At 74.6% G+C, this 56,293-nt stretch carries 49 protein-coding genes (1 of these 49 cut by a window edge); 28 read left to right on the top strand and 21 right to left on the bottom strand.

The features are described 5' to 3' along the window. The 5 genes from ACGFX4_RS34400 to ACGFX4_RS34380 all read left to right on the top strand — a co-directional run. A protein-coding gene (locus ACGFX4_RS34400) for a carbohydrate ABC transporter permease (RefSeq protein WP_393083118.1) crosses the window boundary here: on the top strand, window positions 1-109 show its final stretch. 710 nt of this gene lie to the left of the window's left edge; 109 of the gene's 819 nt are visible here — the last part of the coding sequence; the start codon falls outside the window, past its left edge; the stop codon is at window positions 107-109. An 80-nt stretch (window positions 110-189) separates the two neighbouring features. Continuing rightward, a complete protein-coding gene (locus ACGFX4_RS34395) occupies window positions 190-2,463 on the top strand; it encodes a beta-glucosidase (RefSeq protein WP_393083138.1) in 2,274 nt (757 codons plus the stop codon). 10 nt (window positions 2,464-2,473) lie between these two features. Then, window positions 2,474-3,445, top strand: a complete 972-nt coding sequence (locus ACGFX4_RS34390) for an acetylxylan esterase (protein WP_393083114.1) — start codon at window positions 2,474-2,476, stop codon at window positions 3,443-3,445. Between the two features lies 1 nt (window position 3,446). After that, window positions 3,447-4,985, top strand: coding sequence for a glycoside hydrolase family 43 protein (locus ACGFX4_RS34385; protein WP_393083111.1), 1,539 nt, complete (start codon window positions 3,447-3,449; stop codon window positions 4,983-4,985). A gap of 196 nt (window positions 4,986-5,181) precedes the next feature. Then, on the top strand, window positions 5,182-8,253 hold the full coding sequence (locus tag ACGFX4_RS34380; protein WP_393083108.1) for an NPCBM/NEW2 domain-containing protein: 3,072 nt from the start codon (window positions 5,182-5,184) through the stop codon (window positions 8,251-8,253). Between the two features lie 106 nt (window positions 8,254-8,359). On the opposite strand, the gene ACGFX4_RS34375 is transcribed toward ACGFX4_RS34380, so the two are convergent. Next, the gene (locus tag ACGFX4_RS34375) at window positions 8,360-8,794 is read right to left on the bottom strand and encodes a RidA family protein (RefSeq protein WP_393083105.1); all 435 of its coding nucleotides are present in this window, start codon (window positions 8,792-8,794) and stop codon (window positions 8,360-8,362) included. 132 nt (window positions 8,795-8,926) lie between these two features. Here ACGFX4_RS34375 and ACGFX4_RS34370 point away from each other — a divergent pair, with 132 nt between their 5' ends. The 6 genes from ACGFX4_RS34370 to ACGFX4_RS34345 all read left to right on the top strand — a co-directional run bounded on the left by ACGFX4_RS34370 (window position 8,927) and on the right by ACGFX4_RS34345 (window position 16,206). Then, complete coding sequence (locus tag ACGFX4_RS34370; protein WP_393083102.1) at window positions 8,927-9,742, top strand: fumarylacetoacetate hydrolase family protein; 816 nt, start codon at window positions 8,927-8,929, stop codon at window positions 9,740-9,742. A 129-nt stretch (window positions 9,743-9,871) separates the two neighbouring features. After that, window positions 9,872-10,375, top strand: a complete 504-nt coding sequence (locus ACGFX4_RS34365) for a cupin domain-containing protein (RefSeq protein ID WP_393083099.1) — start codon at window positions 9,872-9,874, stop codon at window positions 10,373-10,375. Beyond that, window positions 10,375-11,295: an acyl-CoA thioesterase gene (locus tag ACGFX4_RS34360; protein ID WP_393083095.1), complete on the top strand. Its 921-nt coding sequence runs from the start codon at window positions 10,375-10,377 to the stop codon at window positions 11,293-11,295. Before ACGFX4_RS34365 ends, ACGFX4_RS34360 begins: the two co-directional genes overlap by 1 nt. Then, window positions 11,292-12,935, top strand: coding sequence for an AMP-binding protein (locus ACGFX4_RS34355; protein ID WP_393083092.1), 1,644 nt, complete (start codon window positions 11,292-11,294; stop codon window positions 12,933-12,935). The genes ACGFX4_RS34360 and ACGFX4_RS34355 overlap by 4 nt, the downstream gene beginning before the upstream one ends. Then, window positions 12,932-15,337 (top strand): bifunctional salicylyl-CoA 5-hydroxylase/oxidoreductase, encoded by a 2,406-nt coding sequence (locus ACGFX4_RS34350; protein ID WP_393083089.1) that lies wholly within the window; start codon window positions 12,932-12,934, stop codon window positions 15,335-15,337. The genes ACGFX4_RS34355 and ACGFX4_RS34350 overlap by 4 nt, the downstream gene beginning before the upstream one ends. Further along, a complete protein-coding gene (locus ACGFX4_RS34345; RefSeq protein ID WP_393083085.1) occupies window positions 15,334-16,206 on the top strand; it encodes a PaaX family transcriptional regulator C-terminal domain-containing protein in 873 nt (290 codons plus the stop codon). Before ACGFX4_RS34350 ends, ACGFX4_RS34345 begins: the two co-directional genes overlap by 4 nt. Window positions 16,207-16,213: 7 nt before the next feature. Here the strand turns inward: ACGFX4_RS34345 and ACGFX4_RS34340 are convergent, their stop codons facing one another. Continuing rightward, complete coding sequence (locus ACGFX4_RS34340; RefSeq protein ID WP_393083082.1) at window positions 16,214-17,221, bottom strand: YihY/virulence factor BrkB family protein; 1,008 nt, start codon at window positions 17,219-17,221, stop codon at window positions 16,214-16,216. A 146-nt stretch (window positions 17,222-17,367) separates the two neighbouring features. Between ACGFX4_RS34340 and ACGFX4_RS34335 the strand changes: the two genes are divergently transcribed. From ACGFX4_RS34335 to ACGFX4_RS34320, 4 genes are all read left to right on the top strand, one after another. Further along, on the top strand, window positions 17,368-20,241 hold the full coding sequence (locus tag ACGFX4_RS34335; protein ID WP_393083079.1) for an ATP-binding protein: 2,874 nt from the start codon (window positions 17,368-17,370) through the stop codon (window positions 20,239-20,241). Between the two features lie 169 nt (window positions 20,242-20,410). Further along, window positions 20,411-20,929, top strand: coding sequence for an ATP-binding protein (locus ACGFX4_RS34330; RefSeq protein WP_393083076.1), 519 nt, complete (start codon window positions 20,411-20,413; stop codon window positions 20,927-20,929). Between the two features lie 78 nt (window positions 20,930-21,007). Continuing rightward, a complete protein-coding gene (locus ACGFX4_RS34325; RefSeq protein WP_393083073.1) occupies window positions 21,008-22,267 on the top strand; it encodes an ROK family protein in 1,260 nt (419 codons plus the stop codon). 113 nt (window positions 22,268-22,380) lie between these two features. Continuing rightward, window positions 22,381-24,324, top strand: a complete 1,944-nt coding sequence (locus tag ACGFX4_RS34320) for a DUF5107 domain-containing protein (RefSeq protein WP_393083069.1) — start codon at window positions 22,381-22,383, stop codon at window positions 24,322-24,324. 253 nt (window positions 24,325-24,577) lie between these two features. Here the strand turns inward: ACGFX4_RS34320 and ACGFX4_RS34315 are convergent, their stop codons facing one another. Next, window positions 24,578-24,778, bottom strand: a complete 201-nt coding sequence (locus ACGFX4_RS34315; protein WP_393083066.1) for a hypothetical protein — start codon at window positions 24,776-24,778, stop codon at window positions 24,578-24,580. Next, window positions 24,775-25,296, bottom strand: a complete 522-nt coding sequence (locus ACGFX4_RS34310; protein WP_393083063.1) for a class I SAM-dependent methyltransferase — start codon at window positions 25,294-25,296, stop codon at window positions 24,775-24,777. Before ACGFX4_RS34310 ends, ACGFX4_RS34315 begins: the two co-directional genes overlap by 4 nt. Before the next feature lie 24 nt (window positions 25,297-25,320). On the opposite strand from ACGFX4_RS34310, the gene ACGFX4_RS34305 reads away from it, so the two are divergent. Further along, window positions 25,321-25,722, top strand: a complete 402-nt coding sequence (locus ACGFX4_RS34305; protein WP_393083060.1) for a hypothetical protein — start codon at window positions 25,321-25,323, stop codon at window positions 25,720-25,722. Window positions 25,723-25,896: 174 nt separating this feature from the next. Then, a complete protein-coding gene (locus ACGFX4_RS34300; protein WP_393083057.1) occupies window positions 25,897-27,981 on the top strand; it encodes a hypothetical protein in 2,085 nt (694 codons plus the stop codon). A gap of 28 nt (window positions 27,982-28,009) precedes the next feature. Here the strand turns inward: ACGFX4_RS34300 and ACGFX4_RS34295 are convergent, their stop codons facing one another. From ACGFX4_RS34295 to xylA, 3 genes are all read right to left on the bottom strand, one after another. Then, window positions 28,010-28,216, bottom strand: a complete 207-nt coding sequence (locus tag ACGFX4_RS34295) for a hypothetical protein (protein WP_393083054.1) — start codon at window positions 28,214-28,216, stop codon at window positions 28,010-28,012. A 67-nt stretch (window positions 28,217-28,283) separates the two neighbouring features. Continuing rightward, window positions 28,284-29,006: a GNAT family N-acetyltransferase gene (locus ACGFX4_RS34290; RefSeq protein ID WP_393083051.1), complete on the bottom strand. Its 723-nt coding sequence runs from the start codon at window positions 29,004-29,006 to the stop codon at window positions 28,284-28,286. A gap of 67 nt (window positions 29,007-29,073) precedes the next feature. Next, entirely contained in the window at window positions 29,074-30,246 is a 1,173-nt protein-coding gene (gene xylA, locus ACGFX4_RS34285) for a xylose isomerase (protein ID WP_393083048.1), read from the bottom strand. A gap of 128 nt (window positions 30,247-30,374) precedes the next feature. Between xylA and xylB the strand changes: the two genes are divergently transcribed. Continuing rightward, on the top strand, window positions 30,375-31,808 hold the full coding sequence (gene xylB / locus ACGFX4_RS34280; RefSeq protein ID WP_393083045.1) for a xylulokinase: 1,434 nt from the start codon (window positions 30,375-30,377) through the stop codon (window positions 31,806-31,808). A 148-nt stretch (window positions 31,809-31,956) separates the two neighbouring features. Here xylB and ACGFX4_RS34275 read toward each other — a convergent pair whose 3' ends face one another. Continuing rightward, window positions 31,957-32,874 (bottom strand): hypothetical protein, encoded by a 918-nt coding sequence (locus ACGFX4_RS34275; protein ID WP_393083042.1) that lies wholly within the window; start codon window positions 32,872-32,874, stop codon window positions 31,957-31,959. Window positions 32,875-32,958: 84 nt separating this feature from the next. Beyond that, entirely contained in the window at window positions 32,959-34,020 is a 1,062-nt protein-coding gene (locus ACGFX4_RS34270) for a TIGR03617 family F420-dependent LLM class oxidoreductase (protein ID WP_393083039.1), read from the bottom strand. Window positions 34,021-34,225: 205 nt separating this feature from the next. On the opposite strand from ACGFX4_RS34270, the gene ACGFX4_RS34265 reads away from it, so the two are divergent. Further along, entirely contained in the window at window positions 34,226-35,557 is a 1,332-nt protein-coding gene (locus ACGFX4_RS34265) for a glycoside hydrolase family 6 protein (protein ID WP_393083036.1), read from the top strand. Between the two features lie 111 nt (window positions 35,558-35,668). On the opposite strand, the gene ACGFX4_RS34260 is transcribed toward ACGFX4_RS34265, so the two are convergent. Continuing rightward, window positions 35,669-37,126 carry an RICIN domain-containing protein gene (locus ACGFX4_RS34260; protein ID WP_393083033.1) on the bottom strand — a complete coding sequence of 486 codons (1,458 nt, stop codon included), beginning with the start codon at window positions 37,124-37,126 and terminating at the stop codon, window positions 35,669-35,671. Between the two features lie 32 nt (window positions 37,127-37,158). Continuing rightward, window positions 37,159-38,616 carry a pectinesterase family protein gene (locus tag ACGFX4_RS34255; protein WP_393083029.1) on the bottom strand — a complete coding sequence of 486 codons (1,458 nt, stop codon included), beginning with the start codon at window positions 38,614-38,616 and terminating at the stop codon, window positions 37,159-37,161. A 325-nt stretch (window positions 38,617-38,941) separates the two neighbouring features. On the opposite strand from ACGFX4_RS34255, the gene ACGFX4_RS34250 reads away from it, so the two are divergent. Both ACGFX4_RS34250 and ACGFX4_RS34245 read left to right on the top strand, forming a co-directional pair. Further along, a complete protein-coding gene (locus ACGFX4_RS34250) occupies window positions 38,942-41,068 on the top strand; it encodes a sigma-70 family RNA polymerase sigma factor (RefSeq protein WP_393083026.1) in 2,127 nt (708 codons plus the stop codon). After that, complete coding sequence (locus ACGFX4_RS34245; RefSeq protein WP_393083023.1) at window positions 41,065-41,442, top strand: hypothetical protein; 378 nt, start codon at window positions 41,065-41,067, stop codon at window positions 41,440-41,442. The genes ACGFX4_RS34250 and ACGFX4_RS34245 overlap by 4 nt, the downstream gene beginning before the upstream one ends. A gap of 45 nt (window positions 41,443-41,487) precedes the next feature. Here ACGFX4_RS34245 and ACGFX4_RS34240 read toward each other — a convergent pair whose 3' ends face one another. Next, the gene (locus ACGFX4_RS34240; RefSeq protein WP_393083020.1) at window positions 41,488-42,090 is read right to left on the bottom strand and encodes a TetR/AcrR family transcriptional regulator; all 603 of its coding nucleotides are present in this window, start codon (window positions 42,088-42,090) and stop codon (window positions 41,488-41,490) included. Window positions 42,091-42,177: 87 nt separating this feature from the next. Here ACGFX4_RS34240 and ACGFX4_RS34235 point away from each other — a divergent pair, with 87 nt between their 5' ends. Then, window positions 42,178-43,023, top strand: a complete 846-nt coding sequence (locus ACGFX4_RS34235) for an SDR family oxidoreductase (RefSeq protein WP_393083017.1) — start codon at window positions 42,178-42,180, stop codon at window positions 43,021-43,023. A gap of 83 nt (window positions 43,024-43,106) precedes the next feature. Here the strand turns inward: ACGFX4_RS34235 and ACGFX4_RS34230 are convergent, their stop codons facing one another. The 4 genes from ACGFX4_RS34230 to bla all read right to left on the bottom strand — a co-directional run bounded on the left by ACGFX4_RS34230 (window position 43,107) and on the right by bla (window position 46,384). After that, window positions 43,107-44,096 (bottom strand): aldo/keto reductase, encoded by a 990-nt coding sequence (locus ACGFX4_RS34230; RefSeq protein WP_393083014.1) that lies wholly within the window; start codon window positions 44,094-44,096, stop codon window positions 43,107-43,109. Between the two features lie 159 nt (window positions 44,097-44,255). Continuing rightward, window positions 44,256-44,657, bottom strand: a complete 402-nt coding sequence (locus tag ACGFX4_RS34225; RefSeq protein ID WP_393083011.1) for a hypothetical protein — start codon at window positions 44,655-44,657, stop codon at window positions 44,256-44,258. A 192-nt stretch (window positions 44,658-44,849) separates the two neighbouring features. Beyond that, window positions 44,850-45,332, bottom strand: a complete 483-nt coding sequence (locus ACGFX4_RS34220) for a carboxymuconolactone decarboxylase family protein (RefSeq protein WP_393083008.1) — start codon at window positions 45,330-45,332, stop codon at window positions 44,850-44,852. A gap of 137 nt (window positions 45,333-45,469) precedes the next feature. Then, complete coding sequence (gene bla, locus ACGFX4_RS34215) at window positions 45,470-46,384, bottom strand: class A beta-lactamase (RefSeq protein ID WP_393083005.1); 915 nt, start codon at window positions 46,382-46,384, stop codon at window positions 45,470-45,472. A 108-nt stretch (window positions 46,385-46,492) separates the two neighbouring features. Here bla and ACGFX4_RS34210 point away from each other — a divergent pair, with 108 nt between their 5' ends. After that, window positions 46,493-48,199 (top strand): DUF885 domain-containing protein, encoded by a 1,707-nt coding sequence (locus ACGFX4_RS34210; RefSeq protein ID WP_393083002.1) that lies wholly within the window; start codon window positions 46,493-46,495, stop codon window positions 48,197-48,199. Window positions 48,200-48,241: 42 nt separating this feature from the next. Here the strand turns inward: ACGFX4_RS34210 and ACGFX4_RS34205 are convergent, their stop codons facing one another. After that, entirely contained in the window at window positions 48,242-48,631 is a 390-nt protein-coding gene (locus ACGFX4_RS34205) for a hypothetical protein (protein ID WP_393082999.1), read from the bottom strand. Between the two features lie 142 nt (window positions 48,632-48,773). Between ACGFX4_RS34205 and ACGFX4_RS34200 the strand changes: the two genes are divergently transcribed. Continuing rightward, window positions 48,774-49,259, top strand: coding sequence for a hemerythrin domain-containing protein (locus ACGFX4_RS34200; protein ID WP_393082996.1), 486 nt, complete (start codon window positions 48,774-48,776; stop codon window positions 49,257-49,259). Here the strand turns inward: ACGFX4_RS34200 and ACGFX4_RS34195 are convergent. Together ACGFX4_RS34195 and ACGFX4_RS34190 are read right to left on the bottom strand one after the other, a co-directional pair. Next, the gene (locus tag ACGFX4_RS34195; RefSeq protein WP_393082993.1) at window positions 49,237-49,977 is read right to left on the bottom strand and encodes a class I SAM-dependent methyltransferase; all 741 of its coding nucleotides are present in this window, start codon (window positions 49,975-49,977) and stop codon (window positions 49,237-49,239) included. The two genes, ACGFX4_RS34200 and ACGFX4_RS34195, sit on opposite strands and share 23 nt — an antisense overlap. A 93-nt stretch (window positions 49,978-50,070) precedes the next feature. Beyond that, on the bottom strand, window positions 50,071-51,975 hold the full coding sequence (locus ACGFX4_RS34190; RefSeq protein WP_393082990.1) for a HEAT repeat domain-containing protein: 1,905 nt from the start codon (window positions 51,973-51,975) through the stop codon (window positions 50,071-50,073). Window positions 51,976-52,046: 71 nt separating this feature from the next. On the opposite strand from ACGFX4_RS34190, the gene ACGFX4_RS34185 reads away from it, so the two are divergent. Beyond that, window positions 52,047-52,718, top strand: coding sequence for a DUF1345 domain-containing protein (locus tag ACGFX4_RS34185; protein ID WP_393082987.1), 672 nt, complete (start codon window positions 52,047-52,049; stop codon window positions 52,716-52,718). 73 nt (window positions 52,719-52,791) lie between these two features. After that, window positions 52,792-53,220: a nuclear transport factor 2 family protein gene (locus ACGFX4_RS34180; protein ID WP_393082984.1), complete on the top strand. Its 429-nt coding sequence runs from the start codon at window positions 52,792-52,794 to the stop codon at window positions 53,218-53,220. Between the two features lie 4 nt (window positions 53,221-53,224). Here ACGFX4_RS34180 and ACGFX4_RS34175 read toward each other — a convergent pair whose 3' ends face one another. Beyond that, window positions 53,225-53,653: a glutaredoxin domain-containing protein gene (locus tag ACGFX4_RS34175; RefSeq protein ID WP_393082981.1), complete on the bottom strand. Its 429-nt coding sequence runs from the start codon at window positions 53,651-53,653 to the stop codon at window positions 53,225-53,227. Window positions 53,654-53,788: 135 nt separating this feature from the next. On the opposite strand from ACGFX4_RS34175, the gene ACGFX4_RS34170 reads away from it, so the two are divergent. Next, complete coding sequence (locus tag ACGFX4_RS34170) at window positions 53,789-54,568, top strand: helix-turn-helix domain-containing protein (protein WP_393082978.1); 780 nt, start codon at window positions 53,789-53,791, stop codon at window positions 54,566-54,568. Here the strand turns inward: ACGFX4_RS34170 and ACGFX4_RS34165 are convergent. Next, window positions 54,464-55,117, bottom strand: a complete 654-nt coding sequence (locus ACGFX4_RS34165; RefSeq protein WP_393082975.1) for a class I SAM-dependent methyltransferase — start codon at window positions 55,115-55,117, stop codon at window positions 54,464-54,466. The two genes, ACGFX4_RS34170 and ACGFX4_RS34165, sit on opposite strands and share 105 nt — an antisense overlap. Before the next feature lie 238 nt (window positions 55,118-55,355). On the opposite strand from ACGFX4_RS34165, the gene ACGFX4_RS34160 reads away from it, so the two are divergent. Further along, window positions 55,356-56,293, top strand: a 938-nt coding sequence (locus ACGFX4_RS34160; RefSeq protein ID WP_393082972.1) for an alkaline phosphatase family protein, incomplete at its 3' end; no start/stop codon positions are given.

Here is a 56,293-nt window from a genome sequence, read left to right as displayed (position 1 = left end):
CCCCGGTCTGCTCAGCGCCGTGGTGCTGTCCATGCTGCCCATCTTCATCGTCTACCTGTTCGCCCGCCGCGCCCTGGTCCAGGGGCTGATGGGAGTCGGAGGAAAGTGAACGACCGTCAGAATCCGCTGCCCGCCTGGCGCGACACCGCGCTCGCACCGTCGGAGCGCGCCGACGTCCTGATCGCCGAGATGACCCTGCGCGAGAAGCTCGCCCAGCTGGTCGGCGTCTGGGTCGGCGCCAACGACGAGGGCGGCGAGGTCGCCCCGCACCAGCACGAGATGGAGCAGCCGCCCGACCTTGACGAGCTGCTGCCGCACGGGCTCGGGCAGCTGACCCGCCCGTTCGGCACCGCCCCCGTCGACCCGGCGCTCGGCGCGCTGTCGCTGCAGCGCAGCCAGCAGCGGATCGCCGCCGCCAACCGCTTCAACATCCCGGCCCTCGCCCACGAGGAGTGCCTCGCGGGGTTCGCCGCCTGGGGCGCCACCGCCTACCCGGTGCCGCTGTCCTGGGGCGCCACCTTCGACCCCGGCGCGGTGCGCGAGATGGCCGCCGCGATCGGCCGCGACCTGCGGTCCGTCGGCGTCCATCAGGGCCTCGCCCCGGTGCTCGACGTGGTCCGCGACGCCCGCTGGGGCCGGGTCGAGGAGACCATCGGCGAGGACCCGTACCTGGTCGGCACCGTCGCCACCGCCTACGTCCAGGGCCTGGAGTCCGCCGGGATCGTCGCCACCCTCAAGCACTTCGCCGGGTACTCCGCCTCCCGGGCCGGCCGCAACCTCGCACCGGTCAGCATGGGCGCCCGCGAACGGGCCGACGTCATCCTGCCGCCGTTCGAGATGGCCGTCCGCGAGGGCCGCCCCCGCTCGGTGATGCACGCCTACACCGACACCGACGGCCTCCCGTCGGCCGCCGACGAGGCGCTGCTCACCGGCCTGCTCCGGGACACCTGGGGCTTCACCGGCACCGTCGTCGCCGACTACTTCGGCATCGCCTTCCTCAAGGCGCTGCACGGCGTCGCCGAGGACTGGGCGGACGCCGCCGGCCTCGCCCTGGCCAGCGGCGTCGACGTCGAACTGCCCACCGTGAAGACCTTCGGAGCGCCCCTGCTGGACGCCGTCGCGTCCGGCGCCGTACCGGAGGCGCTGGTCGACCGGGCCCTGCACCGGGTGCTCGCCCAGAAAGCCGAACTCGGCCTGCTGGACGAGGACTGGAGTCCCGTGCCCGCCGCCCTCGCCGGTGCCGACCCCGGCGAGCCGGAGACGCTGCGCGGCCTGGTCGACCTCGACCCGCCCGCGAACCGGGCGCTCGCCGAGCGGATCGCCGAGCAGGCCGTCGTCCTGCTGCGCAACGACGGCACCCTGCCGCTGCGCCGCCCCGCCCGGATCGCCCTGATCGGACCGAACGGCGACGAGCCGACCGCCGTCCTCGGCTGCTACGCCTTCCCCGTGCACGTCGGCGGCCAGCACCCGAAGATGCCGCTGGGCATCGAACTCCCCACCCTGCGCGAGGCGCTGGCCGCCGAATTCCCCGGCAGCGAGCTGCGGACCGTCCAGGGCGTGACGGTCGACGGCGAGGACACCGCCGGCATCGCCGAGGCCGTCCGGGCCGCGCGCGCGGCCGACCTGGTGGTGCTCGCCCTCGGCGACCGCGCCGGACTCTTCGGCCGCGGCACCAGCGGCGAGGGCTGCGACGCCGCCTCCCTCGACCTGCCCGGACGGCAGCGCGAACTGCTGGACGCCGTGCTCGACACCGGCACCCCGGTGGTGGTCACCCTGCTCGCCGGCCGGCCCTACGCGCTGGGGCGGGCGGTGGACGAGGCGGCGGCGATCGTCCAGTCCTTCTTCCCCGGCGAGGCCGGCACCCGGGCCCTCGCCGGGGTGCTCAGCGGGCGGGTCGACCCCTCCGGGCGGCTCCCGGTCTCCGTCCCCGCGCACCCCGGCGCCCAGCCGTCGAGCTACCTGGCCGCGCGGCTCGGCCAGGCGAGCGAGGTGTCCAGCAGCGACCCGACGCCCGCCTACGGCTTCGGACACGGCCTCGGCTACACCGAGTTCACCTGGTCCCACCTCACGGTGGAGACCGGTGAGAGCGGCACCGACGGCGCCTTCCGGGTCGCCTTCGAGCTGCGCAACACCGGTGACCGGGCCGGCACCGAGGTCGTCCAGCTCTACCTGCACGACCCGGTGGCGAGCGTGGTGCAGCCGGTCCAACGGCTGGTCGGCTACCGGCGGATCGAGCTCGCCGCCGGCGCCGGCTGCCGGATCGCCGTCGAACTCCCCGCCGACGCCGCCTCGTTCACCGGACGCGACGGCCGGCGGATCGTCGAACCCGGCGCCCTGGAACTGCGCATCGCCGCCTCCAGCACCGACACCCGGCTCACCGCGCCGCTGCGCCTGACCGGCCCGGTCCGCGCCGTCGACCACACCCGCCGGCTGCACCCGGCCGTCACCGTCGACCAGCTCTGAGGAGACCCGCATGCACGGCGACCTGACCGAGGCCGAACTGCACACCTACCGCAGCAGCCAGCGCGAGCCCGCCGACCTCGACGCCTTCTGGGCCGGCACCCTCGCCGAGGCCCGCACCGCCGGCGGCGAGGTACGGCTCGACCCGGTCAGGACCGGCCTGACCACCCTCGACACCTACGACCTGACCTTCCCCGGCTTCGCCGGCGAACCGGTCCGGGCGTGGCTGCGCCTGCCGCGCGGCGCGGCGGGCCCGCTGCCCGCCGTCGTCCAGTACGTCGGGTACGGCGGCGGGCGCGGCGACGTCCTGGAGAACCTGCTCTGGGCCTCGGCCGGCTACGCGCACCTGCAGATGGACACCCGCGGCCAGGGCTCCGGCTGGAGCCGCGGCGCCACCCCCGACTCCGGACCGGCCGGACCGCAGGCCCCCGGCATGATGACCCGCGGCATCACCGACCCGCACGGCTACTACTACCGGCGGCTGATCACCGACGCGGTCCGCGCCGTGGACGCCGCGCGCACCCTGCCCGCCGTCGACCCGGCGCGGGTGGCCGTCCTCGGCGCGAGCCAGGGCGGCGGCCTCGCCCTGGCGGCGGCCGGACTCCTGCCGGACCTGGCGGCGGTGGTGGCGTACGTGCCGTTCCTCTGCGACTTCCCCCGGGCCGTCACCGGCACCGACGCCTACCCGTACCGGGAGATCGCCGACTACCTGGCCGTCCACCGCGACGCCGAGGAGCGCGTGCACCGCACCCTCTCCTACGTCGACGGCGTCAACCTCGCCCGCCGGGCCACCGCCCCCGCCCGGTTCTCCGCCGCCCTGATGGACGAAGTCACCCCGCCCGCCACCGTGTTCGGCGCCTACCACGCCTACGCCGGGCCCAAGGAGATCACCGTCTGGCGGTACAACGGCCACGAGGCCGGGCAGGCCGACGACGACCGGGCCGCGCTGGAGTTCCTGGCCCGGCACCTCGCGCCGAAGGAGTGACGTGCCGTACGCCGCCAACCCGATCCTGCCCGGCTTCCACCCCGACCCGTCGATCTGCCGGGTCGGCGAGGACTACTACCTGGTCAACTCCAGCTTCCAGTACTTTCCCGGCCTGCCGATCCACCACAGCCGCGACCTGGTCCACTGGCGGCCGCTCGGCCATGTCCTGGACCGGCCCGGGCAGCTGCCGCTCGACGGGGTCCGCCCGTCCGGCGGGCTGTACGCGCCCACCATCCGGTACGCGCACGGCCGCTTCCACGTGGTCTGCACCCTGGTCGACGGCCTGCGGGAGAGCGGCACCTTCGTGGTCACCGCCGAGGACCCGGCCGGGCCGTGGTCCGAGCCGGTGTGGCTGCCCGAGGCGCCCGGCTTCGACCCCGACCTCTTCGTCGACCCGGCCACCGGCCGCACCTGGCTGCTCGGCGCCCGCCCGGTGCCCGGCCTCGAGTCCGAGGGACGCACCGAGATCTGGGCCCGGCCGATCGACCACGGCAGTTGGCGGTTCACGGGGGAGGAGCGGGTCCTGTTCCGCGGCGCCCTGGTCGACGCCCGCTGGGCGGAGGGCCCGCACCTGCTGCACCGCGACGGCTGGTACTACCTGCTGCTCGCCGAGGGCGGCACCGAGGAGCTGCACGCGGTGACCGTCGCCCGCAGCCGCTCGCTCGACGAGCCGTTCGAGAACTGCCCGCGCAACCCGCTGCTGACCCACCGCCACCTCGGTCCGGGGTGTCCGGTCACCGGAGTCGGGCACGCCGACCTGGTCGACACGCCCGGCGGGGACTGGTACGCGGTGGTGCTGGGCAGCCGTCCGTACGAGGGGCGGCACACCGCGCTCGGGCGGGAGACCTTTCTCGCCCGGGTCGGGTGGGCGGAGGACGGCTGGCCCGTGGTCAACCCGGGCATCGGCCGGCTCCAGCAGCTCGTCCGGGTCGACCTGCCGGCGCACCCGTGGCCGGTGGGCGCCGAGGACCCGGCGGAGCTCGGGCCCCAGTGGTGCCGGGTGCGCACCCCGCGCCGCCGGATCCACCGGCTCGACCCGACGTCGGGCGTCCTGCGCCTGGAGGCCGCCCCGGTCCCGCTCTCGGAACGCGGCAGCCCCTCCTTCCTCGGGCGCCGCCTGCAGCACCACCGCTTCTCCGCCACCACCACCCTGCTCGACCCCACCGCACCGGTCGGCACCTTCCGGGCGGGCCTCGCGCTGCTCCAGGACGAGGACCACCACGTGCTGCTCACCGTCGGCGCCGGCGGCGCCCGGGCGACCGTGCGGTGCGCCGGGCACGAGCGGGTGCTCGCCGAACTGCCGCTCCGGCCGGGGCCGGTGCGCCTCGCCGTCCGCGTCGACGGCCCGGACGGCGTGCTGCTCACCGCCCGGGGCGAGGAGGGGTGGCGGCAGTTGGCCGCGTTCGACGCCCGAGTGCTCACCACCGCCACCGCGGGCGGTTTCACCGGTGCCCTGGTCGGCCTGTACGCGTACGGCGAGGACGGTGGGCACGCCGACTTCGCCGGCTTCCGGTACGGCGGTGACACTACTCACGTGTGACATGTCACGCAACACACAACTGAAAACTTCCAATCGATGCGTCATTGTCGAACTGCAAGCCTTCGAGTGGATCGTGCAAGCCTCTTGACAGGGACTCACCCGGAAGCCCTCAATAGGCAACACGCTTCAACGGGTTCCAACATCACCGCCGTCCCCCACGGCCGCGGGCACCCCCACTCGAGAGGATCGACCGCGCATGCGTCGATTGGCCTGTGCACTGTCAGCACTGCTCGTCTCGGCCGGTACGGCCGTCGTCGTGCCGCCCGCCTTCGCGGCGCAGGCACCGGTGTCGTCATCGTCGGCGGCCGGGCCCTACGTGCTCGAAGTCGAGAGCATGGCGCTGACCAACTTCACCACCGAGACCGTCGACCACACCTGGAACAACACCGTGGTCGATCACGCCACCTACGCCAAGGGCGTGGCGGGGCAGACGAGTTCGGCCCGCTCCGCGTTCAGCGGCGTGGCCGGCACCTACGACCTGATCACCCGTTACAACGGCATGACCGCCAACGGGGTGACGTACAGGCTCACCGTCAACGGCACCCAGGTCGACAGCTGGGGGACCTCCCAGCGCTGGGGCGCCGACTACACCGACCCCAAGAACATCGACACCCGCACCAGCAGCAAGGTCGACCTCAAGCCGGGCGACGTCATCGAGCTGACCGCCACCTCGGCCGGCGAGGTGCCGCGGGTCGACCGGATCACCGTGCAGAGCTGGGTCGGCGCGCCGACCAGCACACTGACCATCAACTCGCCCAACACCACGCTGAACGACGGCTTCACCTGGGGCAAGAACCGCGCCCTCGGCATGACCTTCTACCCGGGCAACCCGATGATGGGTCACGAGCCCGAGTGGTGGCGCCTGCAGAACCCCGCGCACCCCACGGTGCAGCCCGGCTACTGGGGCGCGTACACCAACCGCGAGTCGTACTACAACCGGGACATCTCCCACCAGTCGGACGGCGCGCACATGCTCGGCCTCGACGCCGAGACCTTCAGCATGCTGAAGACCTTCGCCGGCGACGCCGACGACGCGGGCCAGAACGGCTGGCCGCTGTGGGCGCACAGCCCGACCGGCGCGATGTACTACATCGACGGCACCGGCTTCCGCGAGCTGCCCTCGCCCTTCAACGTGATGGCCAAGGCGTACAAGCAGTACCAGTGGACCGGCAACGCGGCGTGGATCAACGACCCGACGCTGTCCGCGTACTACGACTCCACCATGGGCTCCTTCCTGACCGGCCACGAGGTCAGGTGGAGCGACAACAACCCGGCCAACGACCAGCCGGTGTCGAAGAAGCAGGCGGGCGAGTACACCGCGACCTTCTTCGAGTTCCCCAACGAGAACCTGGTCTCCGCCGGCGACTCGCTCGGCTACCAGTACCAGTCGATGGTCGCCTACTCCGAGATCCTCAAGGCCAAGGGCGACACCGCCGGCAGCGCGACCTGGGCCGACCGGGCGCAGCGCCTGCGCTCGTACTTCGAGGCCAACTGGTGGGACGCGGCGAACGGCCGCTACTACCGCGGCAAGGACGCGGCCGGCACCGGCTACAGCAGCTGGGGCCACGAGGCCAGCTTCCTGATGATGCTCACCGGCCTGGGCGACCACGGCCCGCGCACCAGCAACTACCTGGACTTCATCGCCGCCAACGACGACAACCTGAACGTCGAGGCGACCTCCTACCTGCCGGAGATGTACTACCAGTACAACCGCTCCGCGGAGGGCTGGGCCTGGCTGAAGAAGCTGATGACCGGCCGCGACAGCTACCCGGAGATCTCCTTCCTCGCCGTCAGCAGCGTCACCGACGGCATGATGGGCATCCAGCCGGACGCCCCGCACGGCAAGGTGGCCACCGTCTCCCGGCTGACCTCCGAGACCCCGTGGGTGGAGCTCGACCACGTCAAGGTCGGCGGCAACGACCTCAAGCTGAAGCACACCGGGACGACCGCGTCCACGCTGACCAACAACTCGGGCGGCACCGTCACCTGGGAAGCCCAGTTCTACGGCACCCCGTCCACGATCAAGGTCAACGGCGTCGCGCAGACCCCGCAGACCAAGACGCTGTACGGCCAGACCGTGTCCTACGTGAGCGTGCCGGTCGCCGCCGGCGCGAGCGTCACCGCCGACGCCGGGACGGTGGCCGCCGACACCACCGCCCCCAGCGCCCCGACCGGCCTCACCGCGAGCAACGTCACCGCCGGCAGCGTCGACCTGAAGTGGACCGCCTCGACGGACAACGTCGGCGTGAGCGGCTACACCGTCTACCGCGACGGCGCCCAGGTCGGTACGGCGACCGGCACCTCCTTCACCGCCACCGGGCTGACCGCCGGCACGGCGTACGCCTTCACGGTGAAGGCCGTCGACGCCGCCGGGAACGCCTCGGGGGCCAGCAACACCGCCACCGTCACCACCGGCGGCGGCGCCGGGCAGGGCACCGACCTGAGCGACCTGACCTGGTTGAGCGCGCGCAGCGACTTCGGTACCGTCCGCAAGGACCTGAGCGTGGACGGGCACCCGCTGAAGCTGAACGGCACCACCTACGCCAAGGGCATCGGCACGCACGCCAACGGCTCCATCACCTACGCGCTGAACGGCGGCTACGCCCGGTTCCGTTCGGACGTCGGGGTGGACGACGAGGTGACCGCCAACGCCACCGTGACCTTCGAGGTGTGGGGCGACGGGGTGAAGCTCTACCAGAGCCCGAGCGTGCTGACCCCGAGCAGCGCGACCCAGGCGATCGACGTGGACGTGACGGGGGTGCGCTCCCTGGAGCTGCGGGTCACCGACGCCGGTGACGGCATCAACAGCGACCACGCCGACTGGGCCGGCGCCAAGCTGATCGCCAACGCGCCGACCGCCGTCAGCGACCTGACCTGGAGCAGTGCGCGCAGCGACTTCGGTACCGTCCGCAAGGACCTGAGCGTGGACGGGCACGCGCTGAAGCTGAACGGCACCACGTACGCCAAGGGCATCGGCACGCACGCCAACGGCTCCATCACGTACGCGCTGAACGGCGGCTACTCCCGCTTCCAGTCGGACGCGGGCGTGGACGACGAGGTGACCGCGAACGCGACCGTCCGGTTCGAGGTGTGGGGCGACGGGGTGAGGCTCTACCAGAGCCCGAGCGTGCTGACCCCGAGCAGCGCGACCCAGGCGATCGACGTGGACGTGACGGGGGTGCGGTCCCTGGAGCTGCGGGTCACCGACGCCGGTGACGGCATCAACAGCGACCACGCCGACTGGGCGGGGGCCAAGCTGGTCCGGTAGCACCGAGCTGCCCGCGCACGGCGGGGCCGCGTCCTGGTGGACGCGGCCCCGCCGTCGTCGTGTCCGGGGCGTGCTGGTGTTCCCCTGCGGTCTCGGTCGTCAGTGATCAGTGCGACGCGGGGCGGATCAGGCGCTCGTCGGGGACGACCGCGACGCCGAGGATCTCGATCATGGCCTCGGGCTGCCACAGGGCGGTCGTCCCGATGCCGGCCATCGCCGGGTAGACCGGGCCCGCCAGCTCGCGCCAGACCTCGCCGATCTCCTTGCCGTGCGCCTGGTAGTCGGGGATGTCGGTGAGGTAGAGGGTGACGGACACCAGGTCCTGCGGGATGCCGCCCACCTCCGCCAACGTGGCGAGGACGTTCGAGAACGCCTGGCGGAACTGCTCGACGATGCCGCCCGGGACGATCCGCATGTCCCGGTCGAGGGCCGTCTGGCCGCCCAGGTGCAGGAGGTTCCCGCTGAGCGTGCCGTGCGAGTAGCCGCTGGGCTTCGGCAGCGAGGCGGGGTTGACCGGAACGGGGGCCGAGAAGGTCGCCATGGAGGACTCCTGCGCGTCGGATTCCGTCTGGGCGCCCACCGTAGCATCATCTATTGACACTGTTGTGACGGTCGCAGAAGTATTGAAACATCGCGGCACGGTCGGCTGTGCCGAACAGGAGGGAGACTCCCCATGCGCCTCGCCACCGTCGCCCACGCGGGCGGCACCAGCGCCGCGGTGCTCCGGGGCGAGGCCTGGCACGCGCTCCCCGCCGCCGACCTGTCGGCCTTCCTGCGCGCCGCGCCCGCCGCGGCGGCGGCCGACCTGGCCGGAGCCGCGATCGACGGCGCCGTCCCGGTGCTCCCGCTGCCCGCCCCCGGCAAGGTGATCTGCTGCGGGCTGAACTACGCCGACCACATCCGCGAGACCGGACGCGAACTCCCGGCGTTCCCCACCCTGTTCGCCAAGTACGCCGACACCCTCACCGGCCCGCGGGACGATCTGGTCCTGCCGCGCGGCCTCCAGGTGGACTGGGAGGCCGAACTCGCCGTCGTGGTCGGCGCGACCCTGCGGCGGGCCGACCGGGAGCAGGCCCGGGCCGCGATCGCCGGGTACACGGTGGCCAACGACATCTCGGTGCGCGACTGGCAGTACCGGACGCTGCAGTGGTTCCAGGGCAAGGCCTGGGACGGATCCTGCCCGGTCGGCCCCGCGGTGGTCACCCCCGACGAGGTGGACCCGGCCGCCGGCCTGGACGTCCTCTGCCGGATCAACGGCGAGGAAGTGCAGCGCGACAGCACCCGCACGCTGGTCTTCGACTCCGCCGAACTGCTCGTCTACATCTCCACCTTCACCGTGCTGCGCCCCGGCGACCTGGTGCTCACCGGCACCCCCGGCGGCATCGGCGCGGCCCGCGACCCGCAGCGCTTCCTCGCCGACGGCGACCTCGTCGAGACGGAGATCCAGGGCATCGGCACGCTGCGCAACACCGTGCGCCTCACCGGCTGACACCGCACCACCCGAGACCGAGCCACCCGAGACCGAGCCGCCCGACCCCGCAGCCACCCCGCACCCCGGGCCGCTCGGCCCCGCACCACCCGGCACCGCAACTCGACCCACCCACGACGAGGAGCACCCATGGACCCCACCCCGGGCACCGCCGCCGACTACAGCTCGTACGTCCTCGACGGCGACAACTCGATGTACGCCACCGCGAGCGGCCTGGTGGTGCCGGTCGTCACCCGGGCCGGCACCGAGCCGGGGGACACCGGGCAGTCGGCCGGCGCCACCCGGATCTCCGGCATCAGCATCCAGCACACCCCGGCCACCCGGCTCTGGTTCGGCAAGGTGGGCAACGACGCCGGCTACCGCTCGGTGCCGCACCACCACGGCGAGGCGGAGACCGGCGGCTACGTGCTCTCCGGCCGCGCCCGGATCTACTTCGGCACCAAGTTCGAGGACTACATCGACCTCTCCGAGGGCGACTGGGTGTTCGTGCCCCCGTTCATGCCGCACGTCGAGTGCAACCTCGACCGGAACCGCCCGCTCACCTGGATGACCACCCGCACCCCGGAGAACATCGTGGTCAACCTCCCCGAGGTCCCGGACGCGGACCTGCGCGACTGGCTGGAGCGGCCCTGATGACCGACACCACGTCCGAGTTCTTCACCGCCGCGGTCACCCTCGCCCCCGCCGAACCCGAGCACTTCGACCTCGCGTTCACCGCGGTCACCCAGCCCTGCCCCTGGCCCAAGGCGTACGGCGGCGACCTGGTCGCCCAGGCGGCCGCCGCCGCGATGCGGTCGGTCGACGACGGCAAGACGCTGCACTCCGTGCACTCGTACTTCATGCGGCCCGCCGAGATCGGCGAGGCGGTGCGCTACGAGGTGGAGCTGCTGCGCGACGGCCGCGGCTACGCCACCCGCCAGGTGCGCGGCTACCAGAACGGCAAGCCGCTCTACGTCTGCCTGGCCAACTTCGCGGCCGGCGAGCCCGGCGGCAGCTGGGCAGCCCCCGTCCCCGACCTGCCGGGGCCCGAGGAACTCCCCGCCTCGGCCGACTACCTCGCCGGGCGGAGCGGCGGCACGATGACCGACGGCTCCAAGGCCTACTGGTCCTCCGGGCGCAGCTTCGACATGCGGCACGTGCCGGGGCCGGTCTACCTGGAGGTCGACGGCGGCCGGGCGCCCCACCAGGCCGTCTGGGTCCGGCCGTTCGACGCGCTGCGGCCCGTGGACGGGCTCACCGACCCGCAGCGCGACGCCGCCGCCCTGGCCTACGTCTGCGACTACACGATCCTGGAGCCGGTGCTGCGGGTCCTCGGCCTGGCCTGGGCCGGGCCCGGCCTGGTCACCGCCAGCCTCGACCACGCGATGTGGCTCCACCGCGCACCCCGGCCCGGCGACCTCGACGGCTGGCTGCTGTACGCCCAGCAGGCGGTGGCCGCCGAGTCCGGCCGCGGGCTCGCCGAGGGCCGCTTCTTCACCCCCGACGGCGTCCACCTGGCCACCGTCCTCCAGGAGGGCATGATCCGCGCCGCCCTCCCGGGAGGTGCCGGATGACCCTCTCGCCCTCCGGGTTCAGCGACGGCTTCGCCCGCGACCACCTGCCCCCGGCCGACCGGTGGCCGGTGCTGGAGTTCACCACCGAGCTGCTGCGCCACCCCGAACGCCTCAACGCGGCCGTCGAACTGCTGGACCGCCAGGCCGCGGAGCTCGGCCCCGACCGGCCCGCGCTGCGTACGCCCGGCGGCGAGACGTGGACCTACGGCGAGCTCCTGCGGCGCTCCCGCCAGGTCGCCCAGGTGCTCACCGAGGACCTGGGCCTGGTGCCCGGCAACCGGGTGCTGCTGCGCTCGCCCAACAACCCCTGGACGGTGGCGGCCTGGCTCGGCGTGCTGCGGGCCGGCGGCATCGCCGTCACCACCATGGCCGCGCTGCGCGCCCGCGAGCTGGGGCCGATCGTGGAGAAGACCCGGCCCGCGATCGCCCTGGTCGACCACCGCTTCCTCGACGTGGTGCACGAGGTCCGCGCGAGCGCCGCGCCGGAGATGGCGGTGGTGGCCTACGGCGGCGACACGGACGAGGACCTGACCCGGCGGGCCGCCGCCAAGTCCGGCGAGTTCGCCGCGGTGGACACGGCGGCCGACGACGTGGCGCTGTTCGGGCCCACCTCCGGCACCACCGGCACACCCAAGATCACCGTGCACTTCCATCGCGACCTGCTCTCCATCGACGACACCTTCGGCAAGTGCACGCTGCGGCTGGTACCCGACGACCTGGTGGCCTGCACCGCGCCGCTGGCCTTCACCTTCGGCCTGGGCATGCTGGTCGTCTTCACCCTGCGGGCCGGCGCCTGCGCGCTGCTGACCGAGTCGGCCACGCCCGCGGAGCTGGCCCAACTGGTCGCCGACCACGGCGTGACGGTGCTGGCCACCGCGCCGACCGCGTACCGGCAGATCGTCAAGTCCGGCCTGGTGCACCGGCTCTCCGGGCTGCGGCGGGCGGTGAGCGCGGGCGAGCACATCCCCCGCGAGGTCTGGGAGCGGCTGCGCGACGAGATCGGGCTCCGGGTGGTGGACGGCATCGGGGCCACCGAACTGCTGCACATCTTCATCTCCGCCTCCGGCGACGAGATCCGCCCCGGCGCCACCGGCCGGCCCGTCCCCGGCTTCCGCGCCGCGGTCCTCGGCCCGGACGGCGAGGAGCTCGGCCCGGGCGCCGAGGGCCGGCTCGCGGTGATCGGCCCGGTCGGCTGCCGCTACCTGGACGACGACCGGCAGCTGGACTACGTGGTCAACGGCTGGAACCTCACCGGCGACACCTTCACCCGCGACGAGGACGGCTACTTCTGGTACCGGGCGCGCAGCGACAACATGATCGTGTCCGCCGGCTACAACATCGCCGGCCCCGAGGTCGAGGCCGCCGTCGACACCCACCCGGACGTCCTGGAGTCGGCGGTGGTGGCCGCCCCCGATCCCGAACGGGGCTCGGTGGTCTGCGCGTTCGTGGTGCTGCGCGAGGGCACCACCGGCGACCCGGCCATGGCCAAGAAGATCCAGGACCACGTCAAGCAGCAGCTCGCCCCGTACAAGTACCCGCGCCGGGTCCGGTTCGTCGACGCGCTGCCGCGCAACCCCAGCGGCAAGCTCCAACACTTCAAGCTGCGCCGGATCGTCGCGCAGGAGGAGGGAACGGCATGAGGATCGCCGTGGTCGGCGGCGGCCCCGGAGGACTGTACTTCGCCGCCCTGATGAAGCAGTTGGACCCCGGGCACCAGGTGACGGTCTGGGAGCGCAACGCCCCCGACGACACCTTCGGCTTCGGCGTCGTCTTCTCCGACGAGACGCTCAGCGGCATCGGCAACGCCGACGACGCCGTGCACGCCGCGATGGAGGAGCGCTTCGCCAGCTGGACCGACATCGACATCGAGGTCGACGGCCGGCGCCGCACCGTCGGCGGGCAGGGCTTCGCCGCGATGGGCCGCAAGGACCTGCTGCAGATCCTGCAGCGGCGCGCCGCCGAGCTGGGCGTCGAGGTCCACTACCGGACCGCGGCGCCGGACGTCGACGAACTGCGCCGCGGCCACGACCTGGTGCTGGCCGCCGACGGCGCGTACTCGGCCGTCCGGGCGAAGTGCGCGGACGTCTTCCGCCCGGCGCTGGACCGGCGCCGCAACAAGTACATCTGGCTCGGCACCGACCTGGTCTTCGAGGCGTTCCAGTTCTTCGTCAAGCAGACGGAGTGGGGCACCATGCAGATCCACGGCTACCCGTACTCCGCCTCCCGTTCGACCTTCATCGTCGAGATGCACGAGGACGTCTGGCGCCGGGCCGGGTTCGACCGCGGCGAGGACCGGCCGCTCGCACCGGGCGAGTCCGACACCGAGGCGGTCGCCCGGATCGCCGAGATCTTCGCCGAGGAGCTGGCGGGCCACCGGGTCCTCACCAACAACTCCAAGTGGCTCGAGTTCACCACCGTGCGCAACGAGCGCTGGTACGACGGGAACGTGGTGCTGCTCGGCGACGCCGCGCACACCGCGCACTTCTCCGTCGGCTCGGGCACCAAGCTCGCCATGGAGGACGCGCTGGCGCTGGCCGCCTGCCTGCACGAGCACCCGACGGTGGCCGGGGCGCTGGAGGCGTACCAGACCGAGCGCAAGCCGGTGGTCGAGTCGACCCAACGGGCCGCGCAGGCCTCGCTGGAGTGGTTCGAGGACATCGGCATGTACGTGGGCCAGGAGCCGGCCCAGTTCGTCTTCAACCTGCTCACCCGCTCGCGCCGGATCACCTTCGAGAACCTCAAGGAGCGCGACGCGGAGTTCGCGGCGCTGCTGGAGGACGAGTTCGCCCGGAGCGAGCGGGCCCCCGGGCCGGCCCCGGCGATGTTCCAGCCGGTCCGGATCGGCGCGCTGGAGCTGAAGAACCGCGTCGTCGTCTCGCCGATGGACATGTACTCCGCCGTCGACGGCGTCCCCGGCGACTTCCACCTGGTCCACCTCGGCTCCAAGGCGCTCGGCGGCGCGGGCCTGGTGATGAGCGAGATGGTCTGCGTCTCCCCGGAGGGCCGGATCACCCCGGGCTGCCCGGGCCTGTGGAACGACGAACAGCTGGACGCCTGGCGGCGGGTCACCGCCTTCGTGCACGAGAACACCTCGGCACGGATCGGCCTGCAGCTCGGCCACTCCGGGCGCAAGGGCTCGACCCGGCTGATGTGGGAGGGCATGGACGAACCGCTGGAGGACGGCAACTGGGAGGTGGTCGGGCCGTCCGCGCTGCCGTACGGGCCGGGCTGCCACGTCCCGCGCGAGGCGAGCCGCGCGGACCTGGACCGGGTGGTTGCCGACTTCGTCGTCGCCGCCCGGCGCGGGGTGCGGGCCGGCTTCGACCTGGTCGAGGTGCACGCCGCCCACGGCTACCTGCTGTCGTCCTTCCTCTCGCCCGTCGCCAACCGGCGCACCGACGCGTACGGCGGCTCCCTGGAGAACCGGCTGCGCTTCCCGCTGGAGGTCTTCGACGCGGTGCGCGCCGCCGTCCCCGCCGCGATCCCGGTGACCGTCCGGATCTCGGCGACCGACTGGGTGCCCGACGGCAACACCGGCGAGGACGGCGTCGCGATCGCGCGGGCGTTCGTCGAGCACGGCGCGGCCGCGATCGACGTCTCCACCGGCCAGGTCACCCGGGACGAGAAGCCCGCCTACGGACGCTCCTACCAGACGCCGTTCGCCGACCGGATCCGCCACCGGGTGGCCGGACCGGCCGGCGTGCCGGTGATCGCGGTCGGGGCGATCTCCTCCTACGACGACGTCAACTCGATCCTGCTCGCGGGCCGCGCCGACCTGTGCGCGCTCGGCCGCACCCACCTGTACGACCCGCAGTGGAGCCTGCACGCCGCCGCCGAACAGGACTACCGGGGCGCGGGCGCCGAGTGGCCGGCCCCCTGGCGGGCGGGCCGCCGCAAGCCGCCCGCCGCCCGCACCGACCGCGTCCCGCCCCGGCTGGCGCTGCTGCGCGAGGGCACCCCGCGGACCACGCACCTGCGCTGGACGCCGGACCCGACCGCCGTACGATCATCCGAGGAGCGTCCGCCATACTCGACGGGATGAGCGAGACGACGGACACCCGGCCCACCGCAGGACGCCGATCCAGGACCGTGCTGGTGACCTTCCTCGGCGCCGTCGTCCGCAGGATGGGCAACTGGATGCCGATCGCCGGCACCGTCGACCTGCTCAGCCAGGCCGGACTGGACGCCGCCAGCGTCCGCACCGCGGTCTTCCGGCTCAAGAAGCGCGGCTGGCTGGAGCCGGAGACCCGGGCGGGCGTCCGCGGCTACGCGCTGACCCCCATGGCCCTGGAGGCGCTGGCCGTCGGCGACGAGGTGATCTGGCACGCCCGCCAGGCCGCCGACCTCGCCGACGGCTGGTGCCTCGTCAACTTCTCGGTACCGGAGTCCGCCCGCGCCAAGCGCCACCAGCTGACCGCCCACCTGACCTCGCTCGGCTTCGGCAACATCGGCTCCGCCGTGTGGATAGCGCCCGCCCGGCTGCTGCCCGCCGCCCAACGCGCCATCGGCGAACTGGACCTGACCGAGCAGTGCGCCGTCTTCCTCGGCGACCACGTCGCCGGCCAGGACCTCCCGGCCATGGTCCGCAAGGGCTGGGACCTCGACGAGATCGACCGCCGCTACCGCGCGTTCACCGAGCAGCACGCGGCGGCCGCCGACCGGCTCGCCGAGGCCGCGTTCGTCGACGGCCGGCAGGCCTTCGTCGGCTACCTCGCGGTGATCGACGACTGGCGCAAGCTGCCCTTCCGCGACCCCGGGCTGCCGCCCGAGGTGCTGCCCGCGGACTGGGCCGGCCCCGCCGCCGCCCGGCTCTTCGAGCGGATGGTCACCCTCCTGGAGGGCCGCGCCCTGGCCCACGCCGTCCCCGCCTGGTCGGCCCAGCCCCGCCGCCCCGACCCGGCCGAGGCCTGAGCCCCGCTCAACCGCGGGGCCCGCGCTTAGCCACGCCCTGCCCCTCGTCGGCCGGCTCCTCCGGGTCCTCGAACTCGACGTCGACGCGCTGCTCGGGGCGCCGCTCCTCCTGCTGCGCGATCGACCCGAGGACCTCCTCGTCCGCCTCGGTGAGCGGCGGCTGCAGGAGGCTGCGCGGCCACAGCCGCCGGTGCAGCACCACATTGGTCTCCGCGGCGTACACCGTGATCTGCGCGGCCAGGTACAGCCACCAGAGCAGGCCGATCACGGTCGCGAAGAACCCGTAGACCGCGGTGGTGTGCCGCAGCTGGTGCGCCACCAGCAGGGCGCCGAAGGCCTGCAGCACGGTGAACAGCGGGCCGGCGACCGCGCACCCCGGCAGCAGCGCCCGGCTCGGCACCTCCTTGGGGGTGAGGATGCGGAAGCACGCCAGGCACAGCGCCGTGTTGAGGACCGCCGAGACCAGCAGACCGCCGATCCGGGCGGCCGGCCCGCCGAGGGCGGTGGCCACCAGGGTCGCGGCGCCGGTGGCGAGCAGCAGGCCGACGGCGAGCGCGGCGAACAGCAGCAGGCCGCGCACCAGGCGCGCGAACCAGCCGGGGCGGACCACCCCGGGCACGTTCCAGACCTCCGCCATGGTGTGCTGCAGCACCTGGGCGACACCCAGTGCGCCGTACAGCATGCCGAGGAGGGCGACGACGAGGGCGAGGCCGCTGCCCTGGACGGAGTGGACGTTCCCGCGCAGCTGGTCGCCGATGACGGGGAAGTCGGCGAGCGCGGAGTCGACGACGGCCTGCTGCGCGTCGGGGTGGCCGTGCAGGACGAAGCTGAGCACGGTGCTCAGCAGGAGCAGCAGCGGGATCAGGGCGACGAAGCCGTAGTAGGTGATGAGTGCCGCCAGTAGCCCGCCGCGGTCGTCCCCGTACTTCTTCACCACCCCGACCACCATCCCCGGGGCGGTGTGGCGTCGCTGCGTGCGGTCGAGGCCGCGCAGGGCCCGTTCGAAGGGATTCATCCGGCCCACCTCCGGTCACCGATCTCGCCGATCCGTTCCCTCCTCTGCTCCTGGCTGCCCCGGGCCCTTGGGAAACCTGCCCGGCCCGGGCCGGGGCTCGATTGCCGGTGCCAGGGGCCGGGGCTACGGTGAGGGCGACAGGGCAGGTGATCGTCTTGACCGAGGGCTTCGACGCCGCCGGGCGCCCGGCCGGGGGGTTCCGGTTCGTCGGTCGCGCCAGGGAGCTGGAGCTGCTGCTGGCCGTCGCCCGGCACCCGCCCGCGACCGCCTTCGTCGAGGGGGAGGCCGGCATCGGCAAGTCCCGGCTGGTCCGGGAGGCGACGCTGGCACTGGCCGACGGCGGGCGCTGCGTGCTGACCGGCTTCTGCCACCCGCTGCGCGAGCCGCTGCCGTACGGGCCGGTCGTCGACGCGCTGCAGAAGGCCGGGCCCTGGCTCCCGCCCGGCGGCCTCCCCCCGGCCGCCGCCCCGCTGGCCGCCCTGCTGCCCGGCCTCGCGGACCGGCTGCCGCCCGCCCGCGACGGGCAGCCGGCCGGCCGCCTGCACCTGGTCCAGGCCGTCCGGGCGTTCCTGGCGGCGCTCGGACCGACCGTCCTGGTCGTCGAGGACCTGCACTGGGTCGACGACGCCACCCGCGACCTGCTCCTGCTCCTCGCCCGGGACCTGCCCGAGCAGCTCTGCCTGGTCCTCACCTACCGGGCCGAGGACCTGCCGCCGGACACCCCGGTGCTCGGCGCCGCCCACCGCCTCCCGCCCGGCACCGGGGGCACGGTGCTCCGCCTCGCCCCGCTGGCCGAGGCCGACGTCCGCGAGCTCGCCGCCACCGCACTCGGCGACCGGGCCACCGAGGACCTGGTCGACTCCCTGTACCGGCGCAGCGAGGGCCTGCCGCTGGTCGCGGAGGAGGACCTGATCACCCTGCGCGAGCACCCCCCGGCCGCCGGCCCCGGCGAGGACGCCGCCCGGCTGCGCGAGGCCGACGTCCCCCGGGGCCTGCGCGAGGCGGTCACCGAACGGCTGGTGCGGCTGAGCGCCCCGGCCGAGGCGGTGGTCGCCGCCGCGGCCGTCCTGGCCGTGCCCTCCACCGAGGAGGTGCTCCACCAGGTGGCCCGGCTCGACCCGGAGGAGGCCGCCGAGGCGATCGAGGAGGTGCTCCGCGCCTCGATCCTGCGCGAGACCGACGGCGGCCGGTACGCCTTCCGGCACGTCCTGGCCCAGCAGGTCGCCTACCGCCGGCTGCCCGGCCCCACCCGCCGCAGGCTCCACGCCACCGCCGCCGAGGTCCTCCAGGCACAGGCACCGCCACCGCTGGTCCAGATCGCACACCACGTACTCGCGCTCGGCGACCGGCAGGCCTGGCTGCGCCGGACCGAGGAGGCCGCCGACCTGGCCCTCGCCGTCGGCGACGCCGGGACGGCCGCCGCCCTGCTCGGGCAACTGCTCCAGCAGCCCGACCTCGACCCGCCGACGCGCTCCCGGGCCGCCCTGCGGCTCGCCCCGATCGCCGCCCACGGCGTCGACTTCACCGCCGACGCCCAGGCGCTGCGCGCCATCCTCGACGACCCCCGGCTGCCGCCGGCCACCCGCGGGGAGATCCGGCTGGGCCTCGGCATGCTGCTGCTGAACCGCGCGTCCGACCGGACCGGCTTCGAGCAGCTGGCCCTCGCGGTGGACGAGCTCGGCGACACCCCGGGGAAGGCGGTGCCCGCCATGGTCGCCCTCGCCCTCGACGAGTCGGCGGACGCGACGCAGGCCGAGCGGTGGATGGCCCGGGCCGAGCACGCCGTCCGGGGCTGCGCCGACGCCGAACTCGTCGCCCGGGTCCGCGCCAGCCGCCTGACCCTGATGGCCCAGGCGGCCGACCCCGCGGTGTGGGCCGCGCTGGCGGAGCTGCCCCGGCAGGAGGGCGACACCATGGTGCTGCGGCAGACCGCGCGCGCCCTCTACAACGTCGGCGACTGCGCCTTCGACCTGGGGGAGGACCGCCGCGCCGCCGCACTGATCGAGGAGAGCCTGGCCCTCGGCCGGGCCACCGGGTACGCCATCCTGGTGCTCAACGCCGGGATCGACCTGCTGCGCCGGGACGCACTGGCCGGGCACTGGGACGGCCTCGCCGAACGGTTCGCGGCGCTCGCCGCCGCCCATCCGGACACCTCGGTGGTCCGGGTCGAACAGGCCGTCTTCCTCGGGACGCGGGCCCTCGCCCAGGGCCGGACCGGCCCGGCCGCCGAGCACTTCGCCCGGGCCGCCGACCAGAGCGTGGGACAGCTGGCGCTGAGCATCGCCGCGCGGGCCGCCGCCGGCACGGCCGCGGCCGAGCTCGCCCGCGCCGACCCGCAGGCCGCCTGGACCACCGCCCGGCAGGCCCTCGCCGAGGTGCGCCGGGCCCGGGCCTGGCAGAAGGCCTGCGGGCTGCTCCCCGCCGCGGTGGCCGCCGCCCTCGCCTGCGGCGACCGCGCGGCCGCCGAGGCCCTCGCCGACGAGGCCGAACTGGGCATCCGCGGGCGCACCGCCCCCGGCAGCACGGCCGAGCTGCACGCCGTCCGCGGACTCCTGCTGGAGGACCCGGACCCCGCGGCAGCGGCGTCGGAGTACGCCGCCGCCCGGCGGGTCTGGGAGGACATCGGGCGCCCGTACCACGCGGCGCGGGCCGCCGAGGCCCAGGCCCGGGCACTCGGCGCAGTGCCGGACCGGACCGGCGCCGAGGAGGCCGCCGCCGCCCTCGCGCGGGCCGCCGAGATCCTCACGGCGCTCGACGCCACGGCCGACCTGGCCAGGATCCGGCGCCTGGAACAGAGCCTCGGCGTCGGGCAGGTCGCGAGGGCCGGGCGGCGGGGCTACGGCGACCGGCTGTCCCCCCGGGAGGAGGAGGTGGCCGACCTGCTCGCCACCGGCGCCACCAACCAGGAGATCGCCGACACGCTCGTCCTGTCCCCCCGGACCGTGGAGCACCACGTGGCCAGCGTGCTGAAGAAGCTCGGCACCACGCGGAAGGCCGTCGCCGAATCACGGCAACGCTGAGTGCACGCCAACGCTGAGTGAACGGCAACGCTGAGTGAACCGCGTGGGTCCTGGCGGTGAGCACCGGGTATTTCCTGGGCACCCCCAAAGTCGGGCACCCGCATTGTTCCCGGCGTGCGGGTCGCCGACCGTGGAGAGCGGGGACAGCCAGCTCACCTCGGGAGAGCCGATGCACATCACCGCCACCGCCACGGTCGCCGCCACGGCCACCGCCACGGCGTCGTCCACCGCCGACCGCACCGGGGCTGTCGGACGGCAGCCGGCCGGCTCGGACGCGCGACCGAACAGCCCGACCGGGATGGCCGGGATGGCCGAGTGCTCGGTGCGGGCGACCGCCGTCGCGGTCTGCGGACTGCGCAGCTTCGCGCGCCGCACGGCCGCCCGGTGGGGCGTGGCGGCCGACGACACCGGACTGGCGCTCGTGGTGAGCGAGCTGGTCGGCAACGCGGTCCGGCACAGCGGAAGCGCCGACGTGAGCGTGCTGCTGTCCGCCTCGGCGTCCACGCTGACCGTCGAGGTCCGCGACTCCGGCCGGTGGCGGCCGTCCCAGGCCCGGCCGGCGGCCGAGGACGACGACCTGGCCTGCGGCGGCCGCGGCCTGCGGATCGTCGAGGCCTGCGCGACCCGAGTCACCGTCCACCGGACCCTCGCCGGCACCCGCGTCATCGCCGACCTGCCGCTCGCCTGAACCTGAACCCAGCCCCCTTGTGGCCGGAGACTTAGTTTGACTAAAGTCCGAACTAAGTCCACCGGGAGGGGAAGCACGATGACGCCCAGCGGTGCCCCGAAGCCGACCGTGAGCGTCGACGCCAACCGGGTCGCCTCGGTCCGCCGGTCCAACCTCGGCGTGATCCTGAAGCTGCTCCGCGACCACGGCCCGCGCTCCCGCAGTCGGCTCGCCGCCGAGACCGCCCTGCCGAAGGCCACCGTCTCCACCTTGATCGCCGAACTGATCGAACGCGGACTGCTCAGGGAGGGCGACCTCACCCGCGGCCAGGGCCTCGGCCGGCCGGGCCAGACCTTGGAACTCGACGGACGCGGCGTCTGCGGCCTCGGCCTGGAGATCAGCGCCACCGCCCTGCGCGCGCTGGCCGTCGACGCCGACGGGCGTACCGTCTCCGCCGCCGACGAGCCGCTCGACGCCGCCGCCCTCGGCCCCGAGGAGACCCTGGCCCGCGTCGCCCTCCTCGCCCGCCGGGCCCTCGACGAGGCCGACGGGCGAGGCGTCCAGACCCTGCGGATCTGCCTGGCCACCCCCGGCACCGTGGACCCGGACCACGGCACCGTCCTCCTCGCCGCCGGCCTCGGCTGGCGCGACGTCCCGGCGGCCGCACTGCTGCGCCGGGGCCTCGGGCCGGGCGCGCCCGACCTGCGGGTCGAGAACGACGCGCACGCCGCCACCCTCGCCGAGGCCGCCCTCACCCCGCAGGCCGCCGGCGGGCTGCTGCTGCTCACCGGGGAGAGCGGTGTCGCCGCCGGCGTCGCCGTCGACGGCAGGATCGCCCGGCTCGCCGGCGAGGTCGGCCACGCCGCGCTCGGCCCCGCCGACACCCGCTGCCCGTGCGGGCGCCGCGGCTGCTGGGAGACCGTCGTCGGCGTGCCGGCCCTGCTCGACCTGGCGGCCGACGCCGACGACCCGGTCCGCGATCCCGCCCGCGCCCTGCCCGACCGGCTGGCCGAGCTGCGCCGCCGCGCCGACGCGGGCGACCCGCGCACCCTGCGCGCGCTCGCCGAGGTCACCGGCCACCTGTGCCACGGACTCACCGTCCTCAGCGACCTGATCGGCCCCCGGACGATCGTCCTCGGCGGCTACTTCGCCGTGCTCGCCGACCACTTCGTTCCCGCCGCGCAGGCCGCCCTGGACGCCCGCACCCTGGTCCCCGACCGCGCCCCCGGCGTGACCGTGACCGGGTCGGGCCTGGGCTTCGCCGCCGCGGTGCACGGCGCGGCCGCCGTCGCCCTGGAGGCCCTCTACGAGGACCCCACGCAGGTGTCGCCCGTCGAGCTCCCGCCGGCCACCGTCTGAACCGGCCGGTCCGCCACCTGCCGCTCCGCTGCCCGCCGCTCCGCTGCCCGCCGCTCCGCTGCCCGCCGCTCCGCCGCCCGTCGCTGCCCGCTGCCGTCCCGGAGGAACACCCGATGAGCGACCTGCGCATCACCGACCTGACCATGCCGACCGCCGAGCTCGGCCCGTCCAACCCGCTGCCGCCGCTCTTCCCCGCCCTCGACAGCCACGAGGTCCTCGACGCCGGCGAGGCCGACGAGGAGATGCGCCGCAACATCGGCTACGGGCGCGTCCGCACCGTCCTGCCGTACCTGACCCAGGACGGCTACGGCCGGGAGCGCACCGAACGGGCCCACCGGGTCGCGGTGCTGGAGAACGAGACCCTGCGCGCCTTCTTCCTGCTCGACGTCGGCGGCAGGCTCTGGTCGCTCGTCCACAAGCCCACCGGCCGCGAGCTGCTCTTCCGCAACCCCGTCTTCCAGCCCGCCAACCTCGCCCTGCGGGACGCCTGGGTGGCCGGCGGCGTCGAGTGGAACTTCGGCACCATCGGCCACGCCACCACCAGCAGCTCACCCGTGCACGCGGCCCGCGCCCGACGCCCCGACGGCACCCCCGTGCTGCGGATGTACGAGTTCGAACGGGTCCGGCGCGCCGTCCTGCAGATCGACGCCTACCTGCCCGACGGGTCGCAGGCGCTGCTCGTCCACGTCACCCTGGTCAACCCCAACGACCACGAGATCCCGGTCTACTGGTGGTCCAACATCGCCGTGCCCGAGCGCCCCGACACCCGCGTCCTCGCCCCCGCCGACCGGGCCTGGCAGTTCGCCTACGACAAGGCCGTCCGCCGCGTCCCGATCCCGCGGCACGCCGGGCTCGACCGCACCTACACCACGCGCGCCGACGCCGCCGCGGACTACTTCTTCGACCTCGACCCCGCGCAGCGCCGCTGGATCACCGCCCTGGACGGCGACGGCACCGGCCTCGCCCAGACCTCGACCCGTCGCCTCGTCGGACGCAAGCTCTTCCTCTGGGGCCGCCACCGCGGCGGCCGCCGCTGGCAGGAGTGGCTCTCCACCCCCGACACCCCGTACCTGGAGATCCAGGCCGGCCTCGCCCGCACCCAGCTCGAACACCTCCCGATGCCCGCCCGCACCAGCTGGACCTGGCTGGAGGCGTACGGGCACGCCACCGCCGACCCCGCCGCCGTGCACGGCGACGACTGGCCGGAAGCCCGGGCCGCCGCCCGGGCCGCCGTCGACCGGCTGGTCGCCGAGGACGACCTGGAACGGGAACTCGCGGACGCCCGCACCTGGACCGCCGCCCCACCGGAGGCCGCCCTGCACCGGGGCACCGGCTGGGGTGCCCTGGAACGCCGACTGCGCGCCCTCGGCGGCGACGCCTCCCTGGAACGGGCCGCCACCCCGTTCCCCGACGACACCCTCGGCCCCGAACAGGAGCCCTGGCTCGCGCTGCTGCGCGACGGCCGGCTGCCCGACGCCGACCCCGACTCGTACCAGACCGACCCGGCGTGGGAACCGCTGCTGCGCCGGGCCGGCGGCTGGCTCGCCGACCTGCACCTCGGCGTCCTTCGGGCCGCCCGCGACGACCCGGACGGCGCCCGGGCCGCCTGGACCGACTCCCTGAACTCCCGTCCCACCAGCTGGGCCTGGCGCAACCTCGGCGCCCTCGCCGCCCACCGCGAGCAGTGGCCGCAGGCCGTCGACGCCTACCTGCACGCCCGGGAACTCGCCCCCGACAGCCTCCCGCTGCTCCGCGAGACGGTCACCGTCCTGCTCGCCGCCGGCCGGCCCGAGCTCGCCCTGCGGCACCTCGACGCCCGGCAGGCCGGAGACTGCGGCGACTCCGGTGGGGACGACGGGCGGCTGCGCATGCTGGAGGCGCGCGCGGCGCTGGCGGTCGGCGACCGTGAACGCTGCGACGCCCTCCTCGACGGCGGCATCGAGGTGGCCAACCTGCGCGAGGGCGAGACCTCGCTCAGCGACCTCTGGCGGCAGCACCGCGCCGACGTCCCCGTCCCGCGCCACTACGACTTCGTCATGCAGCCCGGCGACGCCTGATCCGGCCCGCCACCGCTCGGCGCCGGCGCCGAGCGGTGGCGCCTTCGGCCGACTGGCACGCTGGGGCACCGTCCCTGTCGTGGCGTCAGCCGAAGCGGCTGCGCCGACCCACCGAGGAGCGCCACCGTGTCGCTGCTCGGCCGCCGCAAGAACGCCCGCAAGCCGATGTGCGGTGCGCACGATCCGTGCCGGGCGCTCTCGACGCCCCGGGGGCCGAGCTGCGGCTCCGGCCCCCGGGGAGGAGGGTGCCCGGTCAGGCCGGTGGTGGCTGGCCGGTGCGGCGGCGGAGCCAGCGGCGGGTGCCGGCCGCGGCCACGAGGTGGCAGGCGAGGCCGGCGGCGACGGCGAGGAGCGGGAGCCTGCTGCCCAGCCACAGGTGGAGGGCGAGGCCGGCCGCGATCAGCGCGACCGCCCCGGCGCGGAGGGCGCCGTTGCGGGGCGGGGCGGCGCTCACGGCTTGGTGCCGGTGACGTAGTGGATCCACGGGTGGAGGTCGCCGGCGGTGGTGGCGGTGAAGCCGGCGCCCCGGACCAGCGGTTCGATCAGGTGGACGGGATTGGTCTCCATCACGGGCCCGGTGATCGCGCCGACCAGGTGACGGGCCGCCGGATTGCCGGGCGGCCGGAAGTCGGCGACCAGCACCCGTCCGCCCGGGCGCAGGACGCGGAACATCTCGGCCGCGGCCCGCTCGCGCGCCTCCTCCGGCAGGTGGTGGACCATCAGGCTGGTGACGACCACGTCGTAGGTGCCCTCGGGCGCGTCGAGCCGCTCGGCGATGCCGTCCTCGAAGGTGCAGTTCGGCCGCCCCGCCGCGCGGCGCCGGGCGTGCGCGAGGACGTCGGGGGAGGGGTCGACGCCGAGAGCGCTGCCGGTGGCCGTGACGGTGTCCGCCATCAGCCAGGTCAGGTAGCCGGTGCCGCAGCCGACGTCGAGGACCCGGTCGCCCGGGCGGGCGCCGCCGTCCTCGACCACGCCGCCGAGCGGATGGCGCAGACGATGAGCGACTGGGCGCGGGCGATGCCGACCGTCGGCGCCTGGCTGGCCGGACTGCTCGCCCCGGACCACCTGGCGCAGGTGCACGCGCGCGGCTCGCTCGGCGTCCTGTTCGCCGACGCGATGACCCTCACCGCCGAGCCGGACATCCAGGAGGCCGCGCGCCGCGCCAACCAGCGGATCGCCACCGTGCTGACCGACCTGCTGGCGCAGGGCCGGCGCGAGGGCAGTATCCGCGCGGACCTGGATCCGGCGGTCGGCGCCTGGTGGCTGATGTCGCTGCTCGCCTCGCAGGGCTTCCGGTACTCCGTCGCACCCGACCCGGCGCAACTGGAGGCGGCGCTCGGCACGCTCACCCGCGACCTGCTCTTTCCCCCGAAGGACGCTCCGGCACCGACCGGCTGAGCCTGCGTCACACTCGCCGAAGGAGGGTCCGGCACCGACCGGCTGAGTCGGCGTCACACTCGCCCGAACAGGCCGCCGCGATGGCGGCGGCGCGAGGTGCTTGCTTGAGTGGTCGTCGTCGCGCCCGCGGAACGGCGGTGCGCGCCCTGGTGTGCCGTCGACCCGGGAGAGGCCATGTGCGACTGCGGATCATCCACGGCGGAGGCCGGCGCCCGACCGCGGCCCGACGGCGCCGACCCCCTCCCGCCCGACGTCCCCGACGCCCCGGTGATCACCGCCGAGCGCGGTCCGGCCTCCGCGGCGGGCGCGGCGGACGAGGCGGCCTCCGCGGCGGGGAGCGGCTGCGACCCGGAGCTCCGGCACGGCTGCTACACGGTGACGATCCGTCCGCGTCAGCCCGGCGCCCGCCTGCTGGTCGGCACCCTGCGGGTCGACCGGACGGCACCGGGCGCGGGGCCGGACGGACTGATCGTCAGCGGCGACCTCTACCGCCGGCCCGCGGCGGAACCGGCGCCGGGCCCGCTGCGGGCCGCCCCTGCCGGCGCCCGCCCGGGCGGCTCGGTCGCGGCGGCGGTGAGCCGGGCGGCCCGTCCGTCCGACCTCCTGCCGCCGGCCATCCCCGTCCACCCGCGCAACCGCTACCACGCCTACCTCAGCGGCACCCGCCTGCAGGTGCTGCCGGCGTCCACCGCCGACGGGACGGGGTGCCAGGTCTCGCTGAGCGTCGACGAGTTCCGTTACACCCAGCCGACCGGCGGCTCCTTCCGGGGGACGTTCCCGCACTCGCCCAGCCGCTACCTGCGGTTCGTCCTCCACCGGGTGCACGGCACACGGTACGAGGGCCGGGTGATGCAGGGCGGCGCCGAGGTCGGCACGGTGAGCCTGACCCGGGTCTCGGACTTCCTGCGCCGGGCCGTCCTGGAGATCGACACCGTCGCGGGGGCCGTCGCGCCCCAGCCGGTGCCCCGTGCCGACGGCACCGGGATGGACTACTTCGACACCATCTACGCCACCGCCGGCTGGGAGTTGGTCGTCGACCGCGCCGAGTCGCAGACGGACCTCCCGCCGCCGCCCGGCACCGACCCGCACGCCCGCTGGTCGAGCGCCGCCCTGCACGCCGCGATGACGGCCGCCCGCAAGCCCGGCACCGACCTCGACGCCGAGTGGCGCACCCACCTCCTGGTCGTCCCGGCCACCCTCGGCTGCGACCGCGGCAAGATGTACGACATGGGCATCGGGGTGCCCCGGGAAGGGGCCGCGAGCTTCAGCGACGACGGCTACCCGCCCGGCGACTCGCCGTTCTTCGGCGCCGCCGAGAACCGGCTGCAGCGCGACGTCCCCCGCGCCTACCTCCGGTCCGCCACGCACGAGGTGACCCACGCGTTCAACCAGATCCACACCCCCGAGGGCCTCGCCGACAACTCGATCATGACGCCGACGCCCACGGTCGCCCGGGTGCTGGGCGGGCCCGACAGCGGCGCGCCCGGCGTCTTCCCGGACCAGATCGAGCTCGGGTTCGACGCCGTGGTGCGCAACCGCCTCGCCCACCTGCCGGACCCGGTCGTCCGCCCGGGCGGCTGGCCGTTCGACTCCTGGCGCTCCGCCGGGGCCCCGCAGGCGTCCGACCGCAGCCTCTTCCACGAGGACGAGCTGCGCTTCGAGGTCTCCGCCGAGGAGGAGCGGGTGCCCCTGGGCGCTCCCGTCACCGTCAGCTGGCGGGTGACCAACACCTCCGACACCGAGCTGACGGTCCCCTTGGATCTCCGCCTGGAAGCGCTGTCCGCGACCATGTCGTGCCGGGACGAGAGCCGAGCGGAGCGGCCGGTCCGACCGTCGGAGATCAGCTGCGACAACGCCGCCCTCGCACCGCTCGCCCCCGGCGCCTCCCGGGAGGCGTCCCACCGGGTGTTCTGGAGCTCCGAGGGCTTCGCGCTGGAACGGCCCGGCCGGCACACCGTGACCGTCACGGTCGGCTGGTCCGCGGGCGGCGTGCCCGTCGGGGTGACCGGCAGCTGCGAGATCTGGGTCGACTGGCCCACCTCGGACGCGGAGAACCGCGACGCCGCCCTGGTCCTGCACCCCGAGGTCGGCCACTGGGTCGCCCTCGGCGGGGCGCCCCACCTGGCGACCGCCGCCGAACGGCTGCGCGCGCTGGACGGGCTTGCCGCGGCCACCGAGGCGGAGGCCTCGCCGGGCGAGCTCTCGCGGGTGGCGGAGGCGTTCCGGCGGCACGGGCTGATGCCCGGGCGGGACGGCTGACCGCTCAGCGGACCATGGGGTGACTCGCTCAGCGTCCCATCGGCGCGAAGCCGCGGTTCAGCCCGGCCAGGAAGGTGTCCAGCCCGCCGAAGGGGTGGGCGTGGTGGACGGCGTCCGCACCCGACGGGGCGGAGCCGCCGGGCCCCTGGGGGCCGGTGGCGTGGGCCGCGCCGGCGATCGGCAGGACGGCGGTGAGGACGGCGACGGTGGCCAGGGCGCGCTTGATCGAGGTCATGCGCGGACAACTGTCGCGGTGCACCGCAGGTCACGGGCGCGGGGCCACCCGTGTCGGTCGCGTCCCGTCACACCAGCGCGATACTGAGTTGGGCGCCCAACTCACGGAACCCCAGGGCGGCCGCGACCCGGCGGGACGCCGGCGGCCGGGCGCGCCACTGCGGCAGCAGCCCCGCCGTGAGCGCGTGCGAGGTCGCCGCCGAGCCGGTCGCCCGGGCCAGCCCCCGCCCCCTGGACCCCGGGGCGGTCAGCACGCTGAGGTGGGCGGTCCGGCCCGGCCAGGTCCGGTATCCGGCGGCGGCCACCAGCCGGCCGCCCTCGCGGACCGCGAACGCCGGCGAGGTGATCTCGTCCAGGCCGGCCTCGCCCGCCTCGTCCGCGCCCGCCGCCCGATCCAGGGCCCGCAGGTCCGGGTGGTCGCCCGGCAGCTGCTCCACGGTCGGCGCCCCCGCCGCGGCGGGACGGAACCCGTCCGCGGAGGCGTACGCCAGCGCGGCCGGCCCGAGCAGCCGGGACACGGGCAGCGCCGCACGGACGGCCTCGGCGTCGGTGAGCGCCTCCGCCGCCAGCCCTGCGAGCGCGCGCCGGACGGTCGCGGCCGTCTCCTCGTCCGGCGCGGTCACGATCGCCGCCCCGCCCAGGGACACCACCCCGACCCAGCCGTCGGGGCACAGCCCCGACCGTGGTGAGACGACCACGGCGGCGGCGCCGGTGGACGGGAACGCCACCGGTGCCGAGGCGAGGCCTTCCCACAGTCGGCGGGCCATGGCCAGGAGGGGATCCGTCGTCATGGCCCGATCCTGCCACGGACCGGGCCCGGCTCCTGACGGCTGGTCGGGAGCCGGGCCGGGGCCGGTGTCAGCGGGCGCCGAGGAGGTGTTCCAGGGCGAGCTGGTCGAGCTGCTCGAAGGCCATGCCGCGGGCGGCCGCCGCGTCCACGTCGAAGTCCTCGAACGCCGAGCGGTCGGCGAGCAGGCCGGCCAGGCCGTCCGCCGCGGTGGGCAGGGCGAGCTCGGGCAGGCGGGAGGCGGTGAGCGCGGCCGTGACCTCCGGGTCGGCCCGGAAGGCCCGCGAGCGCTCGGCCAGCAGCAGGTAGTTGCGCATGCAGGCGGCCGCCGAGGCCCACACCCCGTCGAAGTCCTCGGTGCGCGGCGGCTTGAAGTCGAAGTGCCGCGGGCCCTCGTACCCGGCCGTCTCCAGCAGGTCGACCAGCCAGAACGCCTGGCGCAGGTCGCCCGCGCCGAAGCGGAAGTCCTGGTCGTACTTGATGCCGGACTGCCCGTTGAGGTCGATGTGGAACAGCTTGCCGTGCCACAGCGCCTGGGCGATGCCGTGCGGGAAGTTCAGCCCGGCCATCTGCTCGTGGCCGACCTCCGGGTTGAGGCCGACCCGGTCGGGGCGCTCCAGCTCGTTGATGAAGGCGAGGGCGTGGCCGACGGTCGGCAGCAGGATGTCGCCGCGCGGCTCGTTCGGCTTGGGCTCGATGGCGAAGCGCAGGTCGTAGCCCTGGGACTCGACGTACTCGCCGAGCAGGTCGAAGGCCTCCTTCAGCCGGTCGAGAGCGGTGCGGACGTCCTTGGCGGCGCCCGACTCGGAGCCCTCGCGGCCGCCCCAGGCGACGTAGGTGGTGGCGCCCAGCTCGGCGGCCAGGTCGATGTTGCGGATGGTCTTGCGCAGCGCGTACCGGCGCACCTCTCGGTCGTTGGAGGTGAACGCGCCGTCCTTGAACACCGGGTGGGTGAACAGGTTGGTGGTGGCCATCGGGACCTTCAGCCCGGCCGTGTCGAGGGCGGCCCGGAAACGCTTGACCACCTGCTCACGTTCGGCGTCGCCGCTGCCGAAGGGAATGAGGTCGTCGTCGTGGAAGGTGACGCCGTACGCGCCGAGCGCGGCCAGGCGCTGGACGGTCTCGACCGGGTCGAGGGCGGGGCGGGTGGCGTCCCCGAAGGGGTCGCGGCCCTGCCAGCCGACGGTCCACAGGCCGAAGGTGAACTTGTGCGCGGGGGAGGGGGTGAGGGCGTCGGTGCTCATGATGCGGCTCCGGGAATCACGGCCGAAGGGGTATTTGTCATCGCGGAAAACAAACTAGTATCCCGACACGTCGGAACGGAACCCCCCGAGCGGGAACCGCCGACCAGAACCCCCGAGCGGAGGAACGCATGGCAGCCCAGCGCGTCGTGATCGGCGTCGACAGCTCCACCCAGTCCACCAAGGCCCTCGCCGTCGACCTGGACACCGGAACCGTCCTCGGCCACGGTCGGGCCGCCCACACCGTCACCACCGGCGCCGGCCGCGAGAGCGACCCCGAACAGTGGTGGAACGCCCTCACCGAAGCCCTCACCGCCACCGGCTGGGCCGACCGCGCCGCCGCCGTCTCCGTCGCCGGCCAGCAGCACGGCCTGGTCGCCCTCGACCCGGACGGGCGGCCCGTCCACCCCGCCCTGCTCTGGAACGACGTCCGCTCCGCCCCGCAGGCCGCCGACCTGCGCACCACCTACGGCCCCGCCGAACTCGCCCGCCGCACCGGCAGCGTCCCCACCGCCGCCTTCACCGCCCCCAAATGGGCCTGGCTGCGCGCCCACCACCCCGACGCCGCCGACCGCGTCACCGCCGTCCGGCTGCCCCACGACTACCTCACCGAACGGCTCACCGGCCACGCCACCACCGACCGCGGCGACGCCTCCGGCACCGGCTGGTGGGGCCCCGACGGCTACGACCGCGACCTGCTCGACCGGATCGGCCTCGACCCCGTCCACCTCCCCGAGGTCCTGCCGGCCGGCGCCACCGCCGGCACCGTCCGCCCCGGCCTGCCCCTGCCCGCCGGCACCCCCGTCGCCACCGGCACCGGTGACAACATGGCCGCCGCCCTCGGACTCGGCCTCACCCCCGGACAACCCGTCCTCAGCCTCGGCACCTCCGGCACCGTCTACGCCGTCGGCCGAACCCGCCCCACCGACCCCAGCGGCACCGTCGCCGGCTTCGCCGACGCCCTCGGCGGCTGGCTCCCCCTCGCCTGCACCCTCAACTGCACCCTCGCCGTCGACCGCTTCGCCACCCTCCTCGGCCGCGACCGCCAGAACGTCGAAGCCGGCGGCACCGCCGTCGTCCTGCCCTACCTCGACGGCGAACGCACCCCCGACCTCCCCGCCGCCAGCGGCCTCGTCCACGGCCTCCGCCACGACACCACCCCCGGCCAGCTCCTCCAGGCCGCCTACGACGGCGCCGCGCACGCCCTGCTCACCGCACTCGACGACGTCCTGCGCGCCGGCGGCGAGAACGCCACCGACGACCGGCCGCTGCTCCTCATCGGCGGCGGCGCCCGCGGCCACGCCTGGCAGCAGACCGTCCGCCGACTCTCCGGCCGCGCCGTCCAGGTACCCGCCGCCGAGGAACTCGTCGCCCTCGGCGCCGCCGCGCAGGCCGCCGCCCTGCTCACCGGCGAAGCCGCCGACGCCGTCGCCCGCCGCTGGCACACGACGGACGGCCCCGTCCTCGAACCCGTCGCCCAGGACAAGGACACCCTCGACCGCATCGGCGCCACCCTGCGCCGAGCGGCAGCCCTGCAGGGCGGCGCCCCGGCCGCGGACCGCTAGCGGCCGACCCGGACGCGCGGTGTCCGCGGCCCGCCGCGGTCATCGGACGGCGGGGTGCGATCCCGCCACCGCAGATCCGCAAGGGCCAGAGGGCCCCGGCGGTGGTGTCGCCCGCAGCGTCGGGCAGGGGGCGCCCGGCGTGGTGCCCTCAGCGGCGCCGGCCCTGGGGAGGGGTTCGGACGAGCAGGTCCTGGTGCGGCCTGGACTGGAGTTGCAGCGGAGGGGCCATGTCGCCGAAGGAGTCGACGAACGCGCGCGGCGACCGGGCCAGGTCCAGGAGCACCCGGTCCGCCGTGGCGTCGCCGGAGAGGCCGGGGGCCAGGGCCGCGCAGCCCCGGACGCCCGCGTTCGGGGCGGTGAGCCAGGGGCGGGTGTCGCCGCCGAGGTCGCCGACAGCGATCAGCATCGTCGCCAGGTCGTGCGGGGACTCGGTGGCCCGGGCCGCCGATGTCAACTGCTCCAGCAGGGCGGGACGTTGCGCCGAGGCCGAGGGGTGCCGGGCCAGTGACCCGATGGCGGCGGCGGCACACGCCCTGCGCCTGGGCCGTTCCGAGGCGAGGTGCGGCAGCACGCGCCGCAGGAGCGTGGGCACCAGGTCGAAGCAGGCGAGCGCCGCCTGATCGAGGACGAGTTCCCCCAGGCCCGTGCCGTCCTGCCACATCCGGGCCCGGCCGTCGCGATCGGCCGCCAGGTAGTCGGAGGTCCAGGCGCGCAACTCCGCTGCGTGGTGCTCGACGCGGGCGCGGGTCACGGCGGCGTGGTCGCCGAGGTCGGCGGCGACACCGATCGCGTGCAGGTAGGCGAGCATCGCATCCGGCAGCGTGGGATCGTCGGCCCCCAGCAGCGAATCGTCGAGAAGTTCGGCGACAAGCAGCGCGGTGGGTGCCGTCGAGGGCCAGGCTCTGCCCTCGCGGCGGAGCGTCGTCGACCACAGGTGCGAGTATCCGTCGACGAATGTCGTCGCATCGTCGCCGAGGAGTGCCGACAGATGCCGCGGTGTGTCGCAGGCGGGCCCCGAGCCGTGGAACAGCCGGGACCACTCCACATCGTCCGGGTGATCAACCATGACGGGGATGGTGCCACAACGCACCGACAGGCGGCCCTCCGGTCCGTCGAGGGCTCGGAGGACTCCGGGGCGTGTGGGAGGGGGCTACCCCGCGGAGCGGATGGCGGCGAGGACGTCGAAGGCGTCGGCCGGGTCGGCGTCGTCGGGGAGGGAGACGGAGACGCGGCTGACGATGCCGGTGTAGCGGTCGGCGATCCGGCGGCCAGCTTCGGCGGGGTCGCCGACGGCGGCGAAGGTGTGGAGGACGTCGTCGTCGACGAGGCGGCCCATCTCCTGCCAGCGGCCGCGCATCGAGAGGGTGTGGAGCTCGTCGTGGAGCGCGCCCCAGCCGTGGTGGTCGAGCACCGCGCGGTAGGCGGGGGTGGAGGCGTAGAAGGCGATCCGCTCGCGGACGGAGGTGACGGAGGCCGCCAGTTCCTCGTCGGTGCGGCCGGTGGCGGTCAGGACGCTCACCGACACCTCGAAGGGCCGCCCGGCCGTCCACGCGGCGCCGGCCGCCTCGGCGTCGGCGCGGGCGTCGAGGACGCCGGGGAGGAGCCGTTCGGCCAGGTAGGAGGGGGAGTTGAGCGGGTGGCAGACGAGGCCGTCGCCGACCTCGCCCGCGACGCGGGACATCAGCGGGCCGACGCCGGCGATCAGCAGGCGGGGCGCGCCGTGGTCGAGCGGGCCGGGGTCGAAGAACGGGGTCATCAGGGTGTGGGTGTAGAAGTCCCCGCGGAAGGCGAGCCGTTGGCCGGTCTGCCAGCTGTGCCAGATGGCCCGGGTCGCGGTGACGAATTCGCGCATCCGGGCGGCGGGCCGGTCCCAGGGCATGGCGTAGCGGCGGGTGATGTGCGGCTTGACCTGGGAGCCGAGTCCGATGACGGCCCGGCCGCCGGAGTACCGCTGGAGGTCCCAGGCGCTGTGGGCGAGGGTCATCGGGGTGCGGGCGAAGGCGATGGCGACGCCGGTGGCGAGTTCGATCCGAGTGGTGCGTCCGGCGGCGAGGGCGAGCAGCTGGAACGGGTCGTGGGCGGTCTCGGAGAACAGCGCCCGGTCGATGCCGAGCCGGTCGGCCTGCTCGATGCCGGTGAGCGCGGCGTCGGGGCGGGCGCCGGCGGTGAAGTCCACGCCGAGCGGCGCCGGGAAGGGGGAGGGGGATGCCATCTGCCTGTTCCTGCCGGTGGGTTCCGACCGTCGACGAACGGATCTCGGTCCACCTTATCCGGCCCGGGGGCCGGCGCCCGCCCGGCGCCGCCGGGGGATCCGGGTCGTACCGGCGTATTGACACGGCATCAGGGCGGCCAGAATCATCAGGCACCGGTGGGAGCGCTCCCACCTCTTCCGAAGTCGACCGCACGAGGAGAGGCCCGTGAAACCGTCCCGCAGCCCGCGTCCCGCCGTACCGGTCGGAATCGCCGCACTGATGCTGGCGCTCGCCGTGCCGGCTCCGGCCCTGGCGGCCCAGGCGGAGCAGGCCGGGGGCCACACGCTGCCCGCCGACACCCGGTTCTACGTCGAGCCGGACAGCGACGCGGCGAAGCAGGCCGTCCGCGACCTGCTGGCGCACAACGTCTCCGAGGCCGCCGCGATGGCCCGGCTCGCCACCTGGCCGCAGGCCCACTGGTTCACCGGCGGCACGCCCGCCGAGGTCGAGGAGCAGACCCGCACCCTGGTCCGCCGGGCCGCCGCGACCGGTACCGTGCCGGTGCTGGTCGCCTACAACATCCCGCTGCGGGACTGCTCGCAGTACTCCAGCGGCGGCGCGCAGTCCGACGCCGAGTACCGGGACTGGATCTCCGCGCTGGCCCGCGGCATCGGCCGCAGCAAGGCGGTGGTGGTGGTCGAGCCCGACGGCCTGGCCAACCTGCCGTCCGACTGCTCGCCGACCAGCGACCCCACCGGCGCGCTCACCGCCGGCCGGATCGCCGACCTGCGGTACGCGGTCGACGCCCTGGCGCAGCAGCCCAACAGCGTGGTCTACCTGGACGCGGGCAACAGCCGCTGGCACGGCGTCGGCGCCATCGCGCAGCGCCTGCAGCAGGCCGGCATCGAGCACGCCCAGGGCTTCTCGCTGAACGTGTCGAACTTCCTCTCCACCGACCGCTCGGACCGGTACGGCACCTGGATCTCCGACTGCCTCTGGTTCGCCACCAAGGGCCCGGAATGGGCGCGCGGGCATGCCGACTGGTGCGCCAGCCAGTACTACTCGCCCGCCGCCCCCAACGACGGGCAGCCGGGCAACGCGGTCGACGTCGAGGACCCGGCCACCTGGCACTGGACCGACGACTGGTTCCGGCAGAACGTCGGCACCCCGCCGCTGAACGAGCTCACCCACTTCGTCGTCGACACCAGCCGCAACGGCAAGGGCTCCTGGACCCCGCCGGCCGGCAAGTACGAGGGCGACCCGCAGGTCTGGTGCAACCCGCCCGGCCGCGGCATCGGCGACCGCCCGACCGCCGCCACCGGCACCCCGCTGGTCGACGCCTACCTGTGGATCAAGACCATCGGCCAGTCCGACGGCCAGTGCAACCGCAACATCCCCGGCGGCACCGTCGACCCCGAGTACGGCATCGTCGACCCGGCGGCCGGCGCCTGGTGGCCCGAGCAGGCGCTGACCCTGGTGCGCAACGCCACCCCCGCGCTGACCTTCGCGCCCTGGACCCGCCCCCGCCTCCCCGGGAGCGCCGACCAGGGTTCCTGAGCCGGGAGCTCCGACCAGGGCCTTCGGTGACGGCGCCCGGCGGCCCCCGACGCGAGTCGGAGACCGCCGGGTCGTGGGGTCGTGGGGCCGCGGGGCCGTGGGGCCGCGGGGTCAGCCGATGGTGGCCTGCGGGCCCGCGTACCGGTCGAGCAGGGCGGGCACGTCCTGCGCCGGGTCGAGGGTGTACGGGTAGTAGGAGCCCGGGGTGAAGGTGGTGCCGTTGGTCTGCTGCTTCCCGGAGCTGTTGACGACGATGCTGCCGGACTGGCTGAGCGAGGCGGCCGCGGTGTCGTTGTAGTACGGGTTGGCGACGTGGTCGTAGTAGCTGTTCTCGATCACCGTCCTGGACGCGCCGCGGGAGAGGTTGCCGTACGAGGTGATGTTCTGCAGGTGGTTGTCGTAGAGGTGGGCCAGCGCCACGTTGTCGATGCTGGGGTTGCGCTGGTTGGTGTCGTGGATCCGGTTGTGGTGGATGGTCATGCGCGCCGTGACGTTGTCCGTCCAGCCGATGCCGAAGGCCTTGTTCGCCTCGCCGAGGACGTTCCAGGAGACGGTGAGGTAGCTGGTGTCCTTCCGGCTGTCGATCAGGCCGTCGTTCATCCGCTCGATCCGGTTGTGGTCGATCCAGACGTGGTCGGCGGTGTCCATCTGGATTCCGTCGTAGTCGTACAGCTTGTCGTCCGGGTCGTCGTCCGCCATGCGGGTGTCACGGATGGTCAGGTTGCGGATGATCACGTTGTGCACGCCGGTGCCGAGGAAGAACCCGCCGTGCACGATCTCGCCCGAGGTGCCCACGCCGACGATCGTCTTGTCGGACTTCACCGGGATCTCGTAGCCGTACGGGCTGACCGTGACGGAGGCCGCCACCCTGATCACGTACGGGCTGTCGGACCCCGCGTACTTCACCAGGTCGGCGAGGTTCGTCACGGTCACCGTGCTGCCCGCCGCGCCACCGGTCGTCCCGCCGCCGGTCGCCGCGAAGCCGTCGGCCTTGTCCGACCAGGTACGGCCCGTGGTCACCGGTCGGAAGGCCCACTGCTTGTTGGTGTTGGCGGTGCAGGTCTCCTGGATGATGGGGGTGCCGTTGGTGGTGGAGGCGTTCTGGTCGCTGAGGCAGAGGCCGCTGCGGACGTTGATCACCTGGTAGGTGTTGGTGCCGCTGGGGGTGAGGGTCCACTGCTGGTTGGTCTGGCCGGTGCCGCAGCCCCACTGCTGGAGCTGGGTGCCGCTGGTGGTGGAGCCCGAGGGGACGTCGAGGCACATGTGGCTCTTGACGTTGACGAGTTGGTAGGTGTTGGTGCTGGTGGGGGTGAGGGTCCACTGCTGGTTGGTCTGGCCGGTGGCGCAGCCCCATTGCTGGAGTGGGGTGCCGCTGGTGGTGGAGCCGGCGGGGACGTCGAGGCAGAGGCCGCTCTTGGTGACGGCGAGTTGGTAGGTGCCGGGGGCGGGCAGGGCGGCGGCGTCCGCGTGGGTCGCGGACAGGCCGAGCACGGCGGCGCCGATCGCCAGCAGTACGGCGGCCAGCAGGCCGAGCGGCCGGTGGGCCCTCCGGTGCATGTTCCGGTGCATGGGGATTCCTTCCTGGTGGGTGGACAGGGTGGTCAGCCGAGCGGGTTCCAGCCGTCCGCGCCGGCCAGGTACTTCTGCGGCGTGTACGAGGCGGCCTGGGCGTCCGTCAGCTGCGGGCGGTTGGCGTTCACCCCCGCCCCGGCGCCGGTGTTGCGGTACTCGAAGTACCGGGCCTTCTGCCAGGTGCTGGACGACATGTCCGTCCAGGGCTGGGCGGTGGCGACGGTGTCCGACAGCGACGACTCCCGGTACACCACCTGCGCGTCCTGCCGCCACGGCCGGCCGAGCCGGGTGGTCCCGGCCGTCGCCCCGGTGATCGTCGAGCGGTAGAAGAGGAACCCGTACGTGCGGGCCGCGGGCGTGCTGGCCGCCGTGATCGGGCCGCCGGTGGTGCGCTTCTCGTGGATGCGGCAGGAGTCGAACACGGCGATGCCGCCGCCGTAGATGAAGTCGACGGTGCCCTCGACGTACGAGTTCACGGCGTACACCCGGGCGCTCTCGTTCACCAGGAAGGTGTCCTGGTCGCCGAGCAGCCGGACGTTGTTCAGGACCGCGCGGTCCGCGTCCAGGTACAGCGCGAGTGCCTGGTCACCGGTGTCCGAGCTGTTCTCGTCGAAGTCGTTGCTCAGCGTCAGGTTGGTCGCCGCGAAGTCGTGCCCCTGCGCGACGACCGTGGCGCTGCCCGAGGTGCCGTACGTGCCCGCGTTGCGGTTGTTGACGATCACCACCTGGTCGGGCGCCGAACCGAGGCCCTGGAGGGTGACGTACGGCTTGCTGCTCGGGATCGTGACCTGCTCGCGGTAGGTGCCCGGCTTGACCGTGATGACGGTGCGGCTGGCGTTGCCGGTCCCGACGGCGTCGATCGCCGCCTGCACGGTGGTGAAGCGGCCGGTGCCGTCCTTCGCCACCGTCGGCGTGGCGGTGGTCGCGGCCGGTCGGAAGGCCCACTGCTTGTTGGTGTTGGCGGTGCAGGTCTCCTGGATGATCGGGGTGCCGTTGGTGGTGGAGGCGTTCTGGTCGCTGAGGCAGAGGCCGCTGCGGACGTTGATCACCTGGTAGGTGTTGGTGCCGCTGGGGGTGAGGGTCCATTGCTGGTTGGTCTGGCCGGTGCCGCAGCCCCACTGTTGGAGTGGGGTGCCGCTGGTGGTGGAGCCGGCGGGGACGTCGAGGCACATGTGGCTCTTGACGTTGACGAGTTGGTAGGTGCCGGTGCTTCCTGCGGGGGTGAGGGTCCACTGCTGGTTGGTCTGGCCGGTGGCGCAGCCCCATTGCTGGAGTGGGGTGCCGCTGGTGGTGGAGCCTGAGGGGACGTCGAGGCAGAGGCCGCTCTTGGTGACGGCGAGTTGGTAGGTGCCGGGGGCGGGCAGGGCGGCGGCGTCCGCATGGGTGGCGGACAGGCCGACGGCCGTGGTGCCACCCGCGAGCAGCAGGGCGTACAGCGCGGCCGCTGATCGCCGGCGCGGGCGGGCGGCGGCGGAGGTCCCGAGCACGGGGACTCCTCTCGGTCGGGGAGACGGTGCCCGGGCGGCTCCCGGGCGCGCCACCGACCCGGTCGGGCGGTGGCACCCCTTGTAGACGGGGGCGCCGAACGGGAATGACAGGAATTTCGGAGAGTTTTTCGGCACCGCCCCTGACGGGGCCCCCGACGGGGCCTCAGACACCCGCGCTTTACTGCCGAGCAGGGCCATGCCAGGATGCGGAACCCCAGCCATCAGCGTGTCCGGTCGCCAGCGTGTCGCGGTCCCCGGCCCGTCACACCGCCACCGCCCGCCCACGCCTCCCCGGCCCGGGCGGTCGCGGCCAGGAGAACACCCAGTGCTCACGGGCAACCAGCGCGAAGCCGCACCGGACACCGTCCACCTCGTCCACGCCGCGCAGAACGGCGACGACCGCGCCCTGAACCAGCTCCTCGCCGCACACCTGCCGCTGATCTACAACGTGGTCGGCCGCTCGGTACGCCCCGCCGACGTCGACGACCTCGTCCAGGAGACGATGCTGCGCGCCGTCCGCGGCCTGCCCACCCTGCGCGAACCGGACCGCTTCCGCTCCTGGCTCGTCGCCATCGCCTACCGGCAACTCCAGGAACACGGCCGCCGCCGCATCGTCGAGACCCCGCACCACTACGAGGTCCTGGACGTCCCCGACCCCGCCACCGACTTCGCGGAGCGCAGCGTCGCCGAACTCGTCCTGTCCGCCCAGCGCCGCGACCTCGTCCGGGCCGGCCAGTGGCTGGAACCCGCCGACCGGCAGCTCCTCGCCCTCTGGTGGCAGGAGGTCTCCGGCCTGCTCACTCGCGCCGAACTCGCCGACGCGCTCGGCATCGACCAGCCGCACACCGCCGTCCGGCTGAAACGGACCAAGGCCCAACTCGAGGCCGCCCGTACCGTGGTGGCCGCCCTCGACGCCGTTCCGCGCTGCGCCGCACTCGCCGAGCTCGTCCACGACTGGGACGGCACCACCACCGGCTCCGTTCTGCGCAAGCGGTTGATCCGGCACACCCGCGCCTGCGAGGCGTGCGGCGCGCGGGCGAACGGCCTGGTCGCGCCGGAACGGCTGCTGCCCGGCCTCGGCCTGCTGCTGGTGCCGGACCACCTCGCCGACCGCCTGACCTCGCTCGCGGCCGGCGGCGGCCGCCGGGTGCTGGGCAGTCGGGTGCCGGGCGGTCGGGCGGTGGCCGGGGCCACCGCCGGTGCCGTTGCTGTCGTGGTGGCGGTGGTCCTCGCCCTCACGCCGTGGTCGGGGCCCGCACCGTCGCAGCCCGGAGCCGCCGCCCCGACCGCGTCGGCAGGACCGTCGACGGCCCCCGCCACCGCGGTCACCGGTACTCCTTCATCGGTCGGTGCGCCGCCCGCCCCGCCGTCGCCGTCCGGGTCGCCCGCGCCCGCTGCGGCGCCGGCCGGGCTGGCGGTCGCCGACCTCTACGTCGCCCCGGACGGCTCCGACACCGGTGACGGCAGCCTCGCCCGCCCGTACGCCACCCTCGGCCGCGCGGCCGCCGTCGTACGCCCCGGGCAGTCGATCGCACTGCGCGGCGGCACGTACCGGATGGCCGCGCCCGTCACCATCACCACCGCCGGGACGGACGCGCAGCGCATCACGCTGAGCAACTACCGGGACGAGCGACCCGTCCTCGACGCCTCCGCACTGCCCGCCACCGCCTGGGCGGTCACCCAGACCGGCGGGTACTGGACGGTCCAGGGGCTGGAGCTGCGCGGCTCGGCGAGCCACGCGTACGTGTGCAGCGGCTGCCGGTCCACCGTGTTCCGGCGGCTCGCCTTCCACGACAACGCGCGCTCCGGCCTGCTGCTGCGCGACGCCGGGACGAGCGGCAACGCCGTGCTGGACAGCGACTTCTACGCGAACCGCGACCCGGCCGGCGGGGCGGGAATCGGACTGGGCCTCACCTTCGGCTCGGGCGAGGGCAATGTGGTGCGCGGCTGCCGGTTCTTCCGCAACGCCACCGACGGCCTGGACCTCGGCGGGTTCACCAGCCCGGTCACCGTCGACAGCAACTGGTCGTACCGCAACGGCAACGGGTTCACCCTGGGCGGCGGCAACGGGCGCGCCGCCGTCACCCACCTGGTCCGCAACAACGCGGCCTGGGACAACACGGGCCTGGGCTTCAACGACGAGGGCAACCCCGGCGCGATCCGGCTCACCGGCAACACCGCGTACCGCAACGGCCTGGTCGGCTTCTTCCTCCCCGACGCGGCCGCCGTCACCTCGTCCGACATCGCCGCCGCCAACGGCCGCGACGCCGACCTCGGCCCCGCCGTCCGCTCCACCGGCGACACGTGGGGCGTCGGCGCCGACACCTTCACCGCCACCGACCCCGCGAGCGCCGAAGGGCCCCGCCCACCCGCCGGCGGCCTCCCGGTGACTTCCTTCCTCACCACCCGGACCGGCCGCGGCGCCACCATGACCGAACGGACCGACCAGTGACCGAGACATGGGTGATCGACGACGGCAGCCGTGTTGCCGTGTCGTCCGCAGCGGTGGGGGAGACTCTGCGGTCGAGGATCGTCAGTGGCCGGTTCGAGACGTGGCTGACCAGCACCTCCGGACGGTCGCTGGCCTTCGTGACCAACGCCGAGCGCGTGATGGTCGTGCTGTTCGAGGAGGAGGGTGATCCCGGCGAGCACGCCGTGACACCGGGGGCCGAGGGATCGAGCGGCGGGTTCGTCCTCTCCAACGGGCAGCACGACGAGTACCCGGACGAGGACACCGTGCCCCTCGCCGAGGCGCTCAGGATCGTGGCGCACGTTGTCGGCAGGGGCTCCTGGCCGGCTGACGCCCCTGTCGCGGTCGATCGCTGACGCCCGTGGACTGACGCCCGTGGACCGGGCCCGCGTGACGGATGGTCAGGCGGTTGACGGCATCGGCTGGAGGGAGTCGAGCCAGTCGAGGAGGCGGGTGCCTTCGCGGGTCATGATCTCGGGGTCGCGGAGGGCGTTGGCGAGGAGGGACATGCCCTGGTAGCCGGCGACCAGGGTGAGGGCGAGGCCGTCGGGGCCGGGGAGGCCGAGGGCGCGGAACTGGGCGGCGGACCAGTCGAGGAGGCGGCGGATCACCGCGCCGACCTCGGCGTCGAGGGTGCCGTCGGTGCGCTTGTCGAGCTCGACGGCGAGGGTGCCGGTGGGGCAGCCGTGCAGGGCGGAGCGTTCGCGCTCGCCGATCCAGCTGACGACCAGGGCCTTCAGGCGGTCGCGGGGGTCGGTGAACCGATCGAGCGTGTCGGTGAGCTGGTCGAGGTGCGCGGTGTGCTCGGAGAGGGCGGCCCGGACCAGCTCGTCCTTGGTCTTGAAGTAGTAGTAGACGTTCCCGAGCGGGACGTCGGCCTCGCGGGCGATGTCGGCGAGGGTGGTGCGTTCGACGCCCTGCTCGTGCAGGACCTTGGCGGCGGCCGCGGTGAGACGCCGGCGCTTGTGCGAGGCCTGGGTCCGTCGATCCACTGAGTTGGTCACCCAACTGACTATAGACATCCTTCGGTGGGAGCGTGCTACGGTCGAACCAAGTCAGTCAACTAACTCACTCGATCGAAGGGGACTGTGATGATCACAGTGACGGGTGCCACCGGCAACATCGGGCGGACGCTGGTCGGTCTGCTGGCAGGGGCGGGGGAGGAAGTCGTAGCGGTCTCGCGGCGGCCGCAGGCGGGAGGTGGCGCGGCGGGTGTCCGGTGGGTGCGGGCGGACGTCGGCGAGGCGGCGGGCATGGGGCCGGCGCTGGCCGGGGCGCGTGCGCTGTTCCTGGTGCTCGGCGGGGAGCTCAACCTCGGTGGTGAGAGCCCGGACGCGCTGGTGAAGGCGGCCGGCGAAGCCGGGGTGGAGCGGATCGTGCTGGTCTCCTCGCAGGCGAGCGCGACCCGCCCGGACGCTCCCTCGCACGCCCGGCTGCGGGAGTTCGAGGCGGCGGTGCGGGCGTCCGGGCGGGCGTTCACCGTCCTGCGGCCCGCCGGGTTCGCCTCCAACGCCTTCGCCTGGGCGGAGACGGTGCGCACCGGGCGGACGGCGTTCGCGCCGTTCGGCGACGTGGCGCTGCCGGTGGTCGACCCCGCGGACATCGCGGCCGTCGCGGCGGCCGCGCTGACCGAGGACGGGCATGCGGGCCGCACCTACACCCTGACCGGCCCCGCGCCGATCAGCCCGCGCGCGCAGGTCGCCGCCATCGGGGAGGCGCTGGGGGAGGAGGTCGCGTTCGTGGAGCTCTCCCGCGCGGAGGCGTCCGCGGCGATGGCCCGGTTCATGCCGGAGCAGGTCGTCACCGGCACCCTGGACATCCTCGGCGAGCCGCGGCCGGCCGAGCTGGCGGTCGGCCCGGACACGGAGGCCGTCCTCGGCCGCCCGGCGAGCCCGTTCGAGGCGTGGGTCGCGCGCAACCTGCCGGCGTTCCGCTGACCGGCGGTGCTCAGGCCTGCAGGCCCGGGCGGCTGAGGTGTGGGCGCTCAGGCCTTCAGGCCGGGGCGCCGGGGTTCAGGCGCTCAGGCCCAGGGGAGGGCGGAGCGGGTCTTCCAGTAGTGGTCGGCCGGTTCGGCGAGCGGGGCGAGATCGGCCAGGTCGTCCGGGGTGAGGGCGAGGTCGGCGGCCGCCAGGTTGGAGGCGAGCTGCCCGGTGGTGGCCGCGCCGGAGAGCACCAGGTCGGCCCACGGCCGGGCGGCCGCGGCGGCGAGCGCGAGCGCGTCGCAGGTGGTCCCGGTGCGGGCGGCGACGGCGCGCAGCGCGGCGGTGTCGGGGCCGGTGGCGTTGCGGTCGGCGAGGCGGCCGTTGGCCATGCCCTCCTTGACGACGACCAGCATGCCGCGGGCGCTCGCCTCGGCGAGCGCGGGTCCGGCGGAGGTCTCCAGGACGTTCCAGGTGGACTGGACGGCGGTGAAGAGGGGCCGGCCGTCGACCGTGACGTCCAGTGCGGCCAGGATCGCCGCCGCCTGCGCCGGACCGCTGGTGGAGAGCCCCACCCGGACGCCCTCCGCGGCCAGCGCGGCGAGGCGCCCGTGCAGGACCGGGTCGGTGAGCGCCGGACTGTCCGGGGTGACGGAGTGCACCAGGTAGATGTCGGGCAGCCGGCCGAGGGTGGCCCGGGTCTCGGCGATCTGGCGGTCGAACACCGCCACCGAGTGCTCCTTCACCTCGTGCACCGGCACCCCGGAGGCGCGCCAGTCGGCGGTGTAGGTGTAGCCCCACTTGCTGCCGACCGTGCACTGCGCCGCGGCGTCCGGCCGGGCGGCCAGCCATCCGCCGAGGAACTCCTCGGCGCGCCCGTACGAGCGGGCGGTGTCCAGGTACCGCACGCCGGCGGCGTACGCGGCGTCGAGCAGCTCGTGGGTCCGCTCGCGGAGGGCGTCGACGGTGCGGTCGGCCGGCAGGTCCCGGTCGCGGCCGAGCGTGATGTACCCGGGCCGTCCGACCGCGGCCGTGCCCAGGCCGTACCGGGCGACGGACGGGCGGGGATCGGCGGTCGGTGCGTGCGACATGAGCGGCCCTCGGTGACGGTGACGGCGGTGCGGACGGGGCCGTGGTGGCCCCGTCCGCACCCTATCCGTCCTGTTCCGGGCGGTGGACGGCACCCGCCGGGGGCCCGTCCGGGCCGGGCGGCGCGGGCCGGGGACGTATCCGGCCGGGCGGTGGCTGCGTCAGGCCGCCGCGGCGATCGGGTCGTCGGGCGCCGTGCCGCGCGCCCGGGCGTGCCGGGAGGGCAGCTGGAGCAGGCGACAGCCGTGCAGGTCCAGGACCCGCAGGACCGAGGCCGTCTGCTCGGCGCGCAGGCCGAACACGTACAGCCCGGGGACCAGGACCGCCGTGATCCAGCCGGCGGCGACGGCGCGCAGCAGGGCGTCCAGGGCCGGGAGGCCGTCGGCGACGCGCAGGCCGTTGTCGATGTGCAGCTGCGGTTCGGGCAGCCCGTGGTCGGCGGCGAGGGAGTCCAGGGCCCAGCGCTGGCACTCCATCCCGGTCGGGTCGAAGGGGTAGGAGCGGAGGTAGGCCGCCGTACGGGGCTGCTGTCCGGCGTCGCCGGCTCGCTCGAATGCGTCCATCGATGCCACCTGCCTGATCTCGGGGCCGCCGGGCTGCGGCGGCACGTCCAGCAGACCGCGCGGATCACTGGGGGTTCAATTGCGGGCGCTACCTATTCGCACCCCCAGTCGCGCGCAGCGCCCGGCCGGGCACCCACGGTGGGCGCCCGGCCGGGTTCCGGATCGGGTCCGGTCAGGTCTTGTTCCCCGGGATCAGGTCCACTGGTCGGCGGGCTTGACGCCGGGGACGGGCTTGCCGATCAGGGCCAGCGGGACGAAGAAGTTCACCTGGCCGATGGCGAGGGTGAGGGTGGTCAGCGCCTTGGGGTCGTAGTGCTCGGCGGCCTCGGCGTACAGCTCGTCGGAGACCCGCTCGCCCTGCGGGTTGGGCGTGAGCACGGCCTCGACCAGGGCGAAGGCGACCCGCTCGGCGGGGGTGAAGTACGGCGCGGACCGCCAGGTGGCGACCGCGTCGAGGCGCTCCTCGCTCTCGCCGGCCTTGCGGAGGAGCCCGGTGTGCAGGGCGGTGAGGTAGGTGCTGCCGACGATCTGCCCGGCCCGGAGCTGGACCAGGCCGATGGTGGTGCGCGGGACGGAGCGGTTGCCGGTGGCGCGGAACAGCCAGCCGGAGAGCTCCTCCAGCTCGGGGACCTGGGCGATCGGGTCGGACATCCGGGAGCGCGGCGCGGTGGTCATGGGGTGGTCCTCTCGGGGGTTCCGTTCGTTGCTGTCACTGCACCGACGGATCCCGGCCCGGCGATGTGACAGCCGGGCGCGGGTTTCTCCGGAAACTTCTCGAGGACGGGGTTCGGCTCAGGCCAGGCCAGGTCAGGTCAGGCCAGGGCGGTGGCGAGGAGTTCGGCGGTGCGGGCGACCAGGGGTTCGTCGGCGGGGGCGGTGGGGTCGTGCTTGGTGGAGAGGACCACCAGCACGATCGGCGCGCGGCCGGGCGGCCAGGTGAGGCCGGCGTCGTTGGTGGTGCCGTAGCTGCCGGTGCCGGTCTTGTCGGCGAGGGTCCAGTCCGCGGGGAGCCCGGCGCGGAAGCGGCGGGTGCTGGTGGTGTTGGCCAGCAGCCAGCCGGTGAGGCGTTCCCGGTCCGGTGGGGTGAGGGCGTTGCCGAGGGTGAGGCGGGCGTAGGTGCGGGCGAGGGCGCGGGGGCTCGACGTGTCGGTGACCCGGTCCGGTTCGGCCGTGTTGAGGTCGGGTTCCCAGCGGTCGAGGCGGGTGACCGGGTCGCCGAGGGAGCGGCAGAAGCGGGTCACGGCGGTCGGGCCGCCGAGCTCGCGCAGCAGCAGGTTGGCCGCGCCGTTGTCGCTGTGGGTGATGGCGGCGGCGCACAGGTCGGCGACGGTCATGCCGTGGGCGAGGTTCTCCGGCAGGCCGGTGATCGGGGCGTAGCCGGACTTGGTGACGTACTTCTCGGTGTAGCGGATCACCTTGGCGAGGTAGCCGCCGTCGTGGTCGAGGTCCCGCAGGACGGCGGCCACGGCGATCGTCTTGAAGGTCGAGCAGTACGGGAACAGCTCGTCCGCCCGGTGGCGCACCGTCCGGCCCGTGCCGGTGTCGTACGCGAAGACGCCGAGCCGGGCGGCGTGTTCCTGTTCGAGGGCGCGCAGCTCCTCGCCGAGGTCGGGGACGCTGCCCCGGCCGTGGGCGGCGGCGCTGCCGCTGCCGAGGGGGAGTGCGACGGCGAGGGCCGTCGCCGCGGCTCCGGTGAGCAGCCCGCGCCTGTTCGGACGCACAGTCATGTCTTCCTCCGTTTCCGGTGGTTGACCGGACGGCCGACCGTCCGGTCCCTCCTATCCCAACACGCGGTTCGGGCCCGAATGGTTACGGGGATCGGACATGATGGCCCCATGGCCGATGAAACGATCACTCCGCGCACCATCGCCGACCGCCACCTCGACCGGGTGGCCGCCCATGATCCGCTGGAGGCCGCCTGGTTGGGTCTGCACCCGGGTGACGACAGGCAACCGGGCCTCTCCCCGGAGGGATTCGAGGCACACGCCGACACCGTCCGGGGCACCCTCGCGGAGCTCGACGCCGCCACCGCTGCCACCGCCGTCGGAGCGGCCTGGACGGACCCCGCCGACCGGCGCTGCGAGCGGCTGCTCCGGGACCGCCTCAGCGCCGAACTCGCCCTGCACGAAAGCGGGGAGAACTTCCGTCAGCTGCGCACCATCGGTGCCCACGTGCACCAGGTGCGGGACATCTTCACCTACATGCCGACCGAGACGGACGAGCAGTGGGTGGCGGTGGCCGGTCGGCTCCGCAACCTGCCCGCCGCGCTCGACGGCTACCGTGCCACCCTCACCGAGGGGATTGCCCGCGGGCTGCTCGCGGCCCCGCGCCAGGCGGCCGCGGTGGCCGACCAGCTCACCGCCTGGACGGGGGAAGCGACCGGCGGCGCAGGCTGGTTCGCCGACTTCGTCGCACCCGGGCCCGAGCGGCTGCGCACCGAGCTGGATGGTACCGCCCGGCAGGCCACCGCCGCGGTCGCCGGCTTCCGCGACTGGCTGCGGAACACCTACGCGCCGGCCGCGGCCGCAGCGGGTGTCCCGGACGCCGTCGGCCGGGAGCGCTACCGCCTCGCGGTCCGCCACAGCGCCGGCGCCGACCCCGACCTGGACGAGGCGTACGCCTGGGCCTGGAGCGAGTTCCACCGCACGGCCGCGGAGATGCGGACCGAGGCGCAGCGCGTCCTGCCCGGGGCGGGGGTCATGGAGGCGGTGGACCACCTGGAACGGCACGGCCACACCGTGCACGGCGAGGAGGCGGTCCGGGACTGGCTCCAGCAGGTGATGGACCGGGCGATCACCGCGCTCGACGGCACCCACTTCGACATCGCCGGGCCGCTGCGCAGGGTGGAATCCCGGACAGCACCCCCCGGGACCGCCGCCGCGCCCTACTACACCGGCCCCAGCCTGGACTTCAGCCGCCCCGGCCGTACCTACCTGCCCACCCTCGGCCGGACCGCCTTCCCGACCTGGCAGCTCGTCACGACCTGGTACCACGAGGGCGTTCCCGGCCACCACCTGCAGCTCGCCCAGTGGGTGGCGCTCGCCGACCGGCTCAGCCGGTACCAGACCACCCTGGGCACGGTCAGCGCCAACATCGAAGGCTGGGCGCTGTACGCGGAACGGCTCATGGACGAACTGGGCTTCTTCGAGGACCCCGCCCACCGCCTCGGCTTCCTCGACCAGCAGATGCTGCGCACGATCCGGGTGATCGTCGACATCGGCATGCACCTCGGCCTGCGGATCCCCGCCGACGCCGGCTTCCACCCCGGCGAGCGGTGGACCCCCGAACTGGCCACCGCGTTCATGGCCGAGTTCAACGGCAGTCCGGCCCAGCTGCGGGAGAGCGAGATCGTCCGGTACCTCGGCTGGCCGGGCCAGGCGATCGGCTACAAGCTCGGCGAACGCGCCTGGCTGCGGGGACGGGAGAGCGCCCGCCGTCGGCAGGGGGCCGCGTTCGACCTCAAGGCCTGGCACATGGGCGCGCTCGGCCAGGGGTCGCTCGGCCTGGACGACCTGGTCGACCAGCTCGCCGAGATCGCGTAGGACACCGCCGCGCCGGGGTGCGCCCCCGGCTCGGAGGGGGTGTCAGGTCAGGGCGGGGAGGAAGCCGCCGCGGGAGGTGCCGGAGCGGAGCAGGTGCGTCCAGTCGAGGGACTCGGGCAGGGCGTCGAGGGAGAGGACCACGGCGCCGCCGGCCCGCTCGGCGTCCTCGCACCAGTCGGCGAGGTCGGCCGGCAGTCCCTGATGCCCGTCGACGACCGGCGCGACCATCGCGGGGATGACGATGCCGGCGTCGCCCGGACCGTCGACGACGCAGAGGGTGAGCTTGGGAACGATGCTCCACCCCTCGCAGTGGGGCACCTCGCCGTCGGCGACGGCCAGGACCGGCAGGTCGTCGTGGACGGGGGCGGCGGCCAGCAGCAGCGCGGGGACGGTGCCGCGGACGAACAGGGTCTGCTCGGGAGGGAGAAGCATCTGCCCACTCTCGCAGGTCACCGCGTACGACGGAACGGTGGGTTCCGATCGGTCGGGCAGGAGGCGGCGCCGGGCCGTTCGGCGTGGTGGCCGGGGACGGCCGCCCGGTGCTGGCACGATCGCGGGGACGAGAGGGTGAGGGATGTGCCACTACTGCGGGTGTCGTGAGATCCCGCTGATCAAGGAGTTCATCGCCGAGCACGCGTCCGTCACCGACCTGGCCGGCGCCGCGGTCCGGGCGCTCGACGCGGGCGACGTGGCCGGGGCCCGCCGGCTGGTCGTGCCGATGGCCGAGCAGCTGCGCCGGCACTGGGCCGGCGAGGAGCAGGGCCTGTTCGCGGTCATGCACGAGAACCCCGAGTACGCGGCCTACATCGACGACCTGGTCCGCGAGCACCGCGAGCTCGCCGACTTCCTGGCCGGCCTCGACCTGGAATCGGCCGAGCAGCGGGCCGAGTTCGTCCGCTCGACGGCCGAACTGGAGCACCACATCGCCAAGGAGGAGGACGGCCTCTTCCCCGCCGCGCTGACCGAACTCACCGGCGAGCAGTGGAACACGGCCATGGCCGCCTGGCAGACGAACGCCTTCGCCGGGGGCGGGCCGGTCAGTGGCGACGCAGCGCGATGAGCCGGTAGAGCGGATCCGGGCGGGCGGTCTCCTGGTCGGGCAGGGCGGCCAGGCGGCGGCGGACCTCCGCGACCTCCACCGGGGAGGCGTGGTTGCAGCAGGGCACGTGGCCGCGGTCGAGCGCCGCGAGCAGGCCGCGCGGGCTGCGCCCCTGCCCGGTGCCGGGGAAGACGGTCTCGTCGGCCAACCGCAGCCCGAGGCCGGCCGCCCGCTCGATCAGCAGCGGGGCGTGGTCGGGCAGCCGGGACGCGTACCGCAGACGGAGGGGCCCGGTCAGCCGGGCGAGGTCGCTGTCCTCGGCGAAGTAGGCGTCGTCCTTGTCGACGGTGGTGACCAGCACCCCGCCGGGGCGCAGCACCCGGGCCGCCTCGGCGAGCACCGGGAGCGGGTCGGGCAGGAGGTGGAGCAGCCACACGGTCACCACCGCGTCCACGCCGCCGGGGGCCAGCGGCAGGCGGGTGGCGTCGGCCCGGACCAGCCCGCCCGGCAGACGGCGGGCGGCCGCGGCGAGCATCCCGGGTGAGCGGTCGACGCCGATGACGGTCCGTCCGGGTCGCCGCAGTCGGCGGGTGACGATGCCGGTGCCGCAGGCCAGGTCGAGCACGGTGCGGGCGCCGGGCGGCAGCAGGCGCTCCACCGCCGCGGCGGCGGCCTCGGCGCGCGGCTCGCCGCCGCGGGTGGCGTCGTAGGTCCGGGCCTCGTGGTCGTAGTCGAGCATCGGGCTCCTCTCGGGGCATCGGGCGGGGGTCGGGCGCCCCCGGGACGTTCGGCGGGCACCGGGCGCTGGGGACGTAGAGCGGGACCGGGGGCCTCAGCCGGTCGGCCGGAGGTCGGGGCGGGCCGCCGTGAGGTGCCCGACGGCGCAGGCGCGGACGTGCCGGCTGGGGTCCTCGCACAGGGTGCGGACCAGGTCGAGGGCGTCCGGGGTGCCGAGGAGGACGAAGGACCGGGCCGCCTGGGCGCGGACCCGCGGGTCGGGGGAGCGGCTCGCCTCGATCAGGCGGCGCAGCGGGTCGCGCTGGTTCTGGGGGCCGAGCCGGCCCTCCAGCCAGGCGGCCGCGATCCGCGCCTGCACGGAGGAGAAGGCGAGGGACCTCAGGGTGGAGTCGGCCCGGTCCGGGGCGACCCGCAGGGTCCTCAGGATCCCGCGGGTGGCGACCTGACGGACCCTTCGGTCCGGGGTGGTGGCCACGACGTGGGCCAGCGCGTCGAGCAGGTCGGGGTCGGCGCGTTCGGCGAGAGGCCGGACGAGTGCCGTCCGGCTCGCGCCGGACAGCAGGGCGGTGGTGACCAGGGCGGTGGCCCGCGGGTCGCGGCAGCGGGCGAGGGCGTCCAGGGCGATGCGGTGGGTTCTGCGGTGGCGGGCGGCCACCAGGAAGTGCTCGACGGCGAGTTCGGGGTCGAGCCGTCCGATGGTGTCGAGCAGGTCGGGCCGCAGCCAGGACCGCCGGGGTTCGAGGCGGTCCAGCACCTCGACGAGGACCGGGACGGCCGACCGGGCGCGGAGCCCGAGCAGTGCGGACAGGACGGCCATCATGATCGGACCGTCGGCACGGGCCGCCACCGCCGTCAGCCCCGGTATCGCCTCGGCCATCCGCAGCCGCGCGGCGAGCTGGGCGGCCCGGGTCGGGTCGGCGCTCGGGTCGTCCAGGACGGCGAGGACCGCCCGCCGAAGCGCCTCGGTCCCGCCGATCGCCTCGATCGCCCGCTCGGCGCGGATCTGGCCGTGGCCGTCGTCCGTCCGGCCGAGCGACGCGGTGAGCGCCGGGAGGCAGGACGCGTCGCCGAGCCGGCCCAACGCGTCCAGGACCTTGTGGCGGGGCCGGCCGGCCACAGCGCCGGGACGATGCCGGTGGTCATCGTCGGAGAGCCGGCCGACCAGGCGCGCCGTCAGGTCCGCGCCGGGCACGGGCGCCGGGTCGGTGGCGGCCAGGCCGAGCAGCTTCCCGGCGGAGGCGAGGTCGTGGCGCAGGACGGCGGCCCGGGCGCGTTCGTCGTCCACGCCGCGCAGGGCGTGGGCGGCGGCGCAGCGTACCGCCGCGTCGGGGTGGTCGGCGACGCGGAGCAGGAGTTCGAGGTCGGCGGCGGCGAGCGAGGCACGCAAGGCGTACTTGACGCCGCTGCGCTCCGCGTAGCCGGCCTGCGGGTCGTCGGCGGTCGGACGCAGCCGCTCCCAGGCCGCGATCAGCGGTTCGACGGCCGCGGCCGAGCGGGCGTGCGGGAGCATGCCGACGGCGTACCACCAGGTCTCCGGGTCAGCGCTGTCCAGATCGCCGATCAGCTTGGCGACGGTGGCCCTGTCCGGTCGGCCTTCGCGGTTGAGATCCGTCCAGACGCGGTCGCTCGATCTCTCCTGCGGGGTCTGCGGCAGCCTGCCGGACACGGCGCGGACGCACTCGTCGATGAGGTGCGCGCGGCGCGCGGCGGCTGCCGGGAAGCGGTGGCGGCCGCTGACGTGCCGGTGGGTGGCCTCGGCGGCGGAGACCACAGCCCGGGTGAAGCCGGCGGCCACCAGGCGCTCCCGCGTCCAGCCGTCGTGGCGGATCAGCCCGTAGACGTGGACGGCGGCTACCGCGACCGGGTCCTCGGTGCGGGCGGCGACCCCGGCGGCGGCCTCGTCCAGGTGGTCGACGAGCAGGGTGGGCCGGTCGCTGTACGGGAGCAGCCGGCCGTCGAGCTGCCGGTGGACGAAGGCCCGGATGCCAGAGGTTCGCATGCGGGCATTGAAACAGAGCGGCCCACCCGGCGCGGCCGGTTTTCCCCGGCCGCGTGACGTAGCGTCGGATCGTGCACACCTGGCTCTCCGAACGCCGCCGCTCCACGGTGAGCACCGCCGTCGCGGTCTGCGCGGCCGTGCTGCTGCTGGTCCTCGACGTCGACGCGGGCGCGCTGTCGGCCGCGGACTCGGGTGTGCTGGTGCTGTTCTGCTACCTCGCCACCTACCTGGGCACCACGCTGACGGCCTTTCTGACCGCGTCACCCGCCCAGGTGCGGAGCTGGGCCCGGCGGGAGAGCCGGGGCACGGTGCTGCAGCGCTACCTGCTGGGAGGTGCCCCCGGGCCGGGGGTGTCGGTGTTCATCGCGGCCGCCGCACTGGTGGTGGCGATGCTGTGGCTGCCGGGGCACCTGGGTTCGGCGCTGGGGGACCGGGCGCTGCGCGCGGTGGTGGCGCTCGGCCTGGTGGCGGTGGCCTGGGTGTGCGTGGCGGTGTCCTTCGCGGTGTCCTTCCAGGCCGACAACCTGGTGGAGGACGAGCGGGCCCTGGAGTTCCCGGGCGAGGGCGCCTCCGGCTGGTCCGACTACATGTACTTCGCCCTGTCGGTGATGACCACCTTCGGCACCACGGACGTGGACGTGCGGTCGCGGGAGATGCGGCGCACGGTCGCCGCCAACGCGGTGATCGCGTTCGTCTTCAACACCGTCACGGTCGCCTCGCTGGTCTCCGCGCTCGGCGCGTAGGGGCGTTGTCGTACCCCGCCGTTAAGGTCGGGTACGACCGGGCAGGAAGCCTGGGATTCTCACGGGGGGTGCTGTGGGCGACAACGACCTGCGCGCGTACGGAGTCGAGCTGTTCGACCGGTGGACGGCGCTGTGGAACGGCGACCTGGCGATGGCCGAGGCCGTGATGGCACCGGAGTTCGTGCTGAGGTACGCGCAGGCGGGCACCGAGGCGTTCGACGAGGTGCGGACGCCGAAGCAGCTCGCCGCGGTCGTCGAGGCCTGGCACGGGACGCGTACCGGGCTGGTCTTCGCGGCGGAGGGCACGGCCGTGGTGGATCTCTCCCCGGTCGGCGGCGCGCCCGCCGGGTCGGTCGCGCGGCCGTACCTGGCGACCTTCGCCACGGAGGACGGCGGGAAGGTCGCCAGGAGCGGCATCGACATGTTCCGGGTCGAGGGCGGCCGGATCGTCGAGGTCTGGTCCGTGTCCTCCGGCGCCGCCGGGCGGACGTTCTACCGCTGACGGGTCAGCGCAGCCGCTCCAGCACCCAGGCCGGGTCCGGGTTGGTGTGGGCGCCGCCCGCCACCACGACGGTCGGCACCGTCTCGTTGCCGTCGTTGACGGCCCGGACCGCCGCCGCCCCGGCCGGGTCGCGCCAGATGTTCACCCAGTGCGCCCGGCCGGCCCGGCGGCCCAACCGGAGGCGCAGCCGCAGGCAGTACGCGCAGCCCGGCCGCCAGTAGACGACCGGCCGGCCGTCGGCCGCGCTGCGCCGCTGCGCCTCCTCCGCGCCGACCGAGCGGGGGAAGGCCAGCGGCGAGGTCACGGCGGCGAGCAGGAGGAACACCGCCAGGAGCACGGTGGCGTCGGCCGGCGATCCGTCGCGCAGACGTCCGGCCGTCAGGGCCGCACCGCAGAGCACCAGCAGGGCCGGCAGGATCCAGACACGCGTCATGGTGTCGGAGCGTACGTGACCACCGGTCGGCCCCGGTCGGGGAGGTCCCGCCGTGGTGGCACGCCCACGGTCCGAGGTCGGACTCCCGCCCGTGGCGGAGCAGCGGGAGATCGGCGCTGTGGGAGCATGCCGGGCATGGGTGGGGGAGAGCGGGCGCCGTACTTCGTGGTGCGGGAGGGGTACGCGTACTACCGGGGTCCGGTGGCGGAGGCCGGGTACCACCGGCACGCGGCGTTCCAGGTGGCGGTCGCGGAGGCGGGCGAGGTCGCGATGGCGGACGCGGCGGGGCAGTGGCTGCGGGCCCCGGTGCTGGTGGTGCCGCCGATGGTGCGGCACCGGCTGGCGGCGATCGGGGCGGCCCGGATGTTCTTCGTGGACCCGCACTGCGCGTTCGCGGACCGGCTGCGGTCCCGGTGCGGGGCCGGGATCACGGCGGTGCCGGAGCTGGCGGGCCTGGCGGAGGACGAGCTGCGGCGCCTCGGCGGCGACCGGTCGGGCGCGGTGGACGCCCGGCTGCGCGCGGCGCTCGCGGAGCTGACCGAGCGGCAGCTGCCGCTGCCGGTGCTGGCCGCCCGGGTCGGGCTGTCGCCGCAGCGGCTGCGGGCGCTGGCCGGGCAGCAGCTCGGCATGCCGCTGGCCCGCTGGCGGATCTGGCAGCGGCTGGTGCGCTCGGCCCGGGCGCTCGGCGAGGGCCAGTCGCTCGCCGAGGCCGCGCTGACCGGCGGGTTCGCCGACCAGGCCCATTTCAGCCGCCAGTTGCGGGAGATGATGGGCCTGACCCCGTCGGCGGTGCTGCCGCTGCTGCGGGCGTCAGCCGCGGCGGGCGGTGTACACGGAGATCGAGCCGGTGAGGGTGGGGACGAGTTCGGCCTCGCGGACGGTGGTGAAGCCGGCCCCGGCGATCAGGTCGGGTAGCACGCCCTCGGCGTTCGGCTGCGTGTTGGCCCGCCCGTCGGCGTACTGGACACCGAGGAAGGCGAGCCGCATCGCGCGGGTGCGCTGCAGCCCGTAGTCGGCGATCACCAGCCGTCCGCCGGGGCGGAGCAGGGCGAACATCTGGGCCAGGATCGCCCGCTTCATCGCGGGCGGGCACTGGTGCAGGACGAGCGAGGAGACCGCGGTGTCGGCGGTGCCGGCGCCGAGGAGGTCGGCGGCCGCGTCGCCCAGGCCGACCCGCCAGTCGACGGTGCCGGCGGCCGGTTCCTTGCGGCGGGCGAGGGCGAGCACCTCGGGGTCGGGGTCGAGGCCGACGATCCGGGCGCGCGGTTCGATCCGGGCGAGCAGCAGGGCGAGCGAGCCGGTGCCGCAGCCGATGTCGACGATCGTCTCGTCGGGGCGCGGCGCGATGTGCATGGCGGCGAGGCTGCGCCAGAGGCGTTCGCGGGTGAGGGTGCCGATCACCGTGTCGTAGTGGCGGGTGGGGGCGAAGCGGCCGAGCGCGGGGGTGAAGCCGGTTGTCGTCATGCCGGAAGTCTCGGCCGGGCGGGCACCCCGCGTCTTGAACGAACCGCTCGTGCTGCCCCGGGCCGCGGGCAGCTGTCCGGATCGTCCGGTTCCTGGGGCGAAATGTTCAGACAACTTGAGGCGTTCGCTTTCCGTACAGCGAGCTGTCACGAGCGGTCCGCCGATCGGTACCCCGCAGGCGCTGTCCTAGGTGGCACCGCTCACCCACCCTCGTGACATGCAAAGGTCGATTGCATCCATGGCTGATCTGAACCGTCGTCGCTTCTTCCAACTCGCCGGTGCCACCGTCGCGTTCTCCGCGCTGTCGCAGAGCATCGCGCGGGCCGAGGCGATCGCCCCGGCCGGGGTCACCGGCACGATCCAGGACGTCGAGCACATCGTCGTGCTGATGCAGGAGAACCGCTCCTTCGACCACTACTTCGGCGCGATGAAGGGCGTCCGCGGCTTCGGCGACCCCCGACCGGTGACCCAGCCCAGCGGCAAGCCGGTCTGGTACCAGAAGGACAGCGGCAACAAGGAGATCCTGCCGTTCCGGCCGCAGGTCAACGACCTGGGCATGCAGTTCATCCAGGACCTGAACCACGACTGGGCGGGCGGCCACAAGGCCTTCAACAACGGCAAGTACGACCAGTGGGTGCCCGCCAAGACCGCCACCACCATGGCGTACCTCACCCGGGACGACATCCCGTTCCACTACGCGCTCGCGGACGCGTTCACCATCTGCGACGCCTACCACTGCTCGTTCATCGGCTCGACCGACCCGAACCGCTACTACATGTGGACGGGCTACACCGGCAACGACGGTGTGGGCGGCGGCCCGGTGCTGGGCAACCAGGAGGCCGGCTACGGGTGGATGACCTACCCGGAGCGGCTGGAGCAGGCCGGCGTCTCGTGGAAGATCTACCAGGACATCGGCGACGGGCTGAACGCCGCGGGCTCCTGGGGCTGGATCAACGACGCGTACCGCGGCAACTACGGCGACAACTCGCTGCTGTACTTCAACACCTACCGCAACGCGCAGCCCGGCAGCGCCCTGTACGAGAAGGCGCGGACGGGGACCAACGCGAAGGCGGGCGAGGGTCTGTTCGACATCCTGCGGCGTGACGTGCAGGCCGGGACGCTGCCGAAGATCTCCTGGATCGCGGCGCCGGAGGCGTTCACCGAGCACCCGAACTG

Source organism: Kitasatospora sp. NPDC048365, assembly GCF_043200835.1.
GTDB classification, from domain to species: Bacteria; Actinomycetota; Actinomycetes; order Streptomycetales; family Streptomycetaceae; genus Kitasatospora; species Kitasatospora terrestris.
This window is presented reverse-complemented; position numbering and strand designations above follow the sequence as displayed.

Excerpts from the sequence above, each read along its gene's own strand:
- ACGFX4_RS34270 (WP_393083039.1), bottom strand. The coding sequence starts at position 34,020 with ATGGCATCCCCCTCCCCCTTCCCGGCGCCGCTCGGCGTGGACTTCACC.
- ACGFX4_RS34225 (WP_393083011.1), bottom strand. The coding sequence starts at position 44,657 with ATGGACGCATTCGAGCGAGCCGGCGACGCCGGACAGCAGCCCCGTACG.
- ACGFX4_RS34175 (WP_393082981.1), bottom strand. The coding sequence starts at position 53,653 with ATGACGCGTGTCTGGATCCTGCCGGCCCTGCTGGTGCTCTGCGGTGCG.
- ACGFX4_RS34350 (WP_393083089.1), top strand. The coding sequence starts at position 12,932 with ATGAGGATCGCCGTGGTCGGCGGCGGCCCCGGAGGACTGTACTTCGCC.
- xylA (WP_393083048.1), bottom strand. The coding sequence starts at position 30,246 with ATGAGCACCGACGCCCTCACCCCCTCCCCCGCGCACAAGTTCACCTTC.
- ACGFX4_RS34330 (WP_393083076.1), top strand. The coding sequence starts at position 20,411 with ATGCACATCACCGCCACCGCCACGGTCGCCGCCACGGCCACCGCCACG.
- ACGFX4_RS34345 (WP_393083085.1), top strand. The coding sequence starts at position 15,334 with ATGAGCGAGACGACGGACACCCGGCCCACCGCAGGACGCCGATCCAGG.
- ACGFX4_RS34340 (WP_393083082.1), bottom strand. The coding sequence starts at position 17,221 with ATGAATCCCTTCGAACGGGCCCTGCGCGGCCTCGACCGCACGCAGCGA.
- ACGFX4_RS34275 (WP_393083042.1), bottom strand. The coding sequence starts at position 32,874 with ATGGTTGATCACCCGGACGATGTGGAGTGGTCCCGGCTGTTCCACGGC.
- ACGFX4_RS34395 (WP_393083138.1), top strand. The coding sequence starts at position 190 with ATGACCCTGCGCGAGAAGCTCGCCCAGCTGGTCGGCGTCTGGGTCGGC.
- ACGFX4_RS34210 (WP_393083002.1), top strand. The coding sequence starts at position 46,493 with ATGGCCGATGAAACGATCACTCCGCGCACCATCGCCGACCGCCACCTC.
- ACGFX4_RS34370 (WP_393083102.1), top strand. The coding sequence starts at position 8,927 with ATGCGCCTCGCCACCGTCGCCCACGCGGGCGGCACCAGCGCCGCGGTG.
- ACGFX4_RS34365 (WP_393083099.1), top strand. The coding sequence starts at position 9,872 with ATGGACCCCACCCCGGGCACCGCCGCCGACTACAGCTCGTACGTCCTC.
- ACGFX4_RS34355 (WP_393083092.1), top strand. The coding sequence starts at position 11,292 with ATGACCCTCTCGCCCTCCGGGTTCAGCGACGGCTTCGCCCGCGACCAC.
- ACGFX4_RS34170 (WP_393082978.1), top strand. The coding sequence starts at position 53,789 with ATGGGTGGGGGAGAGCGGGCGCCGTACTTCGTGGTGCGGGAGGGGTAC.
- ACGFX4_RS34325 (WP_393083073.1), top strand. The coding sequence starts at position 21,008 with ATGACGCCCAGCGGTGCCCCGAAGCCGACCGTGAGCGTCGACGCCAAC.
- ACGFX4_RS34190 (WP_393082990.1), bottom strand. The coding sequence starts at position 51,975 with ATGCGAACCTCTGGCATCCGGGCCTTCGTCCACCGGCAGCTCGACGGC.
- bla (WP_393083005.1), bottom strand. The coding sequence starts at position 46,384 with ATGACTGTGCGTCCGAACAGGCGCGGGCTGCTCACCGGAGCCGCGGCG.
- ACGFX4_RS34260 (WP_393083033.1), bottom strand. The coding sequence starts at position 37,126 with ATGCACCGGAACATGCACCGGAGGGCCCACCGGCCGCTCGGCCTGCTG.
- ACGFX4_RS34230 (WP_393083014.1), bottom strand. The coding sequence starts at position 44,096 with ATGTCGCACGCACCGACCGCCGATCCCCGCCCGTCCGTCGCCCGGTAC.
- ACGFX4_RS34165 (WP_393082975.1), bottom strand. The coding sequence starts at position 55,117 with ATGACGACAACCGGCTTCACCCCCGCGCTCGGCCGCTTCGCCCCCACC.
- ACGFX4_RS34300 (WP_393083057.1), top strand. The coding sequence starts at position 25,897 with ATGTGCGACTGCGGATCATCCACGGCGGAGGCCGGCGCCCGACCGCGG.
- ACGFX4_RS34200 (WP_393082996.1), top strand. The coding sequence starts at position 48,774 with ATGTGCCACTACTGCGGGTGTCGTGAGATCCCGCTGATCAAGGAGTTC.
- xylB (WP_393083045.1), top strand. The coding sequence starts at position 30,375 with ATGGCAGCCCAGCGCGTCGTGATCGGCGTCGACAGCTCCACCCAGTCC.
- ACGFX4_RS34220 (WP_393083008.1), bottom strand. The coding sequence starts at position 45,332 with ATGACCACCGCGCCGCGCTCCCGGATGTCCGACCCGATCGCCCAGGTC.
- ACGFX4_RS34360 (WP_393083095.1), top strand. The coding sequence starts at position 10,375 with ATGACCGACACCACGTCCGAGTTCTTCACCGCCGCGGTCACCCTCGCC.
- ACGFX4_RS34390 (WP_393083114.1), top strand. The coding sequence starts at position 2,474 with ATGCACGGCGACCTGACCGAGGCCGAACTGCACACCTACCGCAGCAGC.
- ACGFX4_RS34305 (WP_393083060.1), top strand. The coding sequence starts at position 25,321 with ATGAGCGACTGGGCGCGGGCGATGCCGACCGTCGGCGCCTGGCTGGCC.
- ACGFX4_RS34295 (WP_393083054.1), bottom strand. The coding sequence starts at position 28,216 with ATGACCTCGATCAAGCGCGCCCTGGCCACCGTCGCCGTCCTCACCGCC.
- ACGFX4_RS34320 (WP_393083069.1), top strand. The coding sequence starts at position 22,381 with ATGAGCGACCTGCGCATCACCGACCTGACCATGCCGACCGCCGAGCTC.
- ACGFX4_RS34375 (WP_393083105.1), bottom strand. The coding sequence starts at position 8,794 with ATGGCGACCTTCTCGGCCCCCGTTCCGGTCAACCCCGCCTCGCTGCCG.
- ACGFX4_RS34235 (WP_393083017.1), top strand. The coding sequence starts at position 42,178 with ATGATCACAGTGACGGGTGCCACCGGCAACATCGGGCGGACGCTGGTC.
- ACGFX4_RS34380 (WP_393083108.1), top strand. The coding sequence starts at position 5,182 with ATGCGTCGATTGGCCTGTGCACTGTCAGCACTGCTCGTCTCGGCCGGT.
- ACGFX4_RS34290 (WP_393083051.1), bottom strand. The coding sequence starts at position 29,006 with ATGACGACGGATCCCCTCCTGGCCATGGCCCGCCGACTGTGGGAAGGC.
- ACGFX4_RS34205 (WP_393082999.1), bottom strand. The coding sequence starts at position 48,631 with ATGCTTCTCCCTCCCGAGCAGACCCTGTTCGTCCGCGGCACCGTCCCC.
- ACGFX4_RS34195 (WP_393082993.1), bottom strand. The coding sequence starts at position 49,977 with ATGCTCGACTACGACCACGAGGCCCGGACCTACGACGCCACCCGCGGC.